The sequence below is a fragment of the Flavilitoribacter nigricans DSM 23189 = NBRC 102662 genome, from assembly GCF_002646595.1.
Lineage (GTDB): Bacteria > Bacteroidota > Bacteroidia > Chitinophagales > Saprospiraceae > Flavilitoribacter > Flavilitoribacter nigricans.
On record NZ_PDUD01000029.1, the window covers coordinates 115,344 to 173,014 of the forward strand.

Genomic DNA, 57,671 nt, shown 5'->3' on the forward strand with positions numbered 1-57,671 from the left:
TTATTTTCCAGACGGGCCCTTACCCGCATGGCGTCGGAATGTTTGGCAATGTTGTTGATCGCCTCTTTGAAAATAAGGTAGATGTTGCGCTTCTCGTTGGGCCGGAGCAATTTGTCCGGATCGATGGCAGTTGCCTCCAGGTCAAACAGGATCTCCCGGGGCCGCAGGGTATCGTAAGCATAGTGTTCCATGCGGGTCAGTACATCTTTCCAGCGGTCACTGGATCTGTCCACCGCCCAGACTAAGTCACGAAGCTGGGTAATGGACTGATCCATCAGCGCTTCCAGTTTGAACAGCAATGGTTTTTGCTCGGTAGATATTTTCGCTTCCAGCAGCTGCATCAGCATGGACATCCGCGTCATGGAGCTACCGATCTCATCGTGCAGATCCTGGGCGATCCGGATCCGGGTGTCGGCCTCTTTTTGCAGCAGTCGGATCCGGTATTTGTAGAATGCCGTAAAAACCGTCGCCAGGGTAAGAATAGCCAGTAATTTGAACCACCAGTAATTGTAAAAGAAATCGTTCACCCGGACCTCCAACGCCCTGCTGACGGGGCTTTCCACGCCGTTGGCATCGCGGGCTTTCACCAGAAAAGTAAATTTCCCCGCCGGAAGTTTCCGGTAACGGATGGTATGGTTTTTGCCGAGATCCTGCCAGTCTTTATCAAGCCCTTCCAGTTTAACGGAGTAACTATAGTCTCCGGTCTGCACAAAACTGGGTACTGCGAACGCAAACTCCAGGTAGTTATCGTAGGGAGAAAGCACTACCTGCCTGGTCTGATCCAGCAGCCGGTCCTGTACGATCAAACGGTCCTGCTGTCGGTTGTAGCGTTGAATGGAAGTCAGCAATACCGGGGGCAAGGTATCCTGCACCAGCAATCTCGCCGGATCAAATTTCATAAACCCATTGAGGGTACCCAGATACAAAATACCCGCTTCATCTTTGTAAGTGGACAGGTAGTTGAACTCGTTGTTCGGCAAACCGTCCTTTTCAAAGTAGTTGGAGAGCTCACCGGTTTCCCGATCTAGCCGATTCAGCCCGTAATAGGTACCGATCCAGAGATTGCCGAGATCATCCTCGATCAGGGAGGCGACCTGATTGTTGCTCAGCCCTTCCGCAGTCGTATACGACCGTACTTTATCTCGTTTCAGGTCGATAAACAGCAGACCTCCCCCCAACGTGCCGACCCAAAGGCTATCCGGACCGTTCATGAGCAGGCAATTCATAAAATCGCTGGATAGCTGCGGGTAGGTCCGGGTAGAAATATGGTGCAGCAGTTCCCCACTACGGGCATCATGCACGGTGAGCCCGGCCTTGTTCCACCCCTGAATATAACGCCCGTGATCCAACACCAAAAAACGGTCTCCCGAACGGCGAAACAGCTCTTTTTGCGCGAGGTGTACGGTGTGAAAGCTGCTATCCACCAGGTCAAAAACAGAGATATCGTTCTGTTCATCTACATAGTGTAGTTGCTGATCCTGAATACAAAATTGGTTGAAGTAGCTATTGTTGGCCGCTTTGGTTAAGTGCGTCACGCGCGTCCGGCCCGTGATCAGGTTTCTGCCCACCAATTTGTCCGTACCCCGGTCAATGGTCCATATCCAGTCTTCCACCGGCACGTAGCGCCCCCCGGGTTTTACCGCTGATAATGGCTCCGGACTATTCAGCGTGCGCCCGTCCCGCTCGATCACGCCCAAATGGATGTCCGTGACCCTTTCAAAAAAACGGGCACCAATCGATCGGCCATCCGGAAGGGGAAATATTTCCCGGAACTGCCGGTTATTCCCCGGCGCTTCATTTTGCAAGGCCGTCTGAAACGGATTGGTATTTTCGTTCACCTTATAGAGGCCATTGTGGGTGCAATACCAGGTATTTTTTTCGCGGTCCTCAAACGTATAATTGATATCGATGCGCGGGGTACCGGAGAGTAGCGCCTGGTCGATCGTGGTCGTTTCCTTTTTCTCCAGATCGATCAGGAATAACTGCTGCGAACCGGTGACCCGCAGTTTGCCGGAATGCTCCAGGTTGACACCGTGAATCGCTTCCCTTTCCCGCGGACTATCCATCAGCAGTTCCCAACTGCCCGCGTCCTCATCGTAGCGGTGCACCAGGCCGTTGGCCATCAGGACCAGCAAACCGTAAGTCGGATGGTAGATCAGATAACTGTCCACCCACCGGTCAAAACCGCGGTAATCGAACGGGATCGTGTCCCTTTCTGCTTCCGTAAATTTCAGGATGCGGTTATGCAGGGGATCACTCAGCCAGAGGGTTGCGGAAGGGCCGATTCCCAGGCGGGAATTTTTGATCTGAGTTAATTCGGGCAGGTTAACGCTCAGAAGTCGCCGCCAGTCCTTACTGATCAAGTGCAGGGATTGTCCGTTGCGATCCTTCTGCACGATCGCAAAATCAGGTTGATGTCCTTCCTGTAAGAGTAGCCCATTCAGCGTGCCCTCACCATTCATTCCTTCCGGCCAGTCCCAGGGTTCCGATTGGTAGGTATTGGTATTGAAAGCATAAAGTTCCTGGGCGTTCACCAGTAGCAGAATGGAATCTGAATACTGCAGGGCACCATGAATATCCACTAACGGCAGGTAATGTTCCGGGTCCGAACGGGAAAAAAGCGTAAACTTATGGCCATCGTACAACTGCAAATTCGAGCTGACCACCCAAAGCAATCCCTTTGGGTCCCGGGCGGCAAAATGAACCTCCCGGTTGGCCAGGCCTTTGTCGATCCCCCAGTGCTCAACATCGTAGCGCTCCTGGGCAACACCCGGCAATGCACCAATGGTTGTCACCAGCAGGAGGATCTTTAAAAATGTAGCCGGCAGAGGATGAAGCATTTTACAGTTTTAAGGATACAATTCGATACCATATCCAGATCGTTCCCGGGGGGTAAGGGTAGGCGATTTCCGATAATAACGCGTATTGAAAAAAGAAAATACAGACTGGAGAGTAGGAATGGAACAAATATAAAAAATCACAATTAAAAACAGACTATCCGATTCCACCCCACCCTCAGATCAATGAATTGGATCAGATGGAGTGATCAGCAGTACCCGCTTTCTGTCCTTAAAATGTAGAAGCGCTGCCGTTTATTCCTCTTCGGCGGCCGGTCGCCGGAATCCGTAAGGGCAATGCCGGCAGCCACTGCGGCAACAATATCCCCGGTCCCGGAGAAATTTTTCCGTAAAAACGTACAAGCCGTTCTCTATATAAAAATCGACTCCTTCCTGCAGTGGTTGACGGGAAGGAGTCGATCGCTTTTTATCCTGATCCATACCGCAAAAGTAAGGATCTTTATCTAACCCAGGATCAGTTAACTTTTAGTAATTGCTGCGTATGCTGTCCGCGGGCGGTGCGTACCTGCAGGATGTAGCTGCCCGCCGGCCAGTTGTGGGCATTAAAGCGCAGGCTGTGCTGGCCGGACTGAACCTGTCCGTAGTCTCGAACCAGTACCCGGCGCCCCGTCTGATCAAATACGCTGATGGTCACGGGCGTTTCTTTTTCAATCGCGAAATCCAGATTGAAGTAGTCCGCTACCGGATTGGGATAAATTACCGGGTCAATTGAGGCTACCGCCGGAGCAGCTACGTCGATCCCATCTTCGATGGGCCGCACGGAAGAAGATTCCCCCAGCGTAAAGATGGAGATGGTACCGCTTACTTCCGCTGCGGATACCAGCAGCGTTTGCCCGGTTGGGCTATCCGCCGCATCGATCACGATCAGGTCTTCCGGAGCCACATCGCCCGTCGTATCGTCTTCCGGGGCCAGGCTGAAATCCCGATTGTAGAAATAAGTCACATACTCGGCCTTATGCGGGTCCGTTACATTGTACACCATGAAACCGCCGATCCTTTCCAGGCCGATGATCGCGTAGTATACGCCGTCAATTTCCTTTACGGTCACTGACTCGGGTTCGGGTCCTTTATCGTCACTGCGATTTTTCCGATCGTCGTCGCCCTGGCTGTTGAAATAGTCCGGCAGTAATTCAGCCGTAATGCGTTCGAATTCATCACCGCTGTCGAAAATGAGGTTACCGTTCTCATCGAGAATGGAAAAAGAACGAGCGCCGTAGGAATAGATCTGATCCACATCGCCGTCCCCGTCCACATCACCGTTAGCGGCGGTCGTTTTCAGACGTCCCAGATTTTCACTTTCCTGGAGATCAGCGGCATTGGGGTAGCTGTCCGGATCCAGCACCAGGTCATCCACCCGCAGTTCTTCGGAATAACCGTCGTAGTCCCGGGAATCTCCCTCGTTAGCCGTAGCGATATAGGTCTTACCATCAATGGAAAAAGAAGCGATGGCGTCCGGCATGTACATGCCCAGCGTAGGTCTGGGAACGATCTCGATCTCATCGTCGCGATCGCTGGCGTCAAAACCGTAATTCTGCTGAAAGCTGATGATTCCCAGTGAGCTGTTGTCGGATACGCCGGCTCCGGCCAGACCGAAATCATTATCGTTCATCACCGCCAGATCACCATTCGGCAGGATGGCCAGACCTTCCGGCTTGTCGCTGGGCAGATAGCCGATGGAAGGCAGGTTCAGTACCTTGGTTTTAGCGACCGGCTGGATACCGGCAGCCGCCAGTTCGTCGCCCGTCATCATTTCCAGGGTTTTGTCGTTCTCTCCGGAAAAGGCATCTTTCAAAGACAGCGCCGTTCCCAGGATATTGGTTGCGCCTTTGGTGGTGAATTCGAATACGTACTTTTTACCGGTATCCCCGTCATCCGGCGTACTGGAATCTCTTTCCAGTACCAGGAATTTACCGTTGCCGGCGTAAACCGCATCACCGATCTTGTCGACCCGGGAAATGCCTATTCCGGATTCGCGGTTTCTTTCCAGCAGATAAACGTATTCCCGTACCGGTGTGCCATCCGCCGGGTCGATGCCCAGAATGCGGATCACGTCGGAATTATTCCGGACCCGGTTATCGGGGTTCTCGATCGGAGACTGAATAAAAGTGTAGATGATATTTTCGTCCGAGTCATAAGCTATTGCTTCAAATCCCCGGTTGGGTCGACGCTTGCTGTACACTGCGGGCAGCGTTTCTGCACCGTAGTATCCTTCGGGCTGCGCTTCGTCTCCCAGCAGAGAAGTACCTTCGGGCACGTAGCGTTCTACCAGTACCCCACTTTCATCGAAGTGATAAATAGCCGGACGGTACTCATCACACATCCAGAAATGACGATCCGGGGTCCGGAGAATGCCTTCAAAGTCGCCGCCGAAAGCATCGTATTCCAAAGCGTGAAAGGAACGACCGTCTACGACATAATCGGTACTGGTATAGACCTCATCGGAGGTAGGCGTCACCGGTACTTCATCGAAGCCGGGGATGTTACCGCGGCCGGAGATCGGGGTCACGCCATCTTTGCGGGTCAGATAGACCGGGTTGGCATCGATATAGATATTCCCGGTACTCTTGAACAAGATCAGTTTTTCCACGCGTGCCTGGTAGTCCGGCAACTTGAACGGACGCAGGTTCTGGCTGGTACCGGCCGCAGCCCGGCTGACCGTAGCTTCGTTGGGACCCCGATCCGGGATCACAAAGAAAGACAACTGATCATCGGTAGAGGTGTACGGATCGAACCAGAGTCCGGAAAATCCACCCAGCTCAACTGCCGGATTGTCGTACAGGGGCGTACCCAGGGTCGGCCACCAGGAAAGCTCATTGAACAGGTACTCTTCCAGTACCGGCTCTCCGCGCAGGTGATCTTTGTAACCCAGCGGTAGTATATCCAGTACACTGGCACGGGCAATGTCGATCACGGCCAATCCATTGTTCTCCTGCAGAGAAACGTAAGCGATGGTGTTATCTGCGCTTACGGCAATGTATTCGGGCTCCAGGTCCTGAGCTACGGTGGCGTTGGGACCGAAAAGGCGAATACCTTTGTTCAGCAGATACACGCGCTGGTCGTTAAAAGCTTCAAAAGTAATCTGAGTTGCACTGGCCGCCTCAACACCGGCGCTCAGATCAATGATGGTGACCGATCCTTCCGGGTCGATCTGGTAATCATCGTCGGGTTCGCCCTCGTTGGCTACCAGTACCTTGGTGCCGTCGGGAGAGAACGTTACCATGTCGGGCAATACACCGGCAGTTACCTGGTTCAGGAAATTGCCGGCTGCATCAAAAAATACAACAGAGCCTGCCGCCGTAGCAACTTCGTTCTCTACAGCTGCGGCCACCAGACCGTTATTTACGGCTACGGAGTTTACCCCATCTCCGTAAGCAGATATATCGATCTGTTGGATCAGGGTAGGAATGGAGGGGTTGGAGATGTCCAGTACATCGATCGTACCGGCATCGGCATTGGTGAAGAACAGTCGTTGGGTTCCGGGATCGTAAGCAACGATCTCGGCCGCCCCTTCGTCAAAAATACCGGTGGAATAGGTGGAAAGGTAGTTGACCTCTAGATCCTGAGCCCACGCCATCTGGAAGGAAAACAGGCTGAGCAACAGGCAAATACCTGGATAGAATTTCGCCATAGTGTTATGGAATTTTAGGAGTTAAAAAGATGTCCTAAAATTCTTCAACCGTTGGCGCATATAAAAAAAGAACATATTAACCTTTGTTTAATTTCTCCGGCTAATATGTTCTTATTGTTAAAAATAAACGGACTTTGGTCCGACTATGTAAATACTACATTAAATGGCCCGTTGGAGCTGCAAAACGCGCCATTGGGACTTGGCCCATTCGAAGCCGGCGAACAGTACGCCGCAGTAAACCAGATCCCCCAGCATCGTATTGCGGAAGAACGGAATACCCGCACCGAAGGCCGCCAACAGGCCGGTCGTGGTTTTCGGATACATCGGGTCTACCATCCAGGCGCCGAAGTTCGTCACCAGGAAGAACAGCACGGATGCCCCCAGGCTGGCTCCGACTACCCGCGTAATATTGACCTTTTGCAGGAATCTCATCCCGATCAGACCGATCAGAATAAAGGAGGCGTATACCCAAAGATTACCCATCCAGGTAAATCCGTCGTAGTAATCCGGATAAAGACGGGCGTAGATCACGTTGTTCAACACCAGATCACTCAGCCACATGGCGACCAGCGGTACCAGAAAAGCCAGATATTTTCTGGAAAAATACGCGCCTCCGAACAGCGCCATGGCGCCCACCGGAGTCACATTATCCGGGTGCGGCAGCAAACGGCTCAGCGCAGCCATGAGGATCATCAACAGTAATACTATAGTTCTAAATTTGGTCTGCTTCGTCATTTTTCAATTTTTTCCTGGTGTCAAAATTAAGTTAATTAATGGTCACGACCAATTTTCCGTTAAACCGAAATGACAAAAGAAGGGTTATCAATGACAAAACCGCCATTAATCAGCCGGCAATTTTGTGCTGGCAAGAAAATACACTTTCTTTGGCGCATAAGAAAAGCCGTTGAGCAACAGCCTCTAAGTCGCACGTCAATTTTGACCCGGGCTTACGGCTAAATCCCTCACGGCGACTGATTAAAAAAGACTAAGTATGACAAACAACACGAAAAAACTCAGCCTCCTGTTTGCTGGATTTCTATTGTTCACCGGACTGGTTTCCGCCCAGCCGGATCGCTGGCAACAGGCCGCCAAATACGAAATGGATATTGACTTTGACGTCAAGACCCACCAGTTTACCGGCAAACAGACGCTCGAGTATACCAACAACTCTCCCGACCAGCTCGATCGGGTGTTTTATCACCTCTATTTCAACGCCTTCCAGCCGAACAGTATGATGGATATGCGGTCGCGTACCATCGCCGACCCCGATTCCCGGGTGGGCAGCCGAATCTCCAAACTGGGGCCGAAGGAGATCGGATATCACCACATTCTATCCCTTACCCAGGACGGTAAGCCGGTTAAATACGAAGTGGTGGGTACCATTCTGGAGGTAGAACTCGACCACCCGATCGAACCGAACAGTTCGTCCGTTTTTGTAATGGAGTTCGAATCACAGGTACCGGAGCAGATCCGTCGCTCCGGCCGCAACAATGCCGAAGGAGTTGATTATTCCATGGCGCAGTGGTATCCTAAAATGTGTGAATACGACTACCAGGGCTGGCACGCCAATCCTTACATCGGTCGCGAATTCCACGGTATCTGGGGAGATTTCGACGTCACCATTCACATCGATAAAGAATACGTGGTAGCCGCTACTGGCTATCTGCAGGAACCGGAGAAGATCGGTTTTGGATACGCCGGCGGAACTGATGTAAAACACAAAGGCAAAAAAGTAAGCTGGCAGTTCATCGCGCCCAACGTACACGACTTCGTTTGGGCCGCGGATCCGGACTACACCCACGAAACGCTGGAACGGCCCGACGGTCTGACGCTCCATTTCTTCTACATCAAAACGGACAACAACGCCGATGCCTGGAGCCAGTTGCCCAATATTATGACCAATGCGTTCGACTTCATCAACAAACGCTACGGTCAGTACGCTTACCGCCAGTATTCCTTTATTCAGGGCGGTGACGGCGGTATGGAATATCCAATGGCTACTCTGATCACCGGTGAGCGCGGGCTGAACAGTCTGGTGGGTGTTTCCGTGCACGAACTGATGCACAGCTGGTATCAGATGATGCTGGGTACCAACGAGAGTCTGTACGCCTGGATGGACGAAGGTTTCACCTCTTTTGCCAGTAGTGAAGTGACGAACCACCTGCGCGAACAGGGCCTGCTGCCGGGCAACAGCCGGGAGAATCCACACGTAGGTACCGTCCGGGGTTTTGCCCAATTCACGCAAACGGGACTGGAGGAACCACTGAGCACGCATTCCGATCATTTCGTGACCAATACGGCCTACGGCCGGGCGGCTTACACCAAAGGTGCCGTATTCCTGGTGCAGATGAATTACATCCTGGGCGACGAGACCTTCCGCAAAGCCATGCTAGATTACTTCAACACCTGGAAATTCAAACACCCGAACGCCAATGACTTCATCCGGATCATGGAGAAAAACTCCGGTCTGGAACTGGACTGGTTCAAGGAGTATTTCGTGAATACGACCCACACCATCGATTACGGCGTAAAATCCGTCAGTGAAGAAGGACAGAAAACCAAAGTGGAACTGCAAAAGGTCGGCGTGATGCCGATGCCTTTGGATGTCCGGGTCACCTATGCGGACGGAACGGAAGAATATTTCAATATCGCGCTGAGAATGATGCGGGGCAACAAACCCGCGGAAATGGCTGACGCCAAATACTCCAACCTGGTGGACTGGCCGTGGACCCACCCTGAATACAGCTTTGAACTTCCCGTGAGCATCGATAAGATCAGCAAGATCGAGATCGATCCCAGCGGCCGCATGGCCGATGTCGATCTTTCTAACAATGTTTGGGAAGGCAATTAAGGCTCGTCCGACACACAATTTTCTGTTGCCGGTTGTCTCGATAACCGGCAACAGAAAGTTGTAAATTTCACAGTATGTTAAAAAAATCCGTACAAGATACTCCGGCTTTTGTGGCCGGAGACCAAACCCTGATCCGGGAAGTTTTACATCCCAAAAACGAAACAATTAACCTACCTTACAGTCTGGCCTACGCTACTTTAGCTCCCGGCCAATCTTCGGAGGCACATATTTTGCGGACTAGCAGTGAAGTATATGTCTTTGTTCGGGGAAGCGCCCAAGTATTTGTAAATGAGGAAACTACACAAGTAAAGCCCGGGGATGTCATCCACATTCCGGAAGGTGCCCGGCAGCACGTTCGGAATGACGGCAACGAAACCCTGGAGTTCTGGTGCATCGTCGCCCCGGCCTGGTCCGCGGAAGACGAATTAGTCATGTAGCCGCACTTGTGACAAAAATTCCTCCATTAATTGAGCAAAAAAGTTATTTTTGCCCATCAATACTTTACTTCTGCTTCCGGTTTTGGTGTATTCTGATTTATGGGCTCTCGTAGAGTGAGTAATGATCTATCGATCAATTCCCGCTAATAAACAGTCGGGGAACAGCGTTACATCTACTTGACTAGTGCCCGCGTGTGCCATTGTCTCAGCTTACAGGCAATGGGTTCGTCATCACAAACCAAATTGCATGAAGATTCTTCAGCTCTGTAAAAAGTTCCCATATCCGTTAAGAGACGGTGAATCCATCGCGGTAAATAATCTGAGTCGCGCACTAAAAGAGGAAGGTTGTGAGATCAGCCTGCTGGCCATGAATACCAGCAAGCACTTTTACGACAGTAAGGTCCTGCCGGATGCGCTTGCCCACTACCGGGAGGTCATCACCGTAGAGGTAGACAACCGGATCCGGATCTGGGATGCTTTTAAGAACCTTTTTTCCGAAGAATCCTACCACATTGCCCGTTTTGTATCGCCGGCTTTTACCCAGAAACTCTACCAGGTACTCCGCGAAAATGAGTACGATCTGATCCAGTTGGAAACGCCCTATCTGGCGCCTTACATACCGGTGATCAAAAAGCTCAGCAAAGCACCGATTGCCATGCGGGCCCACAATGTAGAACACGAGATTTGGGACCGGATCAGCCGGAATACGCGCTTCCTGCCCAAAAAGTGGTACCTGCAATATCTGACGCGTAAACTCCAGGCCTACGAGATCCAGCAACTGAACAATTACGATGTACTGGTGGCGATCACTGAGCGTGATCTGGCCAAATTCCGTAACCTGGGCTTCCGCAATCTCGGGCTCAGCGTACCCATCGGCATCAACCCCGATGATTACCGGCCCAATTTTTCATCTTACAAAAAGCACCTGTCGATCTCCTTCATCGGTTCGTTGGACTGGATGCCCAATCAGGAAGGACTGATGTGGTTCCTGGATAAGGTCTGGGAGAATGTGCACAGTCATTTCCCCGAGCTTACCCTCCACATTGCCGGGCGCAATACGCCGGAATGGATCCTCTCCCTGAAGCGTAAGAATGTAGTGATCCACGGCGAAGTACCCAGTGCAAAACACTTTATCAATAAACACAGTCTGATGCTGGTGCCCCTGCGTTCGGGAAGCGGCATGCGCGCCAAGATCCTGGAAGGCATGGCGCTGGGCAAAACCGTGATCTCCACCTCTATCGGCCTGGAAGGCATCCACGCCCGGGACCGCGCCGAGGTATTGATCGCCAATACTGCCGAAGATTTCATTCAGAGTATACAGTATTGCTACCAGAGCAACGGTGAGCTGAAAAGAATGGGAGAAAGAGCGCTCGATTTTGTCGGCCAGCACTACGACAGCCGCAGTATTGCCCGCAAACTGGTACAGGCCTACGCCTCCTTTACGGTAGAAGCGATTTGATCATTTGATCATTCAATGATCTGATGATTTGATAATCAGATCATTACATCATCAGACAATCACATCATCAAAAAAGTCCGTGTAACTCCGCCCGTACCATATCGATCACCTGCCCGAGATCCTCGGGATTATTCTTGAAATCCAGATTATCCACGCTGATGACCAGCAGCCGTCCTTCCTGGTAGTTGCCGATCCAGTCTTCATAGCGCTGGTTCAGCCGCTTGAGGTAATCGAGGCTCATATTGCCTTCGTAGTCCCGGCCACGGGATTGGATGTGCGCCACCAGAGTGGGAATACTGGCCCGCAGATAGATCAGCAGATCCGGCGGCTGGATCTGGGAAGACATCGTTTTGAAAAGATCAAAGTAGTTCTGGAAATCCCGGCCGGACATCAGGCCCATGTCGTGCAGGTTGGGCGCAAAGATGTAGGCATCCTCGTAAATGGTCCGGTCCTGGACCACGGTAATATCTCCGTTGAGGATCTTCAGCACCTGCTGGTAGCGGGAATTGAGGAAAAAGATCTGCAGGTTGAACGCCCAGCGCTGCATATCCATGTAAAAGTCGCTGAGGTATGGATTGTTGGCAGTAGTTTCGTAGTGGACATCCCAGCCGAAGTTCTTGGCCAGTTGCTCACACAGTGTAGTCTTCCCGGCTCCGATATTGCCGGCGATTGCGATATGTTTAATTCCCGCAGGTAGAGATTGCTCCTTCATAAATAATTTTCTTGATAGTAGAGGTTGCCGGAGAAAGAGGTAGCTTTTCAGCATTCAGGAATGGCCTCCGCTTCCCGGATCTTAACCTCCACCCTGTGCAATCCGGATACCAGTACCCGAACTGCTCAAACTTCCCGATCGGCACGAAAATAATATTTTTCCCTACATTTGATTTTCTTTGGCTAAAGAATTTGAAACAATTACCTTTTAACCGATAAAATCTCGGTAGTCGTCTAATTTTTTGCTATGCAGATAGATGAAAAACTAATTTCGAGGCTTGAACATCTGGCCCGCCTGGAACTTTCCGGCGAAGAAAGAGCTCATATTCAGGGAGATTTGAATAAAATCCTGGATATGGTAGAAAAACTGAACGAACTGGACACCACAAACGTCCAACCGCTCGTCTATATAAATGAAGAAGGCAATGTGTGGCGGGAAGATGAAGTGAGAAATCAGTTACCCCGGGAAAAAGCCCTCAAAAATGCACCGGACGAAGACGGCACCTTCTTTAAAGTACCGAAGGTGATCGATCTGGACCGGAACGATGCATAAGTCAGGGAACAGGCCGTGCAAACGTTAACACGTTCAAACGTCAACACATTAGCACATTAACACATCAACATATACCAATGGATAGCGTAATCTCCGTCAAAGATCTCATGAAGATCTACATTATGGGTACTACCCAGGTAAAAGCCCTGCAGGGGGTAACCCTCGATATCGCGCGTAACGAATACGTGGCGCTGATGGGTCCCTCCGGTTCGGGAAAATCCACCTTGATGAACCTGTTGGGCTGTCTGGACTCCCCTTCCAGTGGAGAATACTGGCTGAACGGCACCAATGTAAGTACCATGACGGATAGCGATCTGGCCGAGGTCCGCAACAAGGAAATTGGTTTTGTATTTCAGACTTTTAACCTGCTGCCCCGCCTTTCCGCACTGGAAAATGTAGCGCTTCCGCTGGTGTACGCCGGCATGAGCCGCTCCCAGCGCAACGAACGGGCCCAGGAAGTGCTCGATTCCGTTGGTCTCGGAGACCGCGTGGATCACAAACCAAACGAACTTTCCGGTGGTCAGCGCCAGCGCGTAGCTATTGCCAGGGCACTTGTCAACCGGCCGTCCATTATCCTGGCCGATGAGCCTACGGGTAACCTGGATACCAAGACCTCCGTGGAGATCATGGGGATCTTTGAAGAGATCCATAAACAGGGAAATACGGTGATCCTGGTAACGCACGAACCGGATATCGCCGAACACGCCCACCGCATCATCCGCCTGCGGGACGGTCTGGTAGAAGTGGACGAACGCAACGAAAATGTGGTGAGCGCCTACGATCCGTCGCACCGCTACCATAATAAATAGAAGAACGGGTCCGGTAGTTTTCCCTCTCCTACTCTACCACAGCCCGATCCGGTACTAAAAAATGGGGGCCGACAAAAACCGTCGGCCCCCATTTTTTGTTCCCTATGGCAAACAAAGGGAAAGAAGATGGCTTTTAAGATCTACACGAAAACCGGAGATTTAGGGGAAACAGGACTATTCGGGGGCCGCCGGCTCTCCAAAAGCCATTTGCGGATCGACGCCTACGGCACGGTCGATGAACTCAACTCCCATCTGGGCCTGGTCCGGGATCAGCAGCAGGACGAAGCGACCCGGGAAATCCTGCATACCATTCAGTCTAAATTGTTTTCGATCGGCTCCATTCTGGCCAGTGATCCCGATAAGCAGCTACCGGTACCCGAACTGGAAGAAAGCGATGTCGAGGCGCTGGAAACGGCCATGGATGAGATGGATGCCCAACTCCCCGAACTAAAAAATTTCATTCTGCCGGGAGGTCATCCGCAGGTTTCACAGTGTCATATTACCCGCTGCGTTTGCCGACGGGCCGAAAGGCTGGTCGTTGCGCTGGCTGCCATGGAAAGTGTACCAGCCATCGTGATCAAGTACCTCAATCGACTGTCCGACTATCTGTTTCTCCTGGCCCGCTGGACCGCAAAAGAACTGGAAGTACCGGAAGTCATCTGGAAACGTAAGTGATCAGCAGTCCCTCCGCTTTGCCGGCCTACCGAACTATATATACCGCCTCTTAACCACTGATCGATCTACTGCAATGAATAAAAATACCAAACATACCAAGCACGCTAAACTGGAACGCCCGCAACTAGGCACTTTTGCCCGCCGGGAGGTCGCCTTTCTGGGCACGCCCTGCGGGGTCATCCAGCAGCTGAGCCGGCAGCTTATCGATCAACTGGGCCGGGAGCTGAAAGTAGCCTATGTAGATGCCGATCACGGCAGTGGCGATGAAGCGGAAGCCGGCATACTGCCGCACAGCCAGTTAACCTACACGGATAAGATCAGCTTCCAGCGCCTGGACCTGCGGGTGGAAGCGGATAGCTTCCAGTACCGGCAGTGGTTCAACGGACAGGATCTGGTGCTGGTGAACGGGAACCACTTCCGCGCCGAACAGCAGATCGTATTTGTTGATCCCCGAAAATTCGAATCACTGGAACGCAAACTGGACCGCCTCACCGGAGTAGTCGGTTTCATCAAACTGGATGCGGCAACCGAGATCCCGGATTTTCTCAAAACCCATCTGCCCGACTGGCAGGCACTCCCCGTCTGGCAGGCGGATGAAGTGGCGGCAATCGGTCAATTCATCCGGGACCAGTTCCAGCGGCAACTGCCGCCGGTGAAGGGTCTTGTACTCGCCGGAGGTAAAAGTCAGCGCATGGGCAGGGATAAGGGACAACTGAACTACCACGGCCGACCGCAACGGGAATACCTCTACCAACTGATGGAGACCCAACTGGGTATCCAGGCGTATCTCTCCTGTCGGGCTGATCAGGTAGAGGACATGCCCTCGGATCACCGCACGGTGGTGGACAGCTTCCTCGGCCTGGGACCCTACGGTGCCATCCTTTCCGCTTTTCGGGAAGATCCCAATGCCGCCTGGCTGGTCGTAGCCTGCGATCTGCCTTTTGTCGATGAAAGTGGGCTGCAGTACCTCCTCGATCAGCGCGGTGTGTCGGCAGTAGCGACTGCTTTTCACAACCCGGCGACCAACTTTCCGGACCCCTTGCTTACCCTCTGGGAACCCCGCGCCTACCCGGTGCTGCTCCAGTTTCTCTCCCAGGGTTATTCCTGCCCCAGAAAGGTGCTGATCAACACTCCGGTGCATACCGTTAACATTCCGAATGAGCATTTATTGACCAATGTGAATAATCCCGCAGAATTCGAAAAAGCCAAAACAATATTAGCCAAAGCCGAATAGCCGCCCGTTCTAATTTGGAGTTTTCAAAATCTGGCTTTTTTGGCGTCTCTCAAATAATCTGTCATCTTATTGACAAATTCCCAAATATCGACGCCAGAATCCCCTTTTTCCTTTGAAATTTTAAATTTTTTATAATTTTGTCTCCTAATAAATTGAACAATCTAAACTAAAATCCATTCTGCTATGTAAACGTGATCTATTGCGTTTTCACAAATGGGGCAAAACCTCCATCATACCCAGATCTTACTAATCATAAACTGACTACAGCATCAACATTTTAAGAGCCTTACAGCGTAATTCAAAAACTAGACATCGAAATTTTCTAAAGGTAATGGAATAAAGAAATAGGGCCTGATGGCTTTATATTTTCTCTCACTTTAACACTTATTAGTATGAAAAAACTCTTGTTACTCTTAGTGAGTACCTTGCTGGTTAGTGCTGCTTTTGCTCAGCGGACCGTATCGGGTACTATCACCGACGAAAGTGGTGACGCGTTGATCGGGGCCTCGGTGCTGGTCAAGGGTACTACGATCGGAACGGTTTCGGACATCGACGGTAGCTTTACCCTAAATGTTCCGGATGGATCAAATGTCTTAGAGGTTTCTTACACCGGCTTTGCGACACAAGAAGTTACAATCGGTAACCAATCTACCATTTCAATCATCCTGGCTGAATCTTCTCAATTACTGAACGAAGTTGTGGTAACGGGTTACTCGACCGAATTGCGGCGGGATGTAACCTCCTCAATCACCAGTGTGAAGGCTGAAGAGATTGAAGGTTTGCCTGTGCAATCCTTTGACCGGGCTATCCAGGGTAAAGTATCCGGAGTACAGATCAACTCCAATAGTGGTGCTCCCGGTGGTGCGGTAACTATTCGTGTACGCGGTACGGGATCTATCTCTGCCGGTTCTGCGCCTCTGATCATCATTGACGGTGTACAAATGGGTACTACCGGTCAGGGTACGCAGGGTTCTTCCAACCCACTGAACGCGATCAACCCGAACGATATCGAATCTATCGAGATCCTGAAAGACGCAGCTTCTGCTTCTCTCTACGGTGCTCAGGGTGCCAACGGTATCATCGTAGTAACCACCAAGAGCGGTAGCCGTAAAGGTGACGCCCGCTTCAACCTTTCTTACCAGGAAGGTATGGTACAGCCGATGAACCTGTATGACATGATGAACAGCCAGCAGTACGCTGACATTCGTCGGGCTGCTTACCTGAATGCCGGTCTGAGCGAAGAGCGTGCGATCGAGTTGTACGGTGATCCTACGGATCCCAACCTGCCTTACTACGACTGGCAGGAAGCACTGTGGCGTGACGCTACGCTGAGAACACTGGATTTCTCTGCTGCCGGCGGTGGCGAAAAAGCGGACTACTACACCGCTTTCTCTTACAACATGCAGGAAGGTCAGATCATCACCAACGAATGGGAACGTCTGACCGGTCGTTTCAACCTGAACGCCGACCTGTCTGACAAATTCTCCATCAACCTGCGTACGTCTATTGCTTACGTAGAGAACGAAGGTGGTCCTTGTGACGGTGGTTTCTTCGTAAACTGTCCGTTTGCTCCTTCTTTCTGGTCACAGCCGATCTCTCCGGCAGTTGATGAAGACGGTAACTACAACCCGTACCCGCTGAACGGCGACGGTCACAACTTCAGCATTAACGAATTGCAGAACGCTGAAAACGTAACCCGTCTGACCAAGACCCTGCAAAACATCACTAGTCTGGCCGTGAACTACGAGATCCTGCCGAACCTGGTTGGTCGCGTATCTGCCGGTGTTGACTACGTGAACACGCAGGACCTGAACTCTCGTCCGAGCAGTATTCCCATTTTCAGCAGCTACGGCGGTCAGTTGTCTTACACGGACCGGGTTGCTGTAAACTGGAACACTTTCTCTACGCTGTCTTACAACTTCACCCTGGGTGATGCCAATGACTTCACTATTCTGGGTGGTTACGAATACAAGCAGGAAGACTGGAAAACTTTCGGTGCAGTAGGTCGCGGAATCGCGGATCCTTCTTTCCTGAACCTGGGTACTGCTGCTAACCCGTTCTCCATCAACGGTACTTCTTCTACCAACCGCCGTCAGGGTGTGTTCGGTTCTGTTAAGTATGCTTTCAACGACAAGTATATCATCAACGGTACACTGCGTTATGACGGATCTTCCCGCTTCGGTTCTGACAACCGTTGGGGTCTGTTCTACTCCGGTTCTGCTGCATGGCGGATCGGCGCGGAGCCCTTCCTGGCTAATGCCGGTTGGTTAGACGAATTGAAACTGCGTGTATCTTACGGTACAACTGGTAACTCTGACATCGGTGACTTCGCCGCTCTGGCCATCTTCGGTCCCAGAGGTCAGTACCTGGGAGCTTCCGGTCTGGCACCTTCCAAACTGGCTAACAACCTGCTGGGTTGGGAAGAAGCAGAACAGCTTGACCTTGGTCTGGACTTCGCTTTGGCGGAAAGCCGGATCTACGGTTCTATCGACGCATGGGTGAAAAACAACCGTGACCTGTTGCTGGCCACGCAGATCCCCGCTGACGCCGGTATCTCCAACTCTACTATTACTGAAAACGTAGGCCGCGTACAAAACCGCGGTATCGACTTCGAACTGAACACCGTACTGGTGAATAGCGGCGGTTTCCGCTGGACCATCGGTGGAACGTTCTCTCTACAGGACAACGAAGTTAAAGAACTGAACGGCGGTCGCGACACCATCTTCTCCGGTGGTTTCCCGCAACTGATCGTGGGTGAGCCGATCTCTTTCTACAACCTGACCGAATTTGCCGGTGTTAACCCCGCTAACGGTCGTATCATGGCTTATGACAGAAACGGTGTTCCTACTTACTCTCCGACCAATGCTGACGTGAAGATCTTTGACGGTGCTTTCGCTGACTACTTCGGTGGTTTCCGCAGTGAATTTAACTTCAAAGGTTTCACCGTATTCGGCTTCTTCCAGTTCCAGGGCGGTAACAATATCTACAACAACGATCTGTACGCACTGTATAGCGCTGGTTCCGGTTCGGACAACCAATTGGTTTCTCAGGCTGACTACTGGAAACAACCGGGTGATATCACCAACGTACCCAAGCCGGTACAAGGTGGTGTAATCGAAGGTGTGGAGCAGCAGGATTTCGGTCTGTCTCCGGGTTCTACCCGCTTCCTGTCTGACGGTACTTACCTGCGTTTGAAAGAGCTGAAAGTAGCTTACCAGTTCCCGCGTTCTCTCCTGCAGGGAGTAGGCCTGGACGGAGTAACTATCTACGCTCAAGGTTTGAACCTGTTGACCTGGACTAAATTTGACGGTATCGACCCCGAAGCAGTGGGTAACCGCGTGGCTTTCACCGGTTCTTCTTCTTTCGCATTCCCGGTAGGTCGTCAGTATGCCGTTGGTCTAAACGTTTCTTTCTAAGTTGTTGAATAGATCTATTCTATTCACTTTCAATAATAAACTAATGAAGATAAAAAATATATTAACGCTTAGCCTTTTAGTGCTGCTGTTCGCATCTTGTGCGGACAGACTGGAAGTAAGCGATCCGGATTCTCTTTCTCCGGAATCAGTTCTGGACGAAGTAGGTGGTTTTGAATCAGTTTTGCTGTCTGCCTACAACCGTCTGATCAACTTCGGTAACGGCTACGGCCAGAATGCTTTCGTAGCACCTGCGATCATGGCCGATCAATTGGATTTCTTCAACCGTACCGGCCGTTACGAAACCCAGTACGTGAACGCTGTACGCGCTCACATGGGCCGTTGGGGACGTTACATCGGTATCAATGATGCCAACATCATCATCAGCAAGATCGATCGCCTGCGCGAAGATCCTACTGCTGACGCTGACCTGATCGACCTGTACAAGGGTGAAGCCCTTTTCATCCGTGCGCTGCACTACCATGACCTGGCTAAGGTCTACGGTTACGAGCCCGGCCAGGAAGTAAACGGTTTCAATCTGACCGTGCCCCTGCGTCTGACCGCTACCGACGGAGTATCCGATGCATTCAATGTATCTGCCCGTGCAACCAACACGGAACTGTACCAACAGATCGAATCCGACCTGCAGGCTGCGATCGGCCTGTTGCCGGACGTACACCCGAGCGGTCCTTACCGCGCCGGTGCTGCTGCCGCTCACGGCCTGCTGGCTCGTGTATACCTGTACTGGGGACGCTGGGCAGATGCTGCTGCACAAGCAGAAATGGCCCTGACTAAAACTCCGGCTTCTCTGGTAGAGACCAAAGCCGGATACTACGACTCCTGGTCTGCTATTCCTCACCCGGAATCAGTATTCGAGATCGAGATCCGTTCTACCGACTGGTCTACCGTTGACGGTGCCAACAACAGCTTGAACTCTTTGTCTAATAATATCTACTCCGGTGGCCAGTTCATCCTCGTTGCCAGCACGACGCTGGTAGACGTAATGCAAAGCGAGCCGGGCGACTTCCGCGATACGATCTTCCGTCAGGTAGATGGTATTCCCGACGGTACCCGTCTGCTGGACAAGTGGAGAGGTGAAAAAGGTGACTTCCTGGAAAACATTCCTTTTATGCGTGTTTCTGAACTGTATCTGATCGCAGCTGAGGGTTATGCCCGCAGTGGTAACGAAGGTCAGGCTCAGGAAATGCTGAATATCCTGCGTACTGCACGCGGTCTGTCCGAAACCAGCGCTACCGGCGCTGCGCTGACGGATCTGATCCTGAAAGAACGTCAGGTAGAACTGGCTCTGGAAGGACACCGCTGGTACGATCTGAAGCGTCTGGGTATGGGTATTCCCAAAAGCCCGGCTGCTAACGTACCGGATCTGAGCTACAGCGATTTCCGCCTGCTGGCACCATTGTCAGAAAGTGATCTGACGCTGAACGAAATGCTGGTACAGAACCCAGGCTATTAATCCATCTGAGGTAGTATTAATTCAAAAATTCAAGAAATGAAAAAATTGTTATATACGATGGTCCTGTTGGCCGGCCTGTTTTCAGCCTGCGAAGAACCGGGTACATCGATCCTTTATGATAAAACCTTTTTGGAACTGGATGCGGCTACTACCGTAACCGGCTCCAAAACCTACACCTACAAGCGGGTGGATGACGGCTCTGGTGTACCCAGCGGCTTCATCGTGAACCTGGGATCTGCTCAGCTGTCCAATCCGGTAGACTTCACCTTCGAAGTGGACGCTACGGAAAGCACTGCTGTAGAAAACCTGCACTACACGCTTAACGGTAACACCGGTACGATCGCAGCCAACTCCAATACGGTAGAACTGCCGATCACGATTCTGGATGACAACATCAACCCGGGCGAGCAGTTCTCCATCGTGGTGAACCTGACGACGGCCGATGTAGAGATCAACCCGAACTACCAATCCGGTACACACATGATCCAGATCACTTGTGATTCGGATCTGGGTGGTGATTACTCCTACTCAGTGACCGGCCAGTCTACGGACGGTTGCTGCCCGGATGAAACGACCCAAACCGGCACCCTCACACTGACCGACGAAGGAGATGGTGTGTACACGATCTCTGACTGGTCTGCCGGTCTGTACCTTACCTGGTACGAAGTATACGGTATTACCCCGGACTTTGATATGTCCGGACGCGTAACCGATATCTGCGGTAATATCAGCGGTGAGTTCGGTGAACCATTCGGTACGAATACCGTGATCAACGGTACGGTTAATCCGGATACGGGTGTGATCACTTACACCTGGGTTAACGGCTATGACGATATGGCTACCGTTACTCTGACGCCAATGTAATTAAGGATTGAGGGTAAAAGTTGGCCATCAACCGTCGACCATCAACCGTCGACCGTCAACCGTCAACCGTCAACCAACATTGATATTTGATCTTGAAAAGCCGTATCGGGGAAACCTGATACGGCTTTTCAGTTTTTTCGGGAATATTACCCCGTCTGCGCAATAACTACTAATAAAAATTCTTTTGGTATTTTCCCTGACGAAAGAATAATTTTACTTGGTGATACCAATGGATTATCGGGAACTTCGTTCTTCGTAATTAAAGTTGATAAAGGATTAGTATGTCAATAAAAAAAATGCTCACTTGCGGCATGCTGCTGTTGTTTGCCCTAAGTGTCCGCTCCCAATCTTATTATTACCCAAAAAATGAAGCGGCACTCCGCAGTTTACGCCAGGAGTTGCAGGAAGAAAGCCAGGAGCGGGAAACCCGCGTCCAGCGCTATTTGCAAAGCCATCTTACCGAAAGCCGTTCCTTTCAGGTGGAAGATAACCGCTATTTTCTGCACGATGTTGTAGACGGACATCCGCAATATCTAATCACCCACAACGCCGGCTCCGCCCGTTCTATGGGCATGGAAGACCTGCGGCCGGGCGGTAAATTCGGACTGAATATCACCGGTGCCGGTTTACGGGTAGCGGTCTGGGATGCCGGTCTGGCCCGGCGTACGCACCAGGCCTACCAGGGACGCCTCCTGAATAATGACTCCGGGGCCGAAGTGGATGATCACGCCTGCCACGTGGTGGGCACCCTGATCGCTGCGGGTATTAAGCCCAACGCCCAGGGCATGCTCTACGAGGCGCAGGCTTCCGCTTACGACTGGAATCAGGACTACGAAGAAATGATCACCGAATCGCTCAATAATAACCTGCTGGTATCCAACCACTCCTATGGCTACGGTGCCGGTTGGGAAAACGGCGTCTGGCTCGGTGACGCTTCCATCAGCAATGAAGAAGACTACCGCTTCGGCTTCTACGGCAGTCGTTCCCGCACCGTGGATAATATCGCCTTCAATGCGCCATACTATTCTATTTTCAAATCTGCGGGGAACGATCGGGGAGATTCCGGGAACGGTGTGCAACCGGCCGATGGTCCTTTTGATTGCATCAGTGACTGGGGCGTGGCCAAAAATGTCTTTACGATAGGAGCGGTCCGCAAAATTTCCGGTGAATATACCGGCCCCCAGGATATCGTCATGAGCGGCTTCAGTAGCTGGGGCCCGGCTGATGACGGCCGGATCAAACCGGATCTGGTCGCCCCCGGGGTAAGTCTTTACAGCGCTTTATCCGGCTCGGACGAGGCCTACGGAAACCTCAGTGGTACCTCCATGGCTTCACCAAGTGCGGCCGGAGCCGTCATGGCCGTCAACGAAGCGCACCGGCTGTTCCACAACACCTATCTGCGTTCGGCAACCTTGAAAGCCCTGATCATTCAGACCGCTTTTGAAGCGGGTAATTCTCCCGGTCCGGATTATTCTTTCGGCTGGGGTATGGTAAACGCCTCGGGTGCCGTAGACCTGATCAGTAAAAAGGATGAGGTCAACAATTTCATCATCGAATCTTCGCTGCTCAACCAGGATTCTTTTGTACTGGAACTGAACCCCGTAGCCGATAAAAAAATAACCGCTACTATTGCCTGGACCGATCCCGCCGGCTCGCCGGTATCCGCTTCTCTGGATCCCACCGATCTCATGCTGGTAAATGATCTCGATATGCGTATCCGCGATGAAGTAGGCAATGTGGTCCGTCCCTGGTCGCTGGATCCCAGTGCACCGGGTAAGGTAGCTTCCCGCAGCGATAACTTCCGGGATAATGTGGAAAAGATCGAGTTTAACAATCCACAGCCCCGTAAATATTTTCTGGTGATCAAACACAAAGGGGAGTTGCGCAACGGCAAACAGGATTTTGGGCTGGTGCTGCAGTATCAGTCCCAGGACCCCGGCCTGGAAAATCTCTACTGGGTAAATAACGACGGCCAGTGGTCGGATAATGAACAGTGGTCCAATACATCCGGAGGTAATACTTCCAGCCTGACCCCGCAGGCCAACAGTAAGCTGATCTTCGATAACAATTCCTTCGACGAGGTGACCCATACGGTCACGATCGATCAGGACTTCGAAGTAGCCGGCATCGTATCGCTCAACGATAAGCAAGTGACTTTTGACCTGGGCGGCAATACGCTCACCGTTAGCGGATCGGTCATTATCGGATCGCCTAATTTTACGATCACCAACGGAACGATCATTCTCAGCAATGAAAATCCGGATCAGACCTACAATATCGACCTCGACCAAACTAATACCAGTAATCTAAATATTGTGATCGATGATGATAATGCCGCTACCTGGACGATCAACAGTAGTGAAGTAAGTCTGAACGCATTGTCCGTATTATCCGGAACCTGTAGCGTCAGTAATACGACGCTTAAACTCTCCGATCTGATCGTGCACGGCGACGCTACCTTCAATCTGGTGAATAGCGAATTGGTGAATCCCTCTTTCATTCAGTTCACATCGGGCATCTCGTGGAACGATGATTTCAACTCCGTCATTCGGGTAGACGATCCGGCGGTATCGCTTAGTTTGGATGCTCCCGAGATCACCATCAATACCAAGGTCGAGATATCCGGTACTTCGATAATCTTATCCGGAGACGGTATGATCCTGGATCGATTAGAGACTGCCAATGCTACGATCAGTCAACCCGACAATATCACCATCTTCAATCTGACGCTGCTACCCGGCAGCATACTCAACCTCGCGGGAGGGGTCACACTCGAGATCAGTAAAACGCTGGTGATCGATTCATCTCCGGATAACCGGGTAAGACTGGCTTCAGTAGATGTGCTTAATAAACCGACCATCCTGCTTGGGCAGCGCGAAAAGTACTGCTATACCGATCTGGAGATCGAAAACCTGGACCTGGCCGGAGCGGCCTCGGTCAGCGTCGGAGTAAACAGTACGGTGATCAATTCCGACAACTGGTTCGAAGTGGAGTGCGAAGATCTGCTGTTCGCTAATTTTGATGTACAGTACACCTGTGTGGGTTCCTTAGCCCAGTTCACCGATAACAGCGAAGGAGAGATCGCGGCTTACCAGTGGTACGTGAACGGCGAACCGGTCGGTACCGATGCCATTACCGAATACGTGTTTACCCAAACCGGCGACTATCTCATCCAGCTGGAAATTACCGATCCGGAAAGCAACGTAGCCAGTTACGAAGAAACTGTTACGGTGGTCACCTCCGACATTCCGGACAACCGTATCATTCAAAACCCCACCCAACTCGCGAGTCTGAACGTGGCCGACAGCTACCAGTGGTATAAGAACGGCGAACCGATCCCCGGAGCTACCTCGCGCGTGTACGTGTACAACGGCGAACTGGCGATCTACTGGGTGGTCACCTATCAGGGTCTGTGCAATAAAAGGTCCGAAGTGCTCGATCTATTGGGAACGGCCGTTCGCAATCTGGACCGGGAAGGCGAGGACCTGCTCGATATCTACCCGATCCCAACCCGGCAGGAGCTATACCTAAAAGCCCGTAATGCACCCTTCCGGCAGTTTTACCTAAATATTTACAACGCTTACGGCCAGAGTGTCTTCAGTGCGGACCTGGGGCCGGGCACCACACACAAAATCGATCTATCCTCCTACACTTCGGGAATTTATTTCCTGGTCATGGATGTAGGGGATCAAATATTAACCAAAAAAATCATTAAGCATGATTAGGTCAAGTATTCTTAGCTTCTTTCTGGCGCTCATCACTATTTCGGTATCTGCACAGAACAACTTTTATAACCAGAATAATCAGGTCCTGATGCAGGACCGCTACGATAAAATTGACGGCACTCCCTACCTGCTGGAGGATTGGGGTACGGCCGTTCTCTATCCGCTAAAAGGTGAATCGCTCCGCCACGCCAAGATCAACTATAACGGTACGACCGGTACGTTTGAGATCGTGGAAGGCGATGCCTATATCGAACTGAATGCCGCCCTCTACAATAAGGTAGAACTGAATTATAAGGGCAAAACCTATACTTTTGTCAACCGGCTGAAACCGGACGATGTGACGTATTATATGGTCCTGCACGAAGGAAAAGACTACCTTTTCCTCGAACACTTCGAAGCGGACCTGCGCTCGCAGGGCGCAAATTATGGCGTATCGGCGGATCAGGAGAAATTCGTTCCCGTTACCAATAACTACGTCTGGAAGGACGGAACGCTCCACGACATCAACCGCAACACCAAAAAGATCGTCAGCTTTTTTGATTCACCGGCTTTGAAAAAAGAAGTGAAGAACAAAAAACTGAACCTGAAAGACGACGCAGACCTAAGCGCTGCCCTGAGCTATTACGATCAGCGGCAGGAGAAGAAGAATTGAGTTGCAGCAAGTTAATGACAATTCTCAGGATCGTTGCAAACAGGTAGAGAAGTGAAACGTGTATAGGTAGCTAAGTGGAAGGTTATCAGCCCTTTCCACATTGCAACTTATACACGTTTCCACGATTAGGCAGACCGTCCATCATGCGGTGACCGAAAGTTCACGAGTGCGCGCCTGCACACTTTTTTGCATAAAGCGCTTCGCTATTTCCGGCACTTCATTACCTTCGTGCGGATAATCAGGAGTGAGGAATGAAACGTGAGGAATGAGCAGTTCCTTCATTCCTCACGCTTCCCGCTCAAAAACGTACCTATGCAAAAGATCACCGAATCTCCCTCCCATTACCGCCATCTGGAAAAGATGGAAACCCGCGAGCTGCTGGAAAGCATGAACAAAGAGGACCAGAGCGTCCCGCTGGCCGTGGCTAAAACCATTCCTGTTATTACCAATTTAGTAGAGATCATCGCGGCCAAGATGCAGGAAGGCGGCCGGCTGTTCTATCTCGGGGCCGGCACGAGTGGACGTCTCGGGGTACTGGATGCTTCCGAATGCCCGCCCACCTACGGCGTACCTCCAAACTGGGTGATCGGTCTGATAGCCGGGGGCGATCACGCGCTACGCAATTCCGTAGAACACGCCGAAGATGATCCCATGCAGGGATGGAACGACCTGATGGAATATAAGATAGACGAAAATGATGTGGTAGTCGGTATCGCCGCTTCCGGTACTACTCCCTACGTGATCGGTGCGTTGGAGGAAGCCCGCAAGCGCAATATCGTAACCGGCTGCATCACCTGCAATACCGGCTCGCCGCTCGCCGCTGCGGCGGATCACCCCATCGAAGTGGTGGTTGGCCCGGAATTCGTGACCGGCAGTACCCGCATGAAGTCCGGGACCGCCCAAAAGCTGGTACTCAATATGATCAGTACCGCCGTGATGATCCGTCTGGGACGGGTGAAGGACAATCGTATGGTAGATATGAAACTGGCTAACAATAAGCTGGTGGATCGCGGCACTAAAATGGTGATGCAGGAACTGGACATCAGCTACGAAGCGGCCCAGCAGTTGCTGGAAAAACACGGCAGTGTACGAAAAGCCGTCGAAGCAGGACGGGATTGATGCCATGATGTTGTGATTATTTGATACCACGATAAACACTTCATTATGGTGAATAAACTGCTCATCGACAGTGGCGGCACCAAGGCCAACTGGGCCTATCTCGCCGAAGGAAGCCTTCAGCTGGAAGGTACGGTACCGGGTATCCACCCCTTTTTCCTGACGGAAGCAGAACTGGCAGAAAAGCTGCGGGAGATCCGGGAGGTTCTCCCCCACTCCGGTGCGGTGTCAGCCGTCTTCCACTACGGTACCGGCACCAACAACCAGGCCAATCTAAGCCGGCTACAACAAGCCTACGGAACCGTTTTTCCCGAAGCCACCACCGCCGTAGATTCCGATCTGCTGGCCGTGGCCCGGGCGCTTTGCGGGCACCGTCCCGGCATTGCCGCCATTCTCGGTACCGGCTCCAATGTAGGCCTCTACAACGGTGAAACCCTGGCGCGAACCGCCGGAGGACTGGGTTATGTACTGGGCGATGAAGGCGGCGGCGCGTATCTGGGTAAACATTTACTGAACCACTTCCTGAACGGTCTGTTGCCGGATGACCTAAGCGCAAAGTTGCGGGAACGCTATCAGTTGTCACGCGACAATATTCTGGAAGCAGTGTACCGCAAACCTTTTCCCAACCGCTATCTGGCCACCGTTGCTCCCTTCATCGGAGAGCACCTCTCCCACTCCTATATACACGAACTGGTCCGATCCTGTTTCCGCGATTTCTTCCGAATGAATGTTTTGCCCCTGCAACCGGAAGAACGGGTACCGCTGAGTTGCGGCGGGTCTATCGCCTTTCACTTCGCAGATGTTTTACGGGAAATAGCGCTGGAATTCAATATCGAGATCGGACAGATCGCGATGAGCCCGATGGAAGGACTGGTCCGGTATCATTTGGGCCTGGCTTAAGCAGCCGTTCTTACTGCAGAAAACGATCAACTCAGGTCCTGAAACGGAAAGATAAGTGGTAGAAGATCCGCGATGAAGGTATGCATCCAGTACAGCAACAGTCCGAAATTCAGGAGCAGAACGGTGACTTCCCTCACGATCAGTCTTTTCCTGGCCAGACTAAAAACACCGAAGTAAACACCCCGCAGACTGCAGCTGAGCGTGATCAAAAAAGCGAACAACACCAGCAACAGGTAAAATGCCAGCCCGGAAGAAGTTGCGAAATCAACGGGCATCCACCAGATCAATCCGAAGAGGGCAAGAAAACTGACGCCTGTATACAGCAGAAAGCGAACAGACCGCTCCGGGTAGTGCTCCCGGGAGCTTGCCATACGGTCGTTTACCGGTTTGGAATCAGTCATAGTTCTTTGGTTAATCGGTATCGCTCAGGATTAGGGTATCCGGGTTTACCTTAAGGGAAAGCCTCTAGAACGGATCCACATCCACATTTACCCGTACGCCCGAAAAGCCCTCCGCACGCTGCATTTCATCAATGCTGTTCAGTACGGTATCCTTGGCAAAGCGGATCTTTTTAGCATCCCGTTCCAGTTTGATCAGGAAATCCAGCAGATAATATCCCCGTACACGGGAAATGTACGGCACTGCCGGTCCGATCACCCAGCTTCCCAGCGCCGTTTTCAGCAGTTTTGCGTAGAGTTTGGCGGCGTCATTCAGCAATTCCGGTTTCTTATGCTTCAGCGTAATGCGGATCAGACGGACAAAAGGCGGGTAGAGGAAATCATTCCGCTCGCGCAATTCCCGGTTGATGAAAGTAGGAAAGTCGTTCTGGAAAACCTCTTTCAATACCGGACTCGCCGTATTGAACGCCTGGATGATCACCTTACCGCGTTTATGCTTTCTACCCGCCCGGCCACTTACCTGTACCATGAGCTGAAAAGCCCGCTCGCTGGCCCGGAAGTCGGGAAATTGCAGCAACTGATCGGCGCTCAATACCCCTACGATGCCGACATTCTCAAAATCCAGTCCTTTGGTCACCATCTGCGTACCCACCAATATGTCGATGCGTTTCTCTTCGAAATCGTTGATGATCTGCGCGTGCGCGTGTTTGGAGCGCACCGTATCGAAATCCATCCGGGCGATCTTGGCCGTGGGCAGATAGATCTTGAGTTCATCCTCGATCTTCTCCGTACCGAACCCCTTCAGGATCAAACCGGTAGAACCGCAGGCCGGACAGTTTTTCGGCAGGGCCGTCTGGTAGCCACAGTAGTGGCATTTTAACTGCTTAAAATATTTGTGGTAGGTCAGGCTCACATCGCAGTGCACACACTCGGCGTGCCAGCCGCAGGTCGAACAGCGATAGGTCGGAGAAAATCCCCGGCGGTTCTGGAAGAGGATTGCCTGTTCGCCCCTTTCCAGTGCTCCCTTCAGTTCTGCGATCAGCACGGATGAAAAATGCGACTGCAGTTGCCGCTTTTTCTGCTCATTCTTCAGGTCGACCACCAGTATTTCCGGCATCTGTATGCCACCAAAACGCTCCGGCATGGCCACCAGCCCGTATTTTTTCTTGAGTACGTTGTGGTAGGTCTCTACCGAAGGTGTGGCCGTTCCCAGCAGTACTTTGGCCCCGTGCAACTGCGCCAGCACGATCGCTGCATCCCGTCCGTTGTAGCGCGGGCTGGGATCGTGTTGCTTGTAAGAGCGGTCGTGCTCTTCGTCCACGACGATCAGTCCGAGATTGGAAAACGGTAGAAACAGGGCCGAGCGGGCTCCGAGTACGATCGGTTTGTCCTGCAGTACGGCATTCCACATTTCTACCCGTTCGTTATTGTTCAGCCGGGAATGATAGACGGCAATATCGTCTCCGAAGATCTGCTGCAGGCGATCCGTGATCTGAGTGGTCAGTGCGATCTCGGGCAACAGATACAGTACCTGCTCACCCCGTTCGAGCGCTTCCCGGATGAGTTCGACGTACACGCGGGTCTTGCCGCTCCCCGTAACGCCGTGCAGCAATACGACATCCTGTTTTTCGAATAAGGTTTTACTCCGTTCGATAGCGTCGGACTGTTGTTCGGACAGTTCCGCTGCATCTACCGTTTCCTCTTCGTAACTGCCCAGGCGACTGACCTCGCGGTCGTAGAGTTCGAATACCCCCTTTTTCTCCATGGCCTTCAGCACACTGCTGTCCGCATTCACTTTCTTGTAAATGTCCTGACGGCGGATGTAATCCTGCTGCTTTTCCAGCTGGATATAGGCCATCAGCGCTTCGGTCTGCCGTTCGGAGCGGGTGAGCTTATCGAAAGCGGCATTGAGTTGTTTGCGGTCCGAGGCGTAGGGCTCAGCGAGTTTGACGCAGGCTACCGACTTGGGTTTATATTTTTCCTTGATGTCCTCTTTCAGGTAGATGATCCGTTTTTCCAGCATCGCCCGGATGAGCGGATAGACCGTTTTGGTGCCGATAATGTCCCGGACCTCTTCGATGGAAAGTTCATCCTGGATCGTAAGTGCCTCGGCGATCAGATATTCCTTGTCTTCCAGATGGACAAAATCTCCGTCGTACAGCGGACTCAGGCTCAGAATGGTCTCACTGGCCAGTTTGAGGTTGGCCGGCAGCGCCGCGTGCATGATCTCTCCCAGGGTGCAGCCATAGTACCCGGCCAGCCAGTTCCACAGTTTCAGTTGCCGCTCGTTGATCAGCGGCGCATCATCCACGATACCGATAATGGGTTTGGTACGATGTCCTTCCGGCGCATTCTGGTGCACCTCAATGATCAGTCCCGAATAGCGCTTTTGTTTACCGAACTGCACTTCCACCCGCAAACCGAATTTCACTTCCGGGATCAGTTCTTCGGGAACATGGTACGTATAGGGTTTGGGGGTAGCCAGCGGGAGAATGACATTGACAAAGGTTTCCGTTACCGGTATATGATAGGTGGCTTCACTCATGAAAGAACAAAAAATAATTGTTTAAAAGATAAAAATAAAACTTTTTTTATTAATTATGCAGCAGAGAAACATTAATCACAACGGATCTCTCTGATATCGCAATTCGTTTTTTTGGACATTTGTGTTATTTTCACAGGCTAAATAACGCCTTCTCCGGAAGGGCCGGAAAATTACTTAAAACGACAAAATTATGGATTCGCGACGCCAGCGAAATGTAGACATTCTCGCTACGGGGGAATTGCTCATTGATTTCATCAGCGCTGACTTTGCCGAAAATCTGGACGAAGCTACCAATTTCAAACGCATTCCGGGTGGAAGTCCGGCAAATTTATGTATGAATATGGCGCGTTTGGGAAATCGGGCCAGCCTGGCGGCTTCGGTCGGCAACGATGACATGGGACATTATCTGTTCCGGTATGTCCAAAGCCACGGCGTTGATGTGCACCAGTTGTACCGCGTGGATAGTCCGACTTCTCTGATCCTGGTTACCCGTTCGCAGCAGGTGTCGAATTTCGAAGCCTACCGGGGTGCGGATAGCAACATTACCGGCGATCAGTTCCCGGAAAGTCTGCTGGATGATATTTCTATCTTCCATACGACCTGCTTCGGACTAAGCCGCGAACCGGCCAGATCGGCTATCCTCACCGCTGCACAAAAGACCAGTGCACGGGGCGGACAATTGAGTATCGACGCCAATTATGCGGCCAAGATCTGGCCCGACCGGGCGGAAGCCCAGGAGATCCTGAGCAGTTACGTAGCCATGGGCGCGATCGTTAAGATTAGCGAGATCGACTGGGAACGGCTGTTCGATCAACCCCTGAGTGACCCGGCGGTCGCCACCAGATATTTCCTGGAAATGGGGGCACGCGCCGTCTGCGTTACCCTGGGCGCAGAGGGTTCGGTGGTCGCTTCCGCGGAAGAATACCATCTGCTGGAAGCCCAGACCGTAGAAGTGAAAGATACCACCGGTGCCGGCGATGCTTTCTGGTCCGGTTTTCTTACCGCCTGGCTCGACGGTTACGAACTTAAAGCCTGCGGACACGCCGGACGCCGAATGGCAGAACTGAAACTGGGACATTTCGGTCCCCTACCCCAGCGCGTTGAACGAAAATTGATACTGGGATACGAATGAAGGTGTGTTGTAGTGTTGAAGTGTTGAAGTGTTGAAGTAAGATTCGATAAATGGCCACATCCTCCAGACACTCCCAGAAGGAATATAAATCATAACAAACTCACCCCCAACACATTAATACAACCCCAACCTTAACACATCAAAACATCAACACCTTAACACATTACACCCCACTCATCAATAACTACCACCAATACCACTACAAGTAACAGCAGGCCGTTGGCTGTGCTGCGCAGATCTGTAGCTTTTGCTCCGGCAAAGGCCTGACATTTGTGTCCGTATAGCCACGAACATTGATCGGAGTACGATAGAGGTCGGACTGCGGCGGGGTGACTTATGCTCAGTGGACTCCTCCGGCCGGCTTTGCCGATCTCTCATCGTGCTTCGACATCTCACTCCCCTTCCGCCTGAAGTGCTGATCCGTTCAGCCCTTACTGCCTTTGGTCCGCCGGAGGCCCGGAATTGTATTGCATAACCATAAACACCTGATAAACATGAGAAAACCTAAAGACCGGAAGAACAGATGAGTCGCCATACCGGAAACGGAGCCGGGAGGGATCCGCCCCGGACAAACCCTTATGCTCCGGAGCGCCGCTCTGCTGTTTCACCAACTACTACTAACACACTGACTACTCAACACCCATGTATATCAATTGCCACAGCTACTACAGCCTCAATTACGGGCTGGCTTCTCCCGAAGAACTGGTGGAAGCCGCTAAAGACAAAGGACTTAAAACCATCGCACTCACCGATATCAACAATGTGTCCGGTGCGTTCCCTTTCGTGCGGGCCTGCCGGAAACAGGGGATCCACCCGATCATCGGTATCGAGTTCAGGGATGAGGAACAACGACTCTGTTACATCGGTTTGGCCCGAAATCAGGCGGGCTTTGCCGTACTTAACAAACACCTGACTGATATTTACGAGCAGGGCATCCGGCCGACGGCTCCCCGGCTGGAGCAGGTGATCATCATCTATCCCCGGTTGGTGAAACCGCTGGAGCATTTCCGGGATTACGAATACGTCGGTATCCGTCCGCAGGATATCAACCGGCTGTTCAATTCCCCACTCCGGCGGCGGCAGGACCGGCTATTGGCCTGGTGCCCCGTCACGCTGCTGGAAGAAAGTGATCATGACCTGCACCGGGTGCTGCGGGCCGTCGGTAAGAACGAACTCATCACCCGTCTGGAACCGGAGGACTACGCCTCGCCCACGGAGCGCTTTTTTCCCATCCGGCAGCTACTGCCGGTTTACGGTCTTTATCCACAGATCATTCAGAACACCGCGGCCGTCGTGCGGGACTGTAATATCGATTTTGAAACGCAGCGTTCCTACAACCGGCAGACCTTCACCAGCAGTGCCGACGAAGATCGCGAACTGCTGCGCAAACTGGCGCTCGAAGGCTGTGACCGGCGCTACGGCCGTCGGGATAGCGCCGCCCGTAAGCGGGTGGAAAAAGAACTGCAGGCCATTGATAAACTGCGGTTCGTTTCCTATTTTCTCATCATCTGGGACCTTATCCAGTACGCGCGGCACAGCGATATCGTGCACGTAGGACGCGGAAGCGGTGCCAACAGCATCGTCGCGTACTGCATCGGGATCACCGATGTGGATCCGCTGGAACTGAACCTTTACTTTGAGCGCTTCATCAACGAAGAGCGCAGCTCGATGCCCGATTTTGACGTCGATTTTCCTTCCGACCAGCGGCACCGCATCCTCGACTATGTCTTCAAACGCTACGGGCGCCGGCATACGGCTTTTGTCTGTACTTATAATACGTTTCAGTTCCGTTCGATCATGCGGGAGGTCGGCAAGGTCTACGGTCTGCCCAAAGCGGAGATCGATCGCATTGTCGCCAGTCCGCAATCCTCCGGTGAACACCACGAACTGGCCGGGGAGATCTGGACCTACGCGCATCGGCTGGCGGATATCCCCAACGAACTTTCCGTGCACGCTTCGGGCGTGATCATTTCCGAACATCCGCTATTTGAATTTTCCGCCCTGCGCCCCATGCCCTTCGGCTTCCCGATCGTCCATTTTGACATGTATACCGCCGAGGACTGGGGATTCAACAAATACGATATCCTGGGGCAATGCGGCCTGTCCCATATCCGGGACTGTGTACGCTACGTGAAACAGAATCACGGGAAAGCCGTCGATATCGATCCGAAAAACGTCTTCCACGATCCGGACGCCAAAGCGCTGCTCCGGCAGGGCGATACGGTCGGAGTGTTCTATGCGGAATCGCCCAATATGCGCGAACTGCTGCCTAAACTGCAGTGCGACAATTATCCGGACCTGGTGGTGGCCTCCAGCATCATTCGACCCGGGGTGGCCAGTTCGGGTATGATGCGCGAGTACATCCGCCGGCACCACGAGCCGTATACGATCGAATATCTGCACCATACCTTTGCCGAACATCTGGCGGAAACCTACGGGGTAATGGTCTTCCAGGAGGACGTGATGAAGATCTGTCACGCCTTCGCGGGCCTTTCGCTGGCTGAAAGCGATGTACTGCGCAAGATCATGAGCGGCAAGAATCGTTTTTCGGAGACTTTTCAGCAATTAAAGCACAAGTTTTTCACCAACAGCAAAAAACAGGGGCACGCGGAAACCCTTACCGAAGAGGTCTGGCGCCAGATCTCCAGCTTTGCCGGCTATTCCTTCTGCAAAGCCCATTCGGCCGCCTTTGCCGTACTCTCTTTTCAGGACCTCTACCTCAAAGCGCATTATCCCCTCGAATTTTTGCTGGCCGTGATCAACAACTTCGGCGGCTTTTACCGGACCGAGATCTACGTGCACGAAGCCCGCCGTATGGGCGCGGTCATTCACGCGCCCTGTGTGAACCACAGCGACTACCTCAGTTGCCTGCACGGAGAACAGCTGTACCTGGGGCTGGGGCTGATCCTGGGCCTGGAAAAAGCGCTCGGGGAAGAGATCGTCTACAACCGGCAACAGTATGGCCCCTACCGGAGCCTGGCCGATTTTGTCAGCCGTATCGACTGCGCGCCCACCCAGCTCGAACTGCTCTTCAAGATCAATTCCTTTCGCTTTACCGGGCTGAACAAATACCAGTTGATGTGGGAAAAATACCAGGGGGCGTCCGTCCAGAACCAGCAGGCCACTCCCAGCCTGTTCGCGACGCCGGGCGAAAAGACCGAACTGCCCGAGCTGAAAGAGGGCACATTCGATCAGGCATTCGATGAGATCGAGTTGCTGAAATTCCCCCTCTGTTCTCCTTTCGAACTGCTGGACCGCGATCAGGCGCAGTGCATAGCTGCCCAGACCGTTGCCGCCCGCGATCTGCCGCGACTTACGGATCAATCCGTTTGTATCCTGGGCTATTTTGTGTGCCGCAAGACGACCTCTACCAAACAACACGAATTGATGGCTTTCGACGCCTGGTACGACGAAGCCGGAGATTATTTCAATACCGTCATTTTTCCCAAAGCAATGCGCGCCTATCCGCTCAAGGGGATCGGCATCTACCGGCTGGAAGGTACCGTACAGGTAGAATTCGGGGTTTACAGCATTACGCTGACTTCCCTCGAAAAACTGCCGTATATTGGGGACGAACGTTTTGATGAATGAGGGAAGTTAGAACATCCTGCGTTCTCATAATCCAACACCTATACAACCTAAAACCTGTCCCCAATGAAAAAATGGCTTTTCCGCATTTTGGGTTTTCTTCTATTGCTGGTCGTCGTAGTTGCCGCGCTGGTGTATTTCCGCTTACGGGACCGGCACGCCGGCTACTGGCTCGAACTGGAACATACGACCGCCGAACCGGCCCCGATCCGGGCGGGTTTTGCCGCCGTATCCATCACGCCGGAAGTGCCGGACCGCTGGACGGATGCCAATGACGATGCCCGCTACCGGGAAGAAGACGGGGACACCTACGAGGACGATAACGGCAACGGGCAGTTCGATCCGGTCTGGATCGCAGGTTTTCACAACCGCCGGCCCGCCCAGGGCGTACACGACGAACTGTGGGCCCGGACGATGGTCCTCGACGACGGACAATTCCGTCTGGCTTACGTCGTACTGGATGCCATCGGCTACTTCAACGACGATATCATCGCGATCCGGAAAAAAGTATCCGAGGAAGCCGGTGTGGACTACATCATCGTTTCGAGTACCCACACGCACGAGGGGCCCGACCTGTTGGGACTCTGGGGTCCCAGTGAGTTCAAGACCGGCGTCGATCCGGCTTACCGCCAAATGGTGATCGACCGGGCAGTCCGATCGGTAGAAGAAGCCGCCGGCAAACTCCGCCCGGCCCGGCTTACCTTTGCCCAGGATCTGGACGGTGCCGCCCATCTGGTGATGGATTCCCGGGAGCCCAAGGTAACCGATCCCGGTATCCGCATCCTGCACGCCACCGACCTGGAAAACGGAGCCACCTTGGGAACGCTCGTCTGCTGGGCCAACCACCCGGAAACCCTCTGGAGTAAAAACCTGTTGCTCAGTTCCGATTTCCCGCACTATGTCCGCGAGGGTGTGGAAAAGGGTGTTACGGTGGGCGACTCGACCCTGATACCGGGGGTGGGCGGCATCACGATCTATACCAACGGTGCGATCGGTGGGCTGATGACGACCCGGCCGGACTTCGAGATCCCCTCGCTGCTCGGTGACACCGTCTATCAGGGAGCAACCTACGAAAAGACCGAAGCCCAGGGACTGGCCATCGCCCAACTGACGCTGGCCGCCCTGCAGGATTCGGCCCGGACCGACGTGATCAGCAGCGGTGCGCTGGCCGTGACCGCCAAAAGCATCAGTCTACCCATGGAAAATCCACTTTACCGACTGGGCGCCGCCATGGGCGTTTTTGATCGCGGCATGCCCGGCTGGTGGAAGGTCCGTTCGGAACTGGCCTACTGGCAGATCGGCCCGGCGACTTTTCTGCACCATCCCTCCGAGATCTACCCCGAGATCGTCAACGGCGGCGTGGAAGCACCGGAGGGCGGCGACTTTGCGATCGAACCGTTCGAAACCCCACCCCTGCGCAGCTTCATGACGAGTAAATACCAGTTCGTCGTGGGATTGTCCAACGATATGATCGGTTACGCGGTGCCGAAAAGCCAGTGGGATGAAGAACCGCCCTACACTTACGGTCGGGATAGCGCTCCCTACGGCGAGATCAACTCGATGGGCCCGGAAACGGCCCCCATTTTGTACCGGGAGATGCGGGCGATACTGGAGGCCAGAACGGGACGAGCGGTGAAGGATTGATACTCCGCTCCGGCGGATCGGACTGTAAACTTTAGTAAAAGTACCAAGTTTCTTAAATTCGCACTATTTCCGTTCAAGCGTGACCGGAGACAGCTTACTGATGATCACTAAGTCTATTTGATGGCTTCTACCAAGCAGAAAATACTCGCCGCTGCCCTGCAACTGTTCAACCGCGACGGACTGGTCAATGTCCGTCTTCAGCACATTGCCGACGAAGCCTTCGTCAGTGTGGGGAATCTTGCGTACCACTACGCCAATAAAGAAGCGATCGTTCTGGCCATCTACGAAACCTTGGCCCAACGGCAGGAGGCCCTGCTGACCGAATACCGCATCGTCCCTCTGTTTGATAATATTGACCGCTTGATCCGGCTTTCCTTTCACCTGCAGCAGGATTACATATTCTTTTATCTGGATACGCTGGAAATAAGCCGGGCCTATCCGGCGGTCGCTGCGGCCCACCGCCAACACATTGTACCCCAGATCGGGCAACTGCGGGCCATGCTGGATTTCAACGCAGCGCGCGGTGCGCTCGTTTCCGAACCGGTGTCCGGTGCATTTGACCAACTATCGGAGCAGCTGTGGATGACCATGGATTTCTGGCGGTACCAACGGGCCGTCCGGGCGGAAGACTACAACAACGAACCGGCCTACCGGCAGGCCGTCTGGGCCCTGCTCCTGCCCTATTTCACGGCCATGGGAAAACTCGAATACCAGCAAATGTTAGAGCACCCGTATGATTTTTACTTTTAAGCCTGCCCGATTTTAATTAGCTTTGTAGGAATATAATGCGCCAATATGAAAAACTTCCAGCTTGGTGATGAAGCCTATAACGAACTACTGAATCTGCTGAACAACCAGCATTTTACAGAAAAGCCGGGGATGCAATCCGATATGGAGTTTCTGTCCGATGACTGGTGGCTGCGGGATACGGCGGTGATCGAAAATATCGTTCGGCGGGAAGGAATGTGGGAAATACAACTCGTCTTTGCCCACTTTCAGGAGCCTTATAAATTAATCAAACGGGTTATCTCCCGGCATCCCAGTAAGGACCGAGCCATACTCAACGCCGTGTATATGCGCCGGCTGGCTGCCAAGGATCAGAGGGGAACGCTGAAAGTCAATATCGATGACTTTGGCCTTTGCTCCAGTTGACGCTTAACAATTCCGAAAAAAAATGGCTGAACTCAGTACCAAACAAAAGATCATAAACGCAGCTACCCGGCTATTCAATGAGAACGGGATGGCCAATGTGCGCCTCCAGCAGATTGCCAATGACGTGGGCATCAGCGCCGGTAATCTGGCGTATCACTTCCGGAATAAAGAAGCGATCATCGATGCGATCAAGGAAGAACTGTACGAAGAAGCCGCCGGCATTCTTTCCACTTACCGGATCTTTCCGAACCTGATGGATTTCGACAATCAGCTCAATAAGTATTTCGCTTTTCTGCAGAAGTATCCGTTCTATTTTATGGACTTGCTGGAGATCGAACGCAACTATCCGGATATCCACTCGAAACACCAGGTGCACATTTCCAAAATGATCAGTCAGATCCGCAAACGTTTCGACTATAACCGGCAAAGGGGGTTGATCATCGAAGAACCCCGGCCCGGTATTTACGACAGCACCGCCAATTCCATCTGGATCCTGATCACTTTCTGGGTACCCCAGAACCTGCTGCGCCGGAAAAACGCAGCACCGATGATCATCCACTTCAAAGAAATGGTCTGGAATCAGCTCTATCCTTTCTTTACCGAAAAGGGGATCGCTGAATTCGAGCAACTGATACTGCCGGTCTTGCAGCAACACTCTTCCGACAACTGATGTTCCGAAACCTTTCACTACAAGTACTGCAGGAATGACGAATCTGATCTGGCTTAAAGGGGGCGCGTGCAGCGGTAACACCATGTCTTTTCTCAACGCCGAGCAACCCTCCGTCATTGAGCTGGTCACCGATTTCGGTATTCACATGCTTTACCATCCATCCATTGGGCTCGAGATCGGAGAACAGGTCAACGAGGTGCTCAACGACGCCCTTTCCGGGCGGGTAAAGGTCGATATCTTTGTTTTTGAAGGCACCGTGATCCAGGGCCCCGGCGGGACGGGAAAAATGAACATCTTCGCCGGCCGACCCGCTATGGAATGGGTTAAAGCCATGGCACAGGTGGCGGATTATGTGGTCGCTATTGGCGATTGCGCCGCCTGGGGAGGCATTATTGCCGTGCCGCCCAACCCGACGGAATCCACGGGCCTGCAATTCCACAAATCGGAAAAAGGTGGTTTTCTCGGACCGGATTTCATCAGCAAAGGCGGTCTGCCGGTGATCAATATCCCGGGCTGCCCCGCCCATCCGGACTGGATGACCCAGATCCTCGTGGCGCTGGCCACCGGCCGCGCCAAGGATATCCTCTACGATGACTACCATCGCCCCCGGACTTTCTTTACGGACTTTGTGCAAACGGGCTGCCCCAATACCAACAGCTTCAACCAAAAAGTTCGCGGCGGTTTCGGCAAACGCGGCGGCTGCCTGTTCTACGAGGTCGGCTGCCGAGGTTCCATGACCCATTCCAGCTGCAACCGCATCCTGTGGAACCGCACGTCCAGTAAAACCCGCGCCAACCATCCCTGCCTGGGTTGTACCGAACCGGGTTTCCCCCACCACAATCTCAAAAAGGGCAGCGTTTTCAAAACGCTGAAGTACCTCGGTTTCCTGCCGCAGGAAGTGCCCGCCGGAGAGTCCAAACTGATGTACTACTTCAAGTCTGCCGTAAACATCGCCTTACCCAAACCGGACCTGGACGCCTCAAAGTGACCTTTAACTGCCCGCACACCTTCAAATGAGCATAAAGCTAGTACAATCCGGAAGCGGTGGAAAAGTGTATAAGTTTAAAAGTGTGAACGCAAAGCATCCGGATACCTAACGTTGCCATTCACACTCTAGCACATTAAAACATTAACACTTTCACACATTCACACATTCACACATTCACACCTTAGCACATTAAACCTATTTAGATTAATTCTCAATTAGTATTCATTTTCTAGAAATTAGGTGTTTTTTTCTAAAAAAATTAGAAAACATTTTCTAATCCTCCATTTATGACTATATTTGGCAAGCAATAATTTTACTGGAATAGAATTTTGTATATCCCGTATCTACAAAACATATTTCAGCCTAATGAAAAAACTCCTAATACTATGGCAAACGTTTTATGGCTACAGGGAGGTGCATGCAGCGGCAACACCATGTCTTTCCTCGATGCCCAGGAACCGACGGTAGTAGAATTGATCGTTGATTTCGGTATCAATATTCTATGGCATCCGACCGTTGGTCTGGAGATCGGCCATCAGGTCAGCGATCTGCTTAACGACTGCATTTCCGGTAAAACCCAATTAGACATTTTCGTTTTTGAAGGATCGGTGGTGGAAGGTCCGAACGGTACCGGCCAGATGAACTATTTTGCAGACCGCCCCATGAAAGACTGGGTGAAGGAGCTTTCCGATGCCGCCCAGTATGTGGTAGCCATTGGCGACTGCGCCACCTGGGGAGGTATACCCGCCGTGCCGCCCAATCCGAGTGAGTCCACGGGTATGCAGTTCCACAAAAAGCAAAAAGGCGGTTTCCTCGGTGGTGACTTCGTATCGAAAGGCGGCCTGCCGGTGATCAACATTCCCGGTTGCCCCGCGCACCCGGACTGGATCACCCAGATCCTGGTGGCGATCTCTACCGGCCGGATCGGCGACGTACTGATCGATGATTATCACCGTCCGCGTACCTTTTTCACGGATTTCGTGCAAACCGGTTGCCCCAATGCCCGCAGCTTCGCCGAAAAGATCGAGGGCGGCTTCGGTAAAAGAGGCCACGGTTGTCTGTTTTACGAAGTCGGTTGCCGCGGACCGATGACGCGGGCCAGTTGTAACCGGATCCTCTGGAACCGCCAATCCAGTAAAACCCGGGCCAATCACCCTTGTCTGGGCTGTACGGAACCGGGCTTCCCCCACCACGACCTCAAAAAAGGCAGTGTATTCAAGACAATGAAGTATCTTGGCTTCCTACCGCAAGAAGTTCCGGAAGGAGAAAGCAAGCTCATGTACTGGTTCAAGGCCGGGGTGGGCAAATTCTCGCCATCACCTTCCGAGTTGAAGGAACACTCCAAGTAGAACGGGTGACCAACATTAGACAACCAATTTAAACAACACATAAAATGGCTTTAAAAGAACTTAATATATCGCCTGTAGGCCGTGTAGAAGGAGATCTCGATGTAAAGGTGTATATGGAAAACGGCGTGGTTACCCGCGCCCACACCCAGGCGGCTATGTTTCGGGGATTTGAAAAGATCCTGGCCGGGAAAGACCCCCAATCGGGCCTGATCGTAACGCCGCGTGCCTGTGGTATCTGCGGTGGATCCCACCTGTACTGTGCGTCTTCCGCACTGGATGTAGCGTGGAAAACCACCCTGCCGCCCAACGCCCTGCTGATGCGGGCTATCGGTCAGGCAGCCGAAACGACCCAAAGTATACCACGCTGGTTTTACGCCATCTTCGCCACGGATATGGCCAACAAAAAATTCGCCAACAAACCGCTGTACCAGGAAGTGGTTAAGCGCTTCGCCGCTTACGTAGGTACGTCTTTCCAGAGCGGGGTGACGGCCAGTGGCCGACCGGTGGAAGTGTACGCGCTTTTCGGCGGGCAGTGGCCGCACTCCAGCTATATGATCCCCGGCGGGGTGATGTGCGCGCCGACCCTGAAGGACATCACCCGGGCCCACGCGATCATGAACCAGTTCCGGAACGACTGGCTGGAAACGATCTGGCTGGGCTGCTCCATCGAACGCTATATGGAGATCCAGTCCTGGGATGACCTCATGGAATGGCTCGAAGAGAACGAATCCCACCGCAACAGCGACCTGGGCCTCTTCCTGCGGGCCGGCCTGGAATTCGGCCTGGATAAATTCGGACAGGGCGTCGGTAAATATCTTGCCTGGGGTACTTATCTGCACAAGGATATGTACAACAAACCGACCATCGAAGGCCGGAACCCGGCCACGATCAGTCCATCCGGATTCTTCGACGGCGAAAAATACTACGACGCGGACCAGAAGCAGGTAGCGGAACACATCAAGCACGCCTGGTATACCCACCAGGAGGAAGGGCTGCACCCCTTCGATGAACCCATTCCGACTACCTCCATGGATATCCACAATCTCGAAAATTCCGACTTCGGCGGAAAATACAGCTGGTCCAAAGCACCGCGCTTTATGGGCCATGCGGCGGAAACCGGTCCCCTGGCCCGGGTGATCATGGCCGCTAATCCTGCTAACAAAGAACACCAATTCCGGGATCCGCTATTCGGCGATATTATGAAGCGAATGGGTCCTTCCGTCTTTACCCGGGTACTGGCCCGTATGCACGAAGCACCGCGCCTTTACCTCAAGATCAACGAATGGCTGAGCCAGGTACGCCTGGACGATGAGTTCTACATCAAACCCACCGAACAGGACGGTATCGGCTGGGGTGCGACCGAAGCCGCCCGCGGTGCCCTCGCCCACTGGATCAAGATCAAGAACGGCGTGATCGAAAACTATCAGATCATTGCGCCCACTACCTTCAATGTCGGTCCGAACGATAAGGACGGCAATCCCGGTCCGATCGAATCGGCCCTGGAAGGAACGGAGATCGAAGATCCGCACGATCCGGTGGAAGTAGGCATGGTTGCCCGCTCTTTCGACAGTTGTCTGGTGTGCACCGTTCACGCCCACGACAATAAGACCGGCAAGCAACTGGCTAAATTTAAATTGTAATAACCACTCTTCTCCTATCAGGTATGCGGGGTGCGGAATGCGGGCAATTTCTGCCGTTATTGCGCATCCCGCTGCTTATTGAGGATACGGAGAGCCTGGAAATTTGGAATCAGGACGGTGCGCTGCACCTGGAAATATCGGTCCTGTCCTATTCTGTAGCTATGACGGTGCGCTGCACCTATTATCACTAATGGTTTGTTGGCATAAACACTTATAACTCCCCCGGTTCATTTTTCTTCCGTAAATTGAGCGATCATAAACTATGGATATCAGCATCGATAAAATGGTAAAAAAAACGGCGGTACTCGGTTTCGGCAATCCCGTCCGGGCCGACGACGGCGTAGGCATCTACGTGATCGAACAGCTACAGGCGGCCATGCCGCCGGACGAGTCCGTCAGTGTATTCGATATGGGGACTTCGGCCTTTGAAGTGCTTTTTCAGTTGCGGGGTCACGACCGGATCATTCTGGTGGACGCCGTGATCAATTCCGAAGAAGCAGTCGGCAGTGTATTCAAACTGCCGGCCTCGGAAGTAGAAGGCAAGATCGAAGACGACCCGCTCGTCTTTTTGCACGGCCTGAAATGGCACCAGGCGCTTTCCTACGCCCGGAAAATGCTCGGCGCAGATTACCCCGAAGAGATCGATGTTTATCTCATTGCCATTGAAAATACCAGCTTCAACGTCGGTATGGGTGAGGCCGCAAAACAGGGTGGTGACCGGGTAGTTCAGCTTCTGCTGGACGAATTCAGCGGCTAGCCGGACTCTCTGGCTACGATCAGTACTAACGTGAAACTGGTTTCGGATACTCTCCAACCACTTACGTCGGTTAAAAAACGAATGCGATATGTTTATACCACCGAAGAAATACATCGATGAGCTCCAGGCACAGCCGCAAGCCGCCAGTCAGGTACGCCTGCGGGCGGCTCATCTACTGATCGACCGGGAGACGGCCGCCGTCGTATTCGGTGAGGCCGGCAATGCCTACCTCGTCTATTATCCCGACCGGCATACGCTTTTGCTGGCTGCGGGCGATGACGAAATGTTTAAGGACCTGCACAAAGCCAAAAAACACCTGCTGAAATCCCGGAGTGCCGCCGGGGACCGTTCGGTGGCCCTGCACGAGATCCTGATCGACCATCAGATCGACGACCGGGATCGCGACCTGGTTTACGAATTCCAGGCCGGACTGGGTATACTCCGGGTACAACTTTAAACCTTCGCCCTATTCTATTTCGGAAATAAATCCACCCCGCTCAAAGCAAGCACAGCATGTTAGATATTTTCGCTTCTGATAACACGATAGAACTGGTCCGGGAGATCATCGCTTCCGAAGAGCGCCTGGATGAACTGGTTAGTGTACACCACTCGCTAGAAAGCGCACCAACCGACCGTGCGGATAGTCTGGTCGTAGATGCCCGTGGGATCAGTCAGCCGATCGACTGGGCCAATCTGGCTCCCCCCTATCTGTTGCCGCAGGGCATTCCCCTCTCCCCGGCTACCCTGTTGGGACTTATTTTCAGCAAGCTGGATAATGGGGAAAAGGCATGGCATTACCTGAAAACGCACCCTTCACTGATCTTCGAGACCGGGCTGGCCAGCCGCCTGCAGTACGGCTATGAGATCGATCTCTCCGAGCTCACCGATCTGAAGGATACAGCCGATCCGGTCACACCATTTGAACAATACCGGAGAATCCATAACATAGCCATCGTCGGGCACTACGGTTACCTGCAATCCGGCATTCAGATAGAAACGCTAAAAGCATACTACCAACAGGCGCTCGCCGACGCTCCCAATGCCGCATACCGGGCCTATTCGCTCCAGCACTACGCCGGTTTCTTGCTGGACGGGGAAGATGCCAGATCCGCAGAAGCGCTCCTGCTCGAACAACTGGAGCAGGACCTTCCAGAGGCCGCCCGGATCAGTCTGAAAAGGATGCTGACGGATGCCTGGATGAAACAACTCACCGTACCTTACGATCAGGATCTGCTGCACCGGCTCAAACAAACCCTCTGGGAAGTCCTCCAATACAATGAACAACACGACCGCCGGGCGGAAACCGGCCTGCTGCTGATCGACGCCGCTCATATTGCCAATATTTCCGAAAGTTTCTCCGAAGCGCTGGGCTATATCAGCCGGGCCATCGGCATTTTTGAATCCGAAGAGCTGGAAGAACTGGCCGGACAGGCCCATCTCCGAAAAGGCACCCTGCTTTATACCTGGGCGCAACAGGGTAATCCGCAGTTTTACAAGCCGGCCATCGAGAGTTACCAGCAGGCTTTGAAGGTGTTCCGGCAGGAGGAAACGCCCGACGTATTCGCCGATATTCACCACAATCTGGCCGTACTCTATTCGGAAATGCCGGCCGACAGTAAGAAGAAAGGGATCTGGGCCGGAGTTGCTTCCGCTTCTTTTCAGGAAGCGCTACAGTATTACACCAAAGATTTCTTCCCTTACGAATACGGAATGATCTGTAACAACTACGGCAATGCACTCACCAAATTTCCACAGGCTATCCATTCCGACAATTACGAAAAAGCCCTTTTTTACTACCAGGAAGCGCTACAGGTGCGCACGGCGGCTTATCCTTACGAAAGAGCGATCACTCTGCTCAACTACCTGGAAGCCAGCTGGAAAGTAAGTAACGATACCGACGATTTCAACGAAAAGCGTTTTCGGGATATGGTGGCCAAGGCGCAGGAAGTAAAACAACTGGTCGGAGAAGCCGATATGATCCGGGAAGCCGACAAACACCTCGAACTTCTGGAACAATTGAAAACCGCAGCGGTAAAATAAGGCAGCATGCACGAAATATCTCTCGTCCGATCTATTTTCAATACCCTGGAGGCGGAGTTCTCGGCGGAAGAACTCGGTAGGCTCAATACCATTGAACTGCAGGTCGGCCTGCTATCCAACGTAGAACCGGTGCTGATGCAAAACGCCTTTGAGGCCGTGACCACCGCCGAAAATAAATTCCGGGAAGTATCGCTCCGGGTGAATACCGTCCCCATTGAGATCCACTGTGCGGATTGTGGGGTCAATTCTACGATCAGCGACTACAAATTCGTCTGTGCCTCCTGCGGTCGTCCCAACAACAATGTGGTAAAAGGCATGGAATTACTTATTCACCGGGTTCATTTTGACGAAGAGGCGGGCGCTCCGCTGACCTGAGCGGGGTTCTCCAGTTCCAGGCTTTTTATCCAGTCACTGATCAATGCTACTCCTTCCTCGTGCACCATTCTGCGGCCCAGTTCGGGCATCATTGCTCCCGGATCTGTTGAGCGCATCCGGTACACCATGATGGATGCTTCGGGATCTCCCGGTACAATAGAATAGGTATTGCCTCCCGTTCCGGCTCCGGCCGATACCGTCGGCTTGAAGATGCCCAGGGAACGATCCAGTTTGGCCCCGGCCGTCAGAGTGAGGCCAGAGGTATTGGCGGCACCTTCCGGGTGGTGGCAGTGGCCGCAGTTCACATCCAGATAAGCCAGAGCTCTTTCCTGCAGATCGCCGCCTCCCGGCTGATCCCAGGCCGCCAGCACGGGGTGTTCCGCTTCCGGGACATAGCCGCTGAGATACCCCACTTCGGTCCATTTGACCAACTGGTTTTTCGCACCGTCCGCATAAGCGAAATCCCGGTTCAGGTTCGCTACCTTGGGGCCGATGGGCACCAGTTCCTCCGCTCTGGCGTGGCAGTTCTTGCACTGGTTCTTATTTGGAATGATGTAGTTGACTTGTTGGGCCTTTCCCTGTTTGTTCACCCACGCTACTTCTTTAATATCGCCGGTCACTTTCAGGTAAGCCTCCGTCTGGGCGTCATCCCAGATGTAGCCGAGGGCTTCCCAATTCTCGCCGCGATGGATTAGCAGTCGGGTTTCCAGGATCCGTCGCCCCTTTGCCGCTGCGGTCTCATCGTTCTCGTAGTAAAAATTCTTGATCAGCACGGTGCCTTCCGGAAAGTCCAACACGCCCGCCCCGGTGTAGCGGGCACTTTTTCCCGGAGGCATCCAGACGAAACGGGCCTTATGGGCGTAATCCGAGAACAGTGGGGTGTTCAGATCGTAGGGCAGTACGCCGGCACTGGGCTGCAGATCCGCTGGGTTTCCCGCGAAGAATCCGTACGCAGACAGCTTTTCGGGAGGCGTTTGCGGGACGTTTACCGATTGACTGCCGCAGCCGGCACCCAGCATTCCCAGGATGATCAGGATCAAGGATGTCTTGTTCTTTTTCATTTTTTCTATCATTACACCATGTACAGCTTTTCCCAAATTACTCCTGCGCCAGCCACTCATCGTGGGCACTCGTATCGAAATCTTCCAGTTCGCAATCGAAAAGGCTCATATCGTTATTCATATTTCCGGCGATCGCTTCGGGTTCGGCACCAAGCCCGGCATTGAGATTGACGAAGCGGACCTCGCCGTTATTACGAATGCAATAGCCGGCCGGCCGACCGGTCTCATCCGTTTCCGTGGGTTTAAAGATACCGTCCGTAACGATGTCCACCGACTGGCCGCCCAGTACCGCCGTGAGCAGTTTACCGTAATCCGTGGTATTGTCCGGCGGTCCGGCGTTGCCCGAGATCTCATTATCGTGAATATGAATATTGCTGCAGAAGGGATCGTAGGCTTCCGATTCGTAGGGCAGGCCGGTGAATAACCAGCTGTTTACCGCAATACCCAGGGTTTTGTGGTTCCTGATGACGTTGTCGTGCATTTCAATATTGGAGTGCGCCATGATGATCATCCCGGAACCGGGAGGAATGGAGCTGACCACCATGCCCTCGGGAGCAAAATTCTCCCCGTTGTTGTCCTCCATGGTGTTGTTGTAAAACTTGATCTTATCGCCGTTAGCCTGGGGCAGGTCGGGCATATCGAAGATGAGCATTCCGCCGGCATTGTTTTTGGCCAGGTTGTTGTAGACCTCACCGGTGATGGTATTTTCGATCTCCAGTCCGGCTACGTTGTTGTGTACGTAGTTGTCGCGCACCACCACATTCCGGGACTGCCCCACGTAGATACCGGCATCCATGGCGTAGGAAACTTCACATTTTTCCATCAACACATTGGTGCTGCTCACCGGATAGAGACCGTAGGCCCCGTTGGACGCGCTTTTACCGCCGGTCCAGCTGGCTTCCAGGTCGCGCATGATCACATTTTCGCATCCCTGCACCTTGATGGCGTCCCCTTTCGAATCGTGGACGCTAAAGCCCTCCAAGGTCACCTCTTTTACATTTTTGATCAACATACCCTGGGCTCCTTCGATCTGCCCCTTAAAGGACAAGACCGTTTTCCCTTTTCCGGCACCTTTGATCGTAATCCCGGACAGATCGGCCAGGGAAAGCTCTCGCTGAAAATCAAATTTGCCCTCCGGGAGCAGGATCTCTTCGCCGTCCTGGGCGTTGATGAGCCGTTCCTGCAGATCGGTAACCAGGGTTGCTGCGTCCATTACTGCTGTACCCTGCGGTTCATCACCACAGGCGGTCCAGCTTACCGCTGTAACGAGAAGGAAAAATAGATGCCGTTTCATAATTTTTTAGTTTTAGGTGGTCCGACGAATATACTGCTAATCTGGGCTTGTGTGGGTAAGAGACCGTTTTAAAATCATTCCACAATGGCCATTTATAGAATTAGAAATTATTTTCTAATTATTAGAATTATTTTTCTAATTCAATCAGGGGACTTAACTTACGCACCACCGGAAGCAAGACACACAATAAGGCCGGGCTTTTTCTAAAAAAGAGTAAATTTAGTGGAATCCTTAATCAACAAGTTCTCTAACCATATGGATCAAGTACAGAAGTCCAGCAAAGCCGCCAGAGGCACCGTCACCTGTGACAATTCTACCATGCACCTGCTCAAGGCCAATGATTTCGTTGCGGAAAGCATTCGCAAACAGATGGCCTCCCAGAATACCCTGATGATCAATATAACCTCTTCGGCCGGAAGCGGTAAAACCACACTCCTACAGGAGACCGCCCGCCGTATCGGGGATAAAATAAACATGAAAATACTGGTTGGCGACCTGGAAACCGAACGCGATGCCGATCGCCTACGGGATGTGGGTGTAGACGCCCTGCAAATCGTTACGGGCGGCATCTGTCACCTGGAAGCCCAGATGGTCTGGCAGGCTATGGAAAACCTCGACCTGGATGGTGTGGACCTCCTGATCGTGGAAAATGTCGGCAATCTGGTCTGCCCCGCTTCTTTTGACCTCGGCGAGGACTACCGGGTAACTTTGATAGCCACGACGGAGGGAGATGATAAACCCAAAAAGTATCCCCGTATGTTCCTCACCAGCGAACTGATGCTGGTCTCCAAAGTGGATCTCCTACCCTATCTGCCCTTCTCCGTAGACGCAGTAGTCGCGGATGCCCGCGACGTCAATCCGAACATCGATGTACTGGAGATCTCCAGCACGGCAAATGTCGGCATCGACGAGTGGTGCGACTGGTTGCTGGAAAGAGTGGAGGAGAAAAAGGGCGTTGCTACCGCAGCAAAGGTCTAGTCTTGAAAAGCTGGCATCTCCATATCAAAGGCCAGGTACAGGGTGTGGGTTTTCGGCCCTTCGTGTACCAACTGGCCCTGCAACAGCAACTGCACGGTTGGGTGAACAATACCGTGGACGGCGTCCATGTCGTATTCCATGCGGACGCAGAGACGGCCCATACCTTTACCGGAGCCATCCTGGACCGGGCGCCCCGGCTGGCCCGCATCACCTCCCACCGGCTCCGGCCGACGGAGGATCAGACCTTTACTGATTTTCAGATCATTCACAGTCATACAGAGGGGGAAGTGCAACTGATGCTTACGCCGGATTTTGCCCTCTGCGATACCTGCCGGACCGAACTCCATGAGACCGGCAATCGCCGCAAGGACTATCCCTTCATCACCTGCACCCATTGCGGCCCCCGTTTCTCGATCAGCCGGCAACTGCCCTACGACCGGGAAACCACCACGATGGCTGCTTTTACGATGTGCCCGGAATGCCAGGAAGAATACCACGATCCGACAGATCGCAGATACTACTCACAAACCAATTCCTGTCCGGCCTGCGCCGTGACTTTATACCTCAGCGACCACCAACTAAAAACCGTCAGTGAGGATGTTTCGGTTATCATCGAACGGGTGTGCCAATACTGGCATGCCGGTAAGATCGTCGCCATCAAAGGGATCGGCGGCTACCTGCTCACCTGTGATGCCCGGAACCGGGAAAGCATTGCAGTATTGCGCGCCCGAAAGCATCGGCCGGATAAACCTTTCGCCCTGATGTACCCGTCCGAGCATGCGGTATTAGAGGACCTGGATGCCCGGGAAGAAGAACTGACGGAATTATCCGGAAGTTGCGCACCGATCGTATTGCTGCCCCTGAAAGAACAGCATACGTTGGAAAACAGTCGGGCGGAGATCGCACCGGGCCTGTCCCGGATCGGGGTAATGCTGCCCTATACACCAATTTTTGAATTACTGCTACAGGCTTTCGGTGGACCGATCGTCGCCACAAGCGGCAATATCAGCAACGCGCCGATTGTTTTTGAGGATAAAAAAGCGCAGACCGATCTGACGGCAATCGCCGATTACCTGCTGACCAACAATCGGGAGATTGTCTTTCCCCAGGACGACAGTGTGGTACAATTCAGTCCTTTCGGGCAACAACGGATCATTTTGCGGCGCTCCCGGGGTATGGCTCCCAGCTTTTTCGATGCTCCCGCTATTCATGCCGATGGCAGCCTACTGGCGATGGGGGCGATGCTCAAGCATACCTTCAGTCTGTACCACCGGGGCAATACCTTCGTCAGTCAGTATCTGGGCGATCTGCAGCATTTTGCGACCGAGGAAAGTTGCCGGCATACGCTGGAACATTTCTTCCGGCTTTTCGATACCCAGCCCGAAATGATACTGGTCGATCAGCATCCGGACTATCCCTCTACCCTGCTGGGTAATACACTGGCGGAAAAATTCGAGGTACCGGTCAGCCGCATCCAGCACCATATCGCTCATTTTGGTGCAGTGCTGGGTGAAAACGACCTGATCGACTGTGATCATCCGGTACTGGGCGTCATCTGGGACGGCACCGGACTGGGTGACGACGGACAGATCTGGGGCGGTGAGTTTTTTCTTTATCAGCATTACGATTTTACACGCTGGGGACAGTTGGACTATTTCCCACTTCTCCTGAACGATAAAATGGCTAAAGAACCCCGGCTGGCGGCCTTATCGCTGGCCAAGGATCGGGATGCCGCTCTCCCCCTACTCCGTGATAAGTTTACTGATACTGAATGGAAAATTTATCAGAAAATTCTAACTGAGGAAGAGCAAATACAGACATCAAGTATCGGCCGTCTCTTTGACGGCATTGCGTCTCTTTTGGGTCTATCCGACCGACAGACTTACGAGGGCGAAGCGGCCATAAAACTGGAAGAGCTGGCAACTGGCTATTTCCGCCGCAACGGTTTATCCTTTGCGGATAGCTACGGACAGGATGCCCCGGTAAACCACAATCTTCCGACCCGGAGCCTGGTCGCCGGTGTCGTTCATGACCTGCAGGCCGGGAAAGCCACGGATTACATTGCCGCGAAATTCCATTATTCTCTGATCGACCGGATCAGGAGGATAGCAGATGCTTACTACTTCCGGCATATCGCCTGCAGCGGGGGCGTTTTTCAGAACGGCCTGCTGGTCGATCTGCTCCGGCATCATTTGCCGGCGAATTACCAGCTCTATCTCCATCGCGACCTGTCGCCCAATGATGAGAATATATCCTTCGGTCAGTTGATGTGTCACCAGATCGAAATCCTGAAAAAATCCAACGTAAATCTGGATCATAAATACCAAAACGTATGTGTTTAGCAATACCTGGAAAAATAAAATCGATCGAAAGCCAGTACGACGGACTGGTCCGCATTGCGAAAGTGTCTTTTGGCGGCATTATCAAAGAAGCCAGCCTGGAGATGGTCCCGCACGCGAAAGTTGAGGACTACGTGCTGGTCCACGTCGGTGTAGCCATCAGCGTGGTGGATGAGGACGAGGCCCGGAAAACCTTCCAGTACCTCAAGGAGATGGGGGAAGTGGAAGAAGAACTGAATATCTCGGAGATGCTCCCGGATGATATCTGACGATGGCCGGTTACGACTTTCGTCCGTGTAGGTTCCTCATCCATTATCCAAGCTGATCAACAAAAAATAAAGTATGAAATTTCTAACCGAATACCGGAGTCCGGAGCTGGCCGAACGCTACCTCGAAGAGATCAAAAAGACCGTTACCCGCCCGTGGACGATTATGGAAGTTTGCGGCGGTCAAACGCACAGCCTGGTGAAGAACGGCATCCTGAATATGTTGCCGCCGGAGATCAATATGGTGCACGGCCCCGGTTGCCCGGTCTGCGTAACGCCTATCAATCTCATTGACAAAGCCCTGTACCTGGCCGAAGAAAAAGGGGTGATCCTCTGCTCTTTCGGCGATATGCTGCGCGTACCCGGTTCGGAGAAAAGCCTGCTGCAGGCCAAGGCGGGTGGTGCGGATGTACGCATCCTTTATTCGCCCCTGGAGGCGGTCAAACTGGCCAAAGAAAACCCGGATAAAGAAGTCGTTTTCTTTGCGGTTGGTTTTGAGACTACCGCTCCTGCCAATGCCCTTTCGGTGATCCACGCGCACCGGCTCGGTCTGCATAACTATTCCATCCTGGCCTCGCACGTACTGGTCCCGCCGGCCATCGAGGCGGTGATGAATGACGAAGAAAGCAATATCGAAGCTTTCCTGGCCGCCGGGCACGTTTGTACCATCATGGGAATTGACGAATATTACCCGCTGGTGGATAAGTTCCGCATACCGATGGTAGTCACCGGATTCGAACCGGTTGATCTACTGCAGGGCATCCTGATGACGGTAAAGCAACTGGAAGCGGGAGAGGCCAAAGTAGAAAACCAATACAGCCGTGTGGTGCGTTCGGAAGGGAATCCCGAAGCTATCAAGGTGATCGAAAAGGTATTCCAGATCAACGACCGGGAATGGCGGGGGATCGGCACCATTCCCATGAGTGGATACGAGGTGAGAAAGGAATTTGCGGCCTTTGATGCCAATCTGAAATTTGACGTACAGATCGAAAAAACGCCCGAAAGCGAAGAGTGTATCGCGGGACTGGTCCTGAAAGGGATTAAAAAACCCAATGAATGCCCGCAGTTTGGGAAAAAATGTAAGCCGGAAATGCCACTGGGGGCTCCCATGGTGAGCTCGGAGGGCGCCTGCGCCGCTTACTATCATTTTCATCAGGCTATACAGGATCTGGAAATGGTAAATGTTTGAATGTTGAGACGTTGGAATGTTTGAACGTGGAAACGTTGGAATGTTTGAACGTTGGGAGGGGATGGATGAGCACAATAAGTTTTTTGTACGATAACATAATTATACGCCGGAATGACGGAAACGAAACTGAAAATGCAACTACAATGTCCGATGCCGAAGCTGGATTTCGACGTGATCACGCTTGGGCACGGCAGCGGTGGGCTGCTTACCAATAAACTGCTGGACAGCGGCGTGTTTGACCTGTTGCAAAATGATCTGCTGGATAAACGGCACGACGGCGCTACGCTCAGTCTGCAGGGAGCAACCGCCTTTACGACCGATAGCTTTGTGATCTCACCGATCTTTTTCCCCGGTGGGAATATCGGCGAACTGGCCGTAAACGGCACCGTGAACGACCTGGCGATGTGCGGAGCCATTCCACAGTATCTGTCGCTGAGCTTTATCATTGAAGAAGGCCTGCGGATGGAGGATTTCTGGAAAATACTGGTCTCCATCAAGTTTGCCTGCGAAGCGGCCGGGGTGCAGGTAGTTACCGGTGACACCAAAGTGGTAGAACGTGGAAAAGGCGATCAGATCTTCATCAATACCACGGGGGTCGGCCGGCTCCACGAACGGGCCCGGATCGGTACCGACCGGATCCGGCCCGGCGACCAGATCATTGTCAGCGATCAGCTGGCTACGCACGGTATTGCGATCATGTCCGTCCGAAAAGGGCTGGAATTTGAAACCAGCATCGAAAGTGATACCCGGCCGCTGCACCGTCCGGTCCGGATGCTGCTGGATAACTTTGGGCCCGAAATCCACCTGCTGCGCGATCCTACCCGTGGCGGAGTGGCTACCGTACTCAGTGAGATCGCCCGGGATACCCGGCTGGGGATTGACATTCGGCAAAAAGATATTCCGGTGGCGGAACAGGTATCCGGCGCCTGTGAGATCCTCGGACTGGACCCGCTTTACGTAGCGAACGAAGGGATCTTTCTCACGGTAGCCGATGCCAGCGTAGCCGACCGGGTAGTCGATCAACTGCGACAGGACCCAGCTTGCCGCCACGCCGCCGTGATCGGTGAAGTGGTCGAAGCTCATCCGCGGCAGGTGGTGCTGACGAGTGGCATCGGAGGAAAACGGGTGGTCAATATGCTGACCGGAGAACAACTCCCCCGGATCTGTTAATGAGCGTAACCGGGCACTGCCAGGAATGCCCTAAACAATCGCCATGATAACGAAAAAAGATATCCAAAACCGGGACGATATCATCCGGCTGATCAACGCCTTTTACGATAAGCTGCTGGATGACGAGCTGATGGCCCCACTTTTTACGGAAGTGGCCGGGGTCCGTTTGCAGGAACACCTGCCCATCCTTTACGACTTCTGGCAAAGTGTACTGTTTCAGGCCGGTAAGTACAGCCGTGACGCCATGCAACCCCATCTCGATCTGCACTTTGCCCATCCGCTCCACGATCGGCATTTCGAACGCTGGCTGGAACTCTTTAATGGCAGTGTGGACGAGCAGTTTGCCGGCGAGAAGGCCCACCAGGCCAAAGTACGGGCCTTATCCATCGCCACGGTGATCCGCATAAAGATTCATAATCTGGAAAAACAACGCCTTGAACTCAACAACTGAACAATTGGATAAAATGGTCCGCAAGACCACCCTCTTTAAGGGAGCAGCCGACAGCCCGCTGCTGGCGCCCCGGGGTGTTTTTCTCGCAGGCGGCAAGCTATTGGTAGCCGATACGGCCCAGAACCGGGTCTTTATCTGGGATCAACTCCCACAGGATACTTTCCAGACGGCCAGGGTCGTACTCGGCCAGGACGCCAAAGCCGATACCGGTCGCAATGCCAGCGGACAGGTCAATGCCTCTACCCTTTTCTACCCTTCCGGACTGTGGTCGGACGGGCAGCAACTCATCGTAGCCGACGCCTGGAACCACCGGGTGCTCATCTGGCAAACGATGCCTACCCGGGACGGGCAGCCGGCGGACGTAGTGATCGGACAGCCGGATTTTCATAGCAATGAACCGAACGTGCAGGGGATTGGCGCCACTCCCAGCAGCCGTTCACTCAACTGGCCCTACGGTGTATTCTCGGACGGGCAGCAACTCTGGATCGCCGATACCGGCAACCGGAGGATCCTGCACTTCCGCGAGATCCCCCAGGAGAATTTCACCCCGGCGGATGCCGTCATCGGGAAAGCCAGCTTTGCAGAGCGTGATTACGATCACCGGGATCCTATCTGGCCCTATTCGGTAAAGATCGGTCCCGATGGTACCATGGCCGTCACCGATACCCAATATTACCGGGTATTGCTCTGGAAAGACTGGCGCACCGCATCCCAACAACCGGCCGACGTGATCATCGGGCAGGCTTCCTTTGAAGGCAACGGGCAGAATCAGTTCGGCTGGTTCCCCCAGGCCAATACGTTGAACTGGTGCTACGATTCCTGTTTTTACGGAGACGGACTCTGGGTAGCCGATACCGGCAACAGCCGGGTACTCTGGTTTGACCGCATTCCCGATGATCACAACTCCACCGCCGATAATCTGCTCGGGCAGGATGATTTCAATACCGGCAGTGAGAACAAAAATACCATACGCAGTACCGAGGGCAGCCTGTACTGGCCCTTTCAGATCTGCATCGAGGATCAGACCATGGTGATCGCCGATACCGGCAACCACCGCATTGTAATTAACGAGCTGAACTTTTAATATCTGAGTTATGGAAGCTTCCTTCCCCTTATTGTTTGCCGCGTTCGTCGGTTTTAGTCATGCCTTTGAGGCCGACCATCTGGTGGCAGTCAGCAGTATCGTCACCCGGCGGGAACGGCTGTTGCTGGCCGTAAAGGATGGGATCTACTGGGGCCTGGGGCACACGTCCACCATCGTCCTGATCGGTCTGATCATGATCATCGGCCGGGCTACTTTCCTGGACGGGCTATTCGGCTATTTTGAAGCCACTGTGGGGCTAATGCTGGTCATTCTCGGTTTTTACCGTTTGTATCAGTACCGGCAAAATGACGGGCAGAGTGAACAGCACGATCACCCACACGAACACCAGCATCACCTGGCCTACGGCATCGGTCTGGTGCACGGCCTGGCCGGTAGCGGAGCCATGATCCTGCTGGTGATGACCGAAGTGCAGGGCAACGTAAACAGTCTGTTGTACCTGCTCATTTTCGGCATAGGGTCCATCATCGGTATGCTCGTGGCAGCCGGTATTTTCAGTCTGCCCTTTTCCCGGAAGATCACCAGCAATGAATTTCTCAAAATGGGGCTGGTACTTTTATCCTCTTTTCTCTGTATCGGCTACGGCCTCTACGTCATTATCGAAAACCTTTAGACCTATGGAAGATTACGATCCCAAAGCATTTTTGCTTTTCGGTTTACAACATTTTGGATTGCCGGTGAACACACACGAAGGGAACATGGTATATTTGGCGGGCGGTTACCAGATCGAGATCGAAGGAAAAAGCCTGTTTAAGCTCATGCAAAACGGTCAGGTGATCGGTCCTTTCGGAGGCGTAGAAGCACTTTGCAGCTTCCTCAAACAAGATATGGCATTGAATCAAAATGAATAAAATAGAACTCAACATCATTGCGCTGGCCAGCAGTGAATCCCATCCCGGCAACTTCTCACTGATCCTGGAAGAACAGAACGGATTCCGCCGCTTACCGATCATCATCGGCCCCTTTGAAGCCCAGGCGATTGCCGTTTCGCTGGAAAAAATGCAGCCCAAACGGCCCCTCACCCACGATCTTTTCAAAAATACCCTGGACGCTGCGGGCATTTCCATTACCGAGGTGATCATTTCTGATTTTAAGGAGGAGGCCTTCCACGCCCGGCTGATCGGGAAAAAGGAAGACGGAAGCGCCCTGCAGATCGATGCCCGTTCGTCCGACGCAATTGCCATGGCCATTCGCTTTGAATGTCCGATCTATACCACCGACGACATACTGCAGACCACGGGTGTGGTACTCGACAGCCCGAGTAAGGCCTTCACCAACAAGCGGGGAAAACTATCGGATTATTCGCTGGAAGAACTCGAGCGCCTGCTGGAGCAGGTACTTGCCAAAGAAGATTACGAAAGCGCCTCCCGGATACGGGATGCCATTGATAAAAAGAAAAACTAGTCTAATTGCTTTTGTTTGCTATCTGACAAACCTATCTTTAAATTCCTTATATTATTCCCCAATTCTTACGATTACAGAATTAAAATCTATTTTTAGGAGCACTTACCAACTTCTTGTAAGGATCACCGAGCACCTGCCCCCAAACCAATCATTTGGAATGACCTTTGCCCGGACCATCTAAATTTTCAAAACCAACACCAAAACCCTGAGGCTGATCACCCTTCGGAATATTATTTAATCATTGACAATTTTAGCAAACTTAATCTTATTTCAACGGGCCAGCCTCAGGCTCTTTTCCCGTCGCTCTGATCTCGCTTACCTTTCTGACATCCACGCTGACTTTCATTTGCTGTCCGCCTCCGCTGTAGACGATACCTTTCAGGGGGACAATATCCGAAAAGTCCCGGCCGATGGCCGCACGGATATGCTGATCCGCCACCAGTAGATTGTTGGTCGGATCGAACTCTACCCAGCCCAGTTCCGGGATGCAGAGGGCCACCCAGGCGTGGGAAGCATCCGCACCGACAAGTTTGGGTTTTCCCGGAGGGGGCAGCGTTTCGATGTAACCGCTTACGTAATAAGCCGCCAGGCCCAGGGATCGCAGACAGGCCAGGGCGAAGTGGGACAGATCCTGACAAACGCCTTTTTTGTGCTTAAAAACGGATTCGAGTGGAGTACTGATATCGGTAAAACCCGGGGTAAAGGTGAAGTCCCGGTTGATGCGCTGGTTGAGGTCCAACATAGCGGCCATGATCGGCCTGCCCGCCTGGAAAGACTCCA

48 protein-coding genes (2 of these 48 cut by a window edge) are annotated in these 57,671 nt (G+C 52.7%); 37 read left to right on the forward strand and 11 right to left on the reverse strand.

Annotation, left to right across the window (positions count from 1 at the left end; translation table 11 throughout):
• From CRP01_RS24880 to CRP01_RS24895, 4 genes are all read right to left on the reverse strand, one after another.
• Positions 1-2,840, reverse strand: partial view of a sensor histidine kinase gene (locus CRP01_RS24880; protein WP_099152822.1) — the 5' portion only. Its footprint begins 178 nt before the window's first position; 2,840 of the gene's 3,018 nt are visible here — the first part of the coding sequence; the start codon lies at positions 2,838-2,840; its stop codon lies beyond the left edge, outside the window.
• A 252-nt stretch (positions 2,841-3,092) separates the two neighbouring features.
• Complete coding sequence (locus CRP01_RS24885; protein ID WP_099152823.1) at positions 3,093-3,278, reverse strand: DUF5522 domain-containing protein; 186 nt, start codon at positions 3,276-3,278, stop codon at positions 3,093-3,095.
• A gap of 34 nt (positions 3,279-3,312) precedes the next feature.
• Entirely contained in the window at positions 3,313-6,486 is a 3,174-nt protein-coding gene (locus CRP01_RS24890; protein ID WP_099152824.1) for a choice-of-anchor I domain-containing protein, read from the reverse strand.
• 159 nt (positions 6,487-6,645) lie between these two features.
• Positions 6,646-7,221, reverse strand: coding sequence for a DUF6580 family putative transport protein (locus CRP01_RS24895; protein WP_099152825.1), 576 nt, complete (start codon positions 7,219-7,221; stop codon positions 6,646-6,648).
• A gap of 256 nt (positions 7,222-7,477) precedes the next feature.
• Here CRP01_RS24895 and CRP01_RS24900 point away from each other — a divergent pair, with 256 nt between their 5' ends.
• From CRP01_RS24900 to CRP01_RS24910, 3 genes are all read left to right on the forward strand, one after another.
• Positions 7,478-9,337 carry a M1 family metallopeptidase gene (locus tag CRP01_RS24900; protein ID WP_099152826.1) on the forward strand — a complete coding sequence of 620 codons (1,860 nt, stop codon included), beginning with the start codon at positions 7,478-7,480 and terminating at the stop codon, positions 9,335-9,337.
• 74 nt (positions 9,338-9,411) lie between these two features.
• Entirely contained in the window at positions 9,412-9,774 is a 363-nt protein-coding gene (locus CRP01_RS24905) for a cupin domain-containing protein (protein ID WP_099152827.1), read from the forward strand.
• A 247-nt stretch (positions 9,775-10,021) separates the two neighbouring features.
• Positions 10,022-11,233, forward strand: a complete 1,212-nt coding sequence (locus CRP01_RS24910) for a glycosyltransferase family 4 protein (RefSeq protein WP_099152828.1) — start codon at positions 10,022-10,024, stop codon at positions 11,231-11,233.
• A 67-nt stretch (positions 11,234-11,300) separates the two neighbouring features.
• Here the strand turns inward: CRP01_RS24910 and CRP01_RS24915 are convergent, their stop codons facing one another.
• Positions 11,301-11,945: a deoxynucleoside kinase gene (locus CRP01_RS24915; protein ID WP_099152829.1), complete on the reverse strand. Its 645-nt coding sequence runs from the start codon at positions 11,943-11,945 to the stop codon at positions 11,301-11,303.
• 246 nt (positions 11,946-12,191) lie between these two features.
• On the opposite strand from CRP01_RS24915, the gene gatC reads away from it, so the two are divergent.
• The 9 genes from gatC (at position 12,192) to CRP01_RS24960 (ending at position 25,343) form a co-directional block, all read left to right on the forward strand.
• Positions 12,192-12,497: an Asp-tRNA(Asn)/Glu-tRNA(Gln) amidotransferase subunit GatC gene (gene gatC, locus CRP01_RS24920; protein WP_099152830.1), complete on the forward strand. Its 306-nt coding sequence runs from the start codon at positions 12,192-12,194 to the stop codon at positions 12,495-12,497.
• A 77-nt stretch (positions 12,498-12,574) separates the two neighbouring features.
• Positions 12,575-13,306: an ABC transporter ATP-binding protein gene (locus CRP01_RS24925; protein ID WP_099152831.1), complete on the forward strand. Its 732-nt coding sequence runs from the start codon at positions 12,575-12,577 to the stop codon at positions 13,304-13,306.
• A 126-nt stretch (positions 13,307-13,432) separates the two neighbouring features.
• Positions 13,433-13,981: a cob(I)yrinic acid a,c-diamide adenosyltransferase gene (locus tag CRP01_RS24930; protein WP_099152832.1), complete on the forward strand. Its 549-nt coding sequence runs from the start codon at positions 13,433-13,435 to the stop codon at positions 13,979-13,981.
• A 73-nt stretch (positions 13,982-14,054) separates the two neighbouring features.
• Complete coding sequence (locus CRP01_RS24935) at positions 14,055-15,215, forward strand: NTP transferase domain-containing protein (protein ID WP_099152833.1); 1,161 nt, start codon at positions 14,055-14,057, stop codon at positions 15,213-15,215.
• A 392-nt stretch (positions 15,216-15,607) separates the two neighbouring features.
• Complete coding sequence (locus tag CRP01_RS24940) at positions 15,608-18,631, forward strand: SusC/RagA family TonB-linked outer membrane protein (RefSeq protein WP_099152834.1); 3,024 nt, start codon at positions 15,608-15,610, stop codon at positions 18,629-18,631.
• A 43-nt stretch (positions 18,632-18,674) separates the two neighbouring features.
• Positions 18,675-20,102 carry a RagB/SusD family nutrient uptake outer membrane protein gene (locus CRP01_RS24945; protein ID WP_099152835.1) on the forward strand — a complete coding sequence of 476 codons (1,428 nt, stop codon included), beginning with the start codon at positions 18,675-18,677 and terminating at the stop codon, positions 20,100-20,102.
• A gap of 36 nt (positions 20,103-20,138) precedes the next feature.
• Positions 20,139-20,966, forward strand: coding sequence for a hypothetical protein (locus tag CRP01_RS24950; protein ID WP_099152836.1), 828 nt, complete (start codon positions 20,139-20,141; stop codon positions 20,964-20,966).
• Between the two features lie 281 nt (positions 20,967-21,247).
• Entirely contained in the window at positions 21,248-24,691 is a 3,444-nt protein-coding gene (locus tag CRP01_RS24955) for a S8 family serine peptidase (protein WP_099152837.1), read from the forward strand.
• Complete coding sequence (locus CRP01_RS24960) at positions 24,684-25,343, forward strand: hypothetical protein (RefSeq protein ID WP_099152838.1); 660 nt, start codon at positions 24,684-24,686, stop codon at positions 25,341-25,343. Before CRP01_RS24955 ends, CRP01_RS24960 begins: the two co-directional genes overlap by 8 nt.
• 141 nt (positions 25,344-25,484) lie before the next feature.
• Here CRP01_RS24960 and CRP01_RS42445 read toward each other — a convergent pair whose 3' ends face one another.
• Positions 25,485-25,625, reverse strand: coding sequence for a hypothetical protein (locus tag CRP01_RS42445; protein WP_170110531.1), 141 nt, complete (start codon positions 25,623-25,625; stop codon positions 25,485-25,487).
• A gap of 30 nt (positions 25,626-25,655) precedes the next feature.
• Between CRP01_RS42445 and murQ the strand changes: the two genes are divergently transcribed.
• Positions 25,656-26,462 carry an N-acetylmuramic acid 6-phosphate etherase gene (gene murQ, locus CRP01_RS24965; protein ID WP_099152839.1) on the forward strand — a complete coding sequence of 269 codons (807 nt, stop codon included), beginning with the start codon at positions 25,656-25,658 and terminating at the stop codon, positions 26,460-26,462.
• A 45-nt stretch (positions 26,463-26,507) separates the two neighbouring features.
• A complete protein-coding gene (locus CRP01_RS24970) occupies positions 26,508-27,359 on the forward strand; it encodes a hypothetical protein (protein ID WP_099152840.1) in 852 nt (283 codons plus the stop codon).
• Positions 27,360-27,385: 26 nt separating this feature from the next.
• Here CRP01_RS24970 and CRP01_RS24975 read toward each other — a convergent pair whose 3' ends face one another.
• On the reverse strand, positions 27,386-27,760 hold the full coding sequence (locus CRP01_RS24975; protein WP_099152841.1) for a hypothetical protein: 375 nt from the start codon (positions 27,758-27,760) through the stop codon (positions 27,386-27,388).
• 64 nt (positions 27,761-27,824) lie between these two features.
• Positions 27,825-30,302: a replication restart helicase PriA gene (gene priA / locus CRP01_RS24980; protein WP_099152842.1), complete on the reverse strand. Its 2,478-nt coding sequence runs from the start codon at positions 30,300-30,302 to the stop codon at positions 27,825-27,827.
• 190 nt (positions 30,303-30,492) lie between these two features.
• Between priA and CRP01_RS24985 the strand changes: the two genes are divergently transcribed.
• The 13 genes from CRP01_RS24985 to CRP01_RS25045 all read left to right on the forward strand — a co-directional run bounded on the left by CRP01_RS24985 (position 30,493) and on the right by CRP01_RS25045 (position 45,637).
• Positions 30,493-31,434 (forward strand): carbohydrate kinase family protein, encoded by a 942-nt coding sequence (locus CRP01_RS24985; RefSeq protein ID WP_099152843.1) that lies wholly within the window; start codon positions 30,493-30,495, stop codon positions 31,432-31,434.
• A gap of 642 nt (positions 31,435-32,076) precedes the next feature.
• Positions 32,077-35,025, forward strand: a complete 2,949-nt coding sequence (locus tag CRP01_RS24990; RefSeq protein ID WP_099152844.1) for a DNA polymerase III subunit alpha — start codon at positions 32,077-32,079, stop codon at positions 35,023-35,025.
• A 63-nt stretch (positions 35,026-35,088) separates the two neighbouring features.
• The gene (locus tag CRP01_RS24995) at positions 35,089-36,666 is read left to right on the forward strand and encodes a neutral/alkaline non-lysosomal ceramidase N-terminal domain-containing protein (RefSeq protein ID WP_099152845.1); all 1,578 of its coding nucleotides are present in this window, start codon (positions 35,089-35,091) and stop codon (positions 36,664-36,666) included.
• Between the two features lie 120 nt (positions 36,667-36,786).
• Entirely contained in the window at positions 36,787-37,416 is a 630-nt protein-coding gene (locus CRP01_RS25000; RefSeq protein WP_099152846.1) for a TetR/AcrR family transcriptional regulator, read from the forward strand.
• A gap of 45 nt (positions 37,417-37,461) precedes the next feature.
• Positions 37,462-37,818 carry a hypothetical protein gene (locus CRP01_RS25005; RefSeq protein ID WP_099152847.1) on the forward strand — a complete coding sequence of 119 codons (357 nt, stop codon included), beginning with the start codon at positions 37,462-37,464 and terminating at the stop codon, positions 37,816-37,818.
• 22 nt (positions 37,819-37,840) lie between these two features.
• Complete coding sequence (locus CRP01_RS25010; RefSeq protein ID WP_222845805.1) at positions 37,841-38,488, forward strand: TetR/AcrR family transcriptional regulator; 648 nt, start codon at positions 37,841-37,843, stop codon at positions 38,486-38,488.
• A 34-nt stretch (positions 38,489-38,522) separates the two neighbouring features.
• Positions 38,523-39,476: an NADH-quinone oxidoreductase subunit B family protein gene (locus CRP01_RS25015; RefSeq protein WP_099152848.1), complete on the forward strand. Its 954-nt coding sequence runs from the start codon at positions 38,523-38,525 to the stop codon at positions 39,474-39,476.
• A gap of 386 nt (positions 39,477-39,862) precedes the next feature.
• Positions 39,863-40,825, forward strand: coding sequence for an NADH-quinone oxidoreductase subunit B family protein (locus CRP01_RS25020; protein WP_099152849.1), 963 nt, complete (start codon positions 39,863-39,865; stop codon positions 40,823-40,825).
• Between the two features lie 44 nt (positions 40,826-40,869).
• Positions 40,870-42,465 carry a nickel-dependent hydrogenase large subunit gene (locus CRP01_RS25025; protein WP_099152850.1) on the forward strand — a complete coding sequence of 532 codons (1,596 nt, stop codon included), beginning with the start codon at positions 40,870-40,872 and terminating at the stop codon, positions 42,463-42,465.
• 262 nt (positions 42,466-42,727) lie between these two features.
• Positions 42,728-43,222 carry a hydrogenase maturation protease gene (locus tag CRP01_RS25030; RefSeq protein ID WP_222845806.1) on the forward strand — a complete coding sequence of 165 codons (495 nt, stop codon included), beginning with the start codon at positions 42,728-42,730 and terminating at the stop codon, positions 43,220-43,222.
• A gap of 88 nt (positions 43,223-43,310) precedes the next feature.
• Positions 43,311-43,679, forward strand: a complete 369-nt coding sequence (locus CRP01_RS25035) for a hypothetical protein (protein WP_099152851.1) — start codon at positions 43,311-43,313, stop codon at positions 43,677-43,679.
• A 56-nt stretch (positions 43,680-43,735) separates the two neighbouring features.
• The gene (locus tag CRP01_RS25040) at positions 43,736-45,262 is read left to right on the forward strand and encodes a tetratricopeptide repeat protein (protein ID WP_099152852.1); all 1,527 of its coding nucleotides are present in this window, start codon (positions 43,736-43,738) and stop codon (positions 45,260-45,262) included.
• Between the two features lie 6 nt (positions 45,263-45,268).
• Positions 45,269-45,637, forward strand: coding sequence for a hydrogenase maturation nickel metallochaperone HypA/HybF (locus CRP01_RS25045; RefSeq protein WP_099152853.1), 369 nt, complete (start codon positions 45,269-45,271; stop codon positions 45,635-45,637).
• Here CRP01_RS25045 and CRP01_RS25050 read toward each other — a convergent pair.
• Positions 45,601-46,698, reverse strand: coding sequence for an SO2930 family diheme c-type cytochrome (locus tag CRP01_RS25050; RefSeq protein ID WP_099152854.1), 1,098 nt, complete (start codon positions 46,696-46,698; stop codon positions 45,601-45,603). The two genes, CRP01_RS25045 and CRP01_RS25050, sit on opposite strands and share 37 nt — an antisense overlap.
• Before the next feature lie 37 nt (positions 46,699-46,735).
• Complete coding sequence (locus CRP01_RS25055; protein ID WP_099152855.1) at positions 46,736-47,992, reverse strand: parallel beta-helix domain-containing protein; 1,257 nt, start codon at positions 47,990-47,992, stop codon at positions 46,736-46,738.
• Positions 47,993-48,247: 255 nt separating this feature from the next.
• On the opposite strand from CRP01_RS25055, the gene hypB reads away from it, so the two are divergent.
• The 10 genes from hypB to CRP01_RS25105 all read left to right on the forward strand — a co-directional run bounded on the left by hypB (position 48,248) and on the right by CRP01_RS25105 (position 56,891).
• The gene (gene hypB, locus CRP01_RS25060) at positions 48,248-48,970 is read left to right on the forward strand and encodes a hydrogenase nickel incorporation protein HypB (protein WP_099152856.1); all 723 of its coding nucleotides are present in this window, start codon (positions 48,248-48,250) and stop codon (positions 48,968-48,970) included.
• Positions 48,971-48,972: 2 nt separating this feature from the next.
• A complete protein-coding gene (gene hypF, locus CRP01_RS25065) occupies positions 48,973-51,312 on the forward strand; it encodes a carbamoyltransferase HypF (protein WP_170110532.1) in 2,340 nt (779 codons plus the stop codon).
• Positions 51,303-51,578: a HypC/HybG/HupF family hydrogenase formation chaperone gene (locus CRP01_RS25070; RefSeq protein ID WP_099152858.1), complete on the forward strand. Its 276-nt coding sequence runs from the start codon at positions 51,303-51,305 to the stop codon at positions 51,576-51,578. Before hypF ends, CRP01_RS25070 begins: the two co-directional genes overlap by 10 nt.
• Before the next feature lie 73 nt (positions 51,579-51,651).
• Complete coding sequence (gene hypD / locus CRP01_RS25075; RefSeq protein ID WP_099152859.1) at positions 51,652-52,764, forward strand: hydrogenase formation protein HypD; 1,113 nt, start codon at positions 51,652-51,654, stop codon at positions 52,762-52,764.
• 111 nt (positions 52,765-52,875) lie between these two features.
• Positions 52,876-53,934, forward strand: a complete 1,059-nt coding sequence (gene hypE / locus CRP01_RS25080; RefSeq protein ID WP_233752751.1) for a hydrogenase expression/formation protein HypE — start codon at positions 52,876-52,878, stop codon at positions 53,932-53,934.
• Positions 53,935-53,977: 43 nt separating this feature from the next.
• The gene (locus CRP01_RS25085) at positions 53,978-54,385 is read left to right on the forward strand and encodes a group III truncated hemoglobin (RefSeq protein WP_099152861.1); all 408 of its coding nucleotides are present in this window, start codon (positions 53,978-53,980) and stop codon (positions 54,383-54,385) included.
• A complete protein-coding gene (locus CRP01_RS25090) occupies positions 54,369-55,469 on the forward strand; it encodes an NHL repeat-containing protein (protein ID WP_222845807.1) in 1,101 nt (366 codons plus the stop codon). The genes CRP01_RS25085 and CRP01_RS25090 overlap by 17 nt, the downstream gene beginning before the upstream one ends.
• A 10-nt stretch (positions 55,470-55,479) precedes the next feature.
• On the forward strand, positions 55,480-56,100 hold the full coding sequence (locus CRP01_RS25095; RefSeq protein WP_099152862.1) for an urease accessory protein: 621 nt from the start codon (positions 55,480-55,482) through the stop codon (positions 56,098-56,100).
• Between the two features lie 4 nt (positions 56,101-56,104).
• Positions 56,105-56,338, forward strand: coding sequence for a hypothetical protein (locus CRP01_RS25100; protein ID WP_099152863.1), 234 nt, complete (start codon positions 56,105-56,107; stop codon positions 56,336-56,338).
• Entirely contained in the window at positions 56,331-56,891 is a 561-nt protein-coding gene (locus CRP01_RS25105; protein ID WP_099152864.1) for a bifunctional nuclease family protein, read from the forward strand. Before CRP01_RS25100 ends, CRP01_RS25105 begins: the two co-directional genes overlap by 8 nt.
• A 265-nt stretch (positions 56,892-57,156) precedes the next feature.
• Here the strand turns inward: CRP01_RS25105 and CRP01_RS25110 are convergent, their stop codons facing one another.
• On the reverse strand, positions 57,157-57,671 hold the 3' portion of the coding sequence (locus CRP01_RS25110; protein WP_099152865.1) for a transglutaminase family protein. It continues 406 nt past the right edge of the window; 515 of the gene's 921 nt are visible here — the last part of the coding sequence; its start codon lies off the right edge, out of view — the gene reads right to left on this strand; it ends in the stop codon at positions 57,157-57,159.

What these genes read in the sequence shown, in the direction of transcription:
- CRP01_RS24885 (WP_099152823.1), bottom strand. Translation starts at nt 3,278, where the DNA reads ATGGATCAGGATAAAAAGCGATCGACTCCTTCCCGTCAACCACTGCAG.
- CRP01_RS24890 (WP_099152824.1), bottom strand. Translation starts at nt 6,486, where the DNA reads ATGGCGAAATTCTATCCAGGTATTTGCCTGTTGCTCAGCCTGTTTTCC.
- CRP01_RS24895 (WP_099152825.1), bottom strand. Translation starts at nt 7,221, where the DNA reads ATGACGAAGCAGACCAAATTTAGAACTATAGTATTACTGTTGATGATC.
- CRP01_RS24900 (WP_099152826.1), top strand. Translation starts at nt 7,478, where the DNA reads ATGACAAACAACACGAAAAAACTCAGCCTCCTGTTTGCTGGATTTCTA.
- CRP01_RS24905 (WP_099152827.1), top strand. Translation starts at nt 9,412, where the DNA reads ATGTTAAAAAAATCCGTACAAGATACTCCGGCTTTTGTGGCCGGAGAC.
- CRP01_RS24910 (WP_099152828.1), top strand. Translation starts at nt 10,022, where the DNA reads ATGAAGATTCTTCAGCTCTGTAAAAAGTTCCCATATCCGTTAAGAGAC.
- CRP01_RS24915 (WP_099152829.1), bottom strand. Translation starts at nt 11,945, where the DNA reads ATGAAGGAGCAATCTCTACCTGCGGGAATTAAACATATCGCAATCGCC.
- gatC (WP_099152830.1), top strand. Translation starts at nt 12,192, where the DNA reads ATGCAGATAGATGAAAAACTAATTTCGAGGCTTGAACATCTGGCCCGC.
- CRP01_RS24925 (WP_099152831.1), top strand. Translation starts at nt 12,575, where the DNA reads ATGGATAGCGTAATCTCCGTCAAAGATCTCATGAAGATCTACATTATG.
- CRP01_RS24930 (WP_099152832.1), top strand. Translation starts at nt 13,433, where the DNA reads ATGGCTTTTAAGATCTACACGAAAACCGGAGATTTAGGGGAAACAGGA.
- CRP01_RS24935 (WP_099152833.1), top strand. Translation starts at nt 14,055, where the DNA reads ATGAATAAAAATACCAAACATACCAAGCACGCTAAACTGGAACGCCCG.
- CRP01_RS24940 (WP_099152834.1), top strand. Translation starts at nt 15,608, where the DNA reads ATGAAAAAACTCTTGTTACTCTTAGTGAGTACCTTGCTGGTTAGTGCT.
- CRP01_RS24945 (WP_099152835.1), top strand. Translation starts at nt 18,675, where the DNA reads ATGAAGATAAAAAATATATTAACGCTTAGCCTTTTAGTGCTGCTGTTC.
- CRP01_RS24950 (WP_099152836.1), top strand. Translation starts at nt 20,139, where the DNA reads ATGAAAAAATTGTTATATACGATGGTCCTGTTGGCCGGCCTGTTTTCA.
- CRP01_RS24955 (WP_099152837.1), top strand. Translation starts at nt 21,248, where the DNA reads ATGTCAATAAAAAAAATGCTCACTTGCGGCATGCTGCTGTTGTTTGCC.
- CRP01_RS24960 (WP_099152838.1), top strand. Translation starts at nt 24,684, where the DNA reads ATGATTAGGTCAAGTATTCTTAGCTTCTTTCTGGCGCTCATCACTATT.
- CRP01_RS42445 (WP_170110531.1), bottom strand. Translation starts at nt 25,625, where the DNA reads ATGAAGGAACTGCTCATTCCTCACGTTTCATTCCTCACTCCTGATTAT.
- murQ (WP_099152839.1), top strand. Translation starts at nt 25,656, where the DNA reads ATGCAAAAGATCACCGAATCTCCCTCCCATTACCGCCATCTGGAAAAG.
- CRP01_RS24970 (WP_099152840.1), top strand. Translation starts at nt 26,508, where the DNA reads ATGGTGAATAAACTGCTCATCGACAGTGGCGGCACCAAGGCCAACTGG.
- CRP01_RS24975 (WP_099152841.1), bottom strand. Translation starts at nt 27,760, where the DNA reads ATGACTGATTCCAAACCGGTAAACGACCGTATGGCAAGCTCCCGGGAG.
- priA (WP_099152842.1), bottom strand. Translation starts at nt 30,302, where the DNA reads ATGAGTGAAGCCACCTATCATATACCGGTAACGGAAACCTTTGTCAAT.
- CRP01_RS24985 (WP_099152843.1), top strand. Translation starts at nt 30,493, where the DNA reads ATGGATTCGCGACGCCAGCGAAATGTAGACATTCTCGCTACGGGGGAA.
- CRP01_RS24990 (WP_099152844.1), top strand. Translation starts at nt 32,077, where the DNA reads ATGTATATCAATTGCCACAGCTACTACAGCCTCAATTACGGGCTGGCT.
- CRP01_RS24995 (WP_099152845.1), top strand. Translation starts at nt 35,089, where the DNA reads ATGAAAAAATGGCTTTTCCGCATTTTGGGTTTTCTTCTATTGCTGGTC.
- CRP01_RS25000 (WP_099152846.1), top strand. Translation starts at nt 36,787, where the DNA reads ATGGCTTCTACCAAGCAGAAAATACTCGCCGCTGCCCTGCAACTGTTC.
- CRP01_RS25005 (WP_099152847.1), top strand. Translation starts at nt 37,462, where the DNA reads ATGAAAAACTTCCAGCTTGGTGATGAAGCCTATAACGAACTACTGAAT.
- CRP01_RS25010 (WP_222845805.1), top strand. Translation starts at nt 37,841, where the DNA reads ATGGCTGAACTCAGTACCAAACAAAAGATCATAAACGCAGCTACCCGG.
- CRP01_RS25015 (WP_099152848.1), top strand. Translation starts at nt 38,523, where the DNA reads ATGACGAATCTGATCTGGCTTAAAGGGGGCGCGTGCAGCGGTAACACC.
- CRP01_RS25020 (WP_099152849.1), top strand. Translation starts at nt 39,863, where the DNA reads ATGGCAAACGTTTTATGGCTACAGGGAGGTGCATGCAGCGGCAACACC.
- CRP01_RS25025 (WP_099152850.1), top strand. Translation starts at nt 40,870, where the DNA reads ATGGCTTTAAAAGAACTTAATATATCGCCTGTAGGCCGTGTAGAAGGA.
- CRP01_RS25030 (WP_222845806.1), top strand. Translation starts at nt 42,728, where the DNA reads ATGGATATCAGCATCGATAAAATGGTAAAAAAAACGGCGGTACTCGGT.
- CRP01_RS25035 (WP_099152851.1), top strand. Translation starts at nt 43,311, where the DNA reads ATGTTTATACCACCGAAGAAATACATCGATGAGCTCCAGGCACAGCCG.
- CRP01_RS25040 (WP_099152852.1), top strand. Translation starts at nt 43,736, where the DNA reads ATGTTAGATATTTTCGCTTCTGATAACACGATAGAACTGGTCCGGGAG.
- CRP01_RS25045 (WP_099152853.1), top strand. Translation starts at nt 45,269, where the DNA reads ATGCACGAAATATCTCTCGTCCGATCTATTTTCAATACCCTGGAGGCG.
- CRP01_RS25050 (WP_099152854.1), bottom strand. Translation starts at nt 46,698, where the DNA reads ATGAAAAAGAACAAGACATCCTTGATCCTGATCATCCTGGGAATGCTG.
- CRP01_RS25055 (WP_099152855.1), bottom strand. Translation starts at nt 47,992, where the DNA reads ATGAAACGGCATCTATTTTTCCTTCTCGTTACAGCGGTAAGCTGGACC.
- hypB (WP_099152856.1), top strand. Translation starts at nt 48,248, where the DNA reads ATGGATCAAGTACAGAAGTCCAGCAAAGCCGCCAGAGGCACCGTCACC.
- CRP01_RS25070 (WP_099152858.1), top strand. Translation starts at nt 51,303, where the DNA reads ATGTGTTTAGCAATACCTGGAAAAATAAAATCGATCGAAAGCCAGTAC.
- hypD (WP_099152859.1), top strand. Translation starts at nt 51,652, where the DNA reads ATGAAATTTCTAACCGAATACCGGAGTCCGGAGCTGGCCGAACGCTAC.
- hypE (WP_233752751.1), top strand. Translation starts at nt 52,876, where the DNA reads ATGACGGAAACGAAACTGAAAATGCAACTACAATGTCCGATGCCGAAG.
- CRP01_RS25085 (WP_099152861.1), top strand. Translation starts at nt 53,978, where the DNA reads ATGATAACGAAAAAAGATATCCAAAACCGGGACGATATCATCCGGCTG.
- CRP01_RS25095 (WP_099152862.1), top strand. Translation starts at nt 55,480, where the DNA reads ATGGAAGCTTCCTTCCCCTTATTGTTTGCCGCGTTCGTCGGTTTTAGT.
- CRP01_RS25100 (WP_099152863.1), top strand. Translation starts at nt 56,105, where the DNA reads ATGGAAGATTACGATCCCAAAGCATTTTTGCTTTTCGGTTTACAACAT.
- CRP01_RS25105 (WP_099152864.1), top strand. Translation starts at nt 56,331, where the DNA reads ATGAATAAAATAGAACTCAACATCATTGCGCTGGCCAGCAGTGAATCC.